The sequence below is a fragment of the Blautia sp. HCP3S3_H10_2 genome (assembly GCF_052122375.1).
In the GTDB taxonomy this organism is placed as follows: domain Bacteria; phylum Bacillota; class Clostridia; order Lachnospirales; family Lachnospiraceae; genus Blautia_A.
This window is the reverse complement of the sequence record NZ_JBQKCL010000007.1, coordinates 1-57,671: the sequence shown is the minus strand read 5'-3', so window position 1 is coordinate 57,671 and position 57,671 is coordinate 1. Positions and strand designations below refer to the sequence as shown.

Annotated in this window: 39 protein-coding genes and 1 riboswitch; of the genes, 11 read left to right on the top strand and 28 right to left on the bottom strand. The window is 44.1% G+C overall.

What is annotated here, in order from left to right:
* Window positions 1–126: 126 nt before the first annotated feature.
* Both ACTQWB_RS09235 and ACTQWB_RS09230 read right to left on the bottom strand, forming a co-directional pair.
* Window positions 127–1,431: a glycerate kinase family protein gene (locus tag ACTQWB_RS09235; RefSeq protein WP_441500969.1), complete on the bottom strand. Its 1,305-nt coding sequence runs from the start codon at window positions 1,429–1,431 to the stop codon at window positions 127–129.
* A 30-nt stretch (window positions 1,432–1,461) separates the two neighbouring features.
* Window positions 1,462–2,601 (bottom strand): helix-turn-helix domain-containing protein, encoded by a 1,140-nt coding sequence (locus ACTQWB_RS09230; protein ID WP_441500968.1) that lies wholly within the window; start codon window positions 2,599–2,601, stop codon window positions 1,462–1,464.
* Window positions 2,602–2,801: 200 nt separating this feature from the next.
* Here ACTQWB_RS09230 and ACTQWB_RS09225 point away from each other — a divergent pair, with 200 nt between their 5' ends.
* Window positions 2,802–3,821: an SPFH domain-containing protein gene (locus ACTQWB_RS09225; RefSeq protein WP_441500967.1), complete on the top strand. Its 1,020-nt coding sequence runs from the start codon at window positions 2,802–2,804 to the stop codon at window positions 3,819–3,821.
* Window positions 3,821–4,036, top strand: a complete 216-nt coding sequence (locus ACTQWB_RS09220) for a TA system antitoxin ParD family protein (RefSeq protein WP_441500966.1) — start codon at window positions 3,821–3,823, stop codon at window positions 4,034–4,036. The genes ACTQWB_RS09225 and ACTQWB_RS09220 overlap by 1 nt, the downstream gene beginning before the upstream one ends.
* A 142-nt stretch (window positions 4,037–4,178) precedes the next feature.
* Here the strand turns inward: ACTQWB_RS09220 and ACTQWB_RS09215 are convergent, their stop codons facing one another.
* Together ACTQWB_RS09215 and ACTQWB_RS09210 are read right to left on the bottom strand one after the other, a co-directional pair.
* On the bottom strand, window positions 4,179–5,033 hold the full coding sequence (locus ACTQWB_RS09215; protein WP_441500965.1) for an alpha/beta hydrolase: 855 nt from the start codon (window positions 5,031–5,033) through the stop codon (window positions 4,179–4,181).
* A 265-nt stretch (window positions 5,034–5,298) separates the two neighbouring features.
* Window positions 5,299–6,183, bottom strand: coding sequence for an AraC family transcriptional regulator (locus ACTQWB_RS09210; protein WP_441500964.1), 885 nt, complete (start codon window positions 6,181–6,183; stop codon window positions 5,299–5,301).
* A gap of 423 nt (window positions 6,184–6,606) precedes the next feature.
* On the opposite strand from ACTQWB_RS09210, the gene ACTQWB_RS09205 reads away from it, so the two are divergent.
* The 4 genes from ACTQWB_RS09205 to ACTQWB_RS09190 all read left to right on the top strand — a co-directional run bounded on the left by ACTQWB_RS09205 (window position 6,607) and on the right by ACTQWB_RS09190 (window position 12,091).
* Window positions 6,607–7,899, top strand: a complete 1,293-nt coding sequence (locus ACTQWB_RS09205; RefSeq protein ID WP_441500963.1) for an ABC transporter substrate-binding protein — start codon at window positions 6,607–6,609, stop codon at window positions 7,897–7,899.
* A 173-nt stretch (window positions 7,900–8,072) separates the two neighbouring features.
* Window positions 8,073–8,960, top strand: a complete 888-nt coding sequence (locus ACTQWB_RS09200) for a carbohydrate ABC transporter permease (protein ID WP_441500962.1) — start codon at window positions 8,073–8,075, stop codon at window positions 8,958–8,960.
* A 12-nt stretch (window positions 8,961–8,972) separates the two neighbouring features.
* Complete coding sequence (locus ACTQWB_RS09195; protein ID WP_441500961.1) at window positions 8,973–9,827, top strand: carbohydrate ABC transporter permease; 855 nt, start codon at window positions 8,973–8,975, stop codon at window positions 9,825–9,827.
* Window positions 9,828–9,961: 134 nt separating this feature from the next.
* Window positions 9,962–12,091: a glycoside hydrolase family 3 C-terminal domain-containing protein gene (locus tag ACTQWB_RS09190; protein WP_441500960.1), complete on the top strand. Its 2,130-nt coding sequence runs from the start codon at window positions 9,962–9,964 to the stop codon at window positions 12,089–12,091.
* 77 nt (window positions 12,092–12,168) lie between these two features.
* Here ACTQWB_RS09190 and ACTQWB_RS09185 read toward each other — a convergent pair whose 3' ends face one another.
* The 5 genes from ACTQWB_RS09185 to ACTQWB_RS09165 all read right to left on the bottom strand — a co-directional run bounded on the left by ACTQWB_RS09185 (window position 12,169) and on the right by ACTQWB_RS09165 (window position 18,534).
* Window positions 12,169–12,960, bottom strand: coding sequence for a carbohydrate-binding protein (locus ACTQWB_RS09185; RefSeq protein ID WP_441500959.1), 792 nt, complete (start codon window positions 12,958–12,960; stop codon window positions 12,169–12,171).
* A 171-nt stretch (window positions 12,961–13,131) separates the two neighbouring features.
* Window positions 13,132–13,830 carry an L-ribulose-5-phosphate 4-epimerase gene (locus tag ACTQWB_RS09180; protein WP_441500958.1) on the bottom strand — a complete coding sequence of 233 codons (699 nt, stop codon included), beginning with the start codon at window positions 13,828–13,830 and terminating at the stop codon, window positions 13,132–13,134.
* Between the two features lie 129 nt (window positions 13,831–13,959).
* The gene (locus ACTQWB_RS09175) at window positions 13,960–14,928 is read right to left on the bottom strand and encodes a Gfo/Idh/MocA family protein (RefSeq protein WP_441500957.1); all 969 of its coding nucleotides are present in this window, start codon (window positions 14,926–14,928) and stop codon (window positions 13,960–13,962) included.
* Window positions 14,929–15,010: 82 nt separating this feature from the next.
* Window positions 15,011–17,620, bottom strand: a complete 2,610-nt coding sequence (locus ACTQWB_RS09170) for a hybrid sensor histidine kinase/response regulator (RefSeq protein ID WP_441500956.1) — start codon at window positions 17,618–17,620, stop codon at window positions 15,011–15,013.
* A gap of 209 nt (window positions 17,621–17,829) precedes the next feature.
* A complete protein-coding gene (locus ACTQWB_RS09165; RefSeq protein WP_441500955.1) occupies window positions 17,830–18,534 on the bottom strand; it encodes an acyl-[acyl-carrier-protein] thioesterase in 705 nt (234 codons plus the stop codon).
* A gap of 250 nt (window positions 18,535–18,784) precedes the next feature.
* Window positions 18,785–18,881: riboswitch (purine riboswitch) on the top strand.
* Window positions 18,882–18,958: 77 nt separating this feature from the next.
* Here ACTQWB_RS09165 and ACTQWB_RS09160 point away from each other — a divergent pair.
* The 3 genes from ACTQWB_RS09160 (at window position 18,959) to ACTQWB_RS09150 (ending at window position 21,089) form a co-directional block, all read left to right on the top strand.
* Window positions 18,959–20,341: an amidohydrolase family protein gene (locus tag ACTQWB_RS09160; RefSeq protein ID WP_441500954.1), complete on the top strand. Its 1,383-nt coding sequence runs from the start codon at window positions 18,959–18,961 to the stop codon at window positions 20,339–20,341.
* A gap of 84 nt (window positions 20,342–20,425) precedes the next feature.
* On the top strand, window positions 20,426–20,707 hold the full coding sequence (locus ACTQWB_RS09155; protein WP_441500953.1) for a nucleotidyltransferase family protein: 282 nt from the start codon (window positions 20,426–20,428) through the stop codon (window positions 20,705–20,707).
* Window positions 20,688–21,089 carry an HI0074 family nucleotidyltransferase substrate-binding subunit gene (locus ACTQWB_RS09150; RefSeq protein WP_441500952.1) on the top strand — a complete coding sequence of 134 codons (402 nt, stop codon included), beginning with the start codon at window positions 20,688–20,690 and terminating at the stop codon, window positions 21,087–21,089. The genes ACTQWB_RS09155 and ACTQWB_RS09150 overlap by 20 nt, the downstream gene beginning before the upstream one ends.
* 123 nt (window positions 21,090–21,212) lie before the next feature.
* Here ACTQWB_RS09150 and ACTQWB_RS09145 read toward each other — a convergent pair whose 3' ends face one another.
* The 13 genes from ACTQWB_RS09145 to ACTQWB_RS09085 all read right to left on the bottom strand — a co-directional run bounded on the left by ACTQWB_RS09145 (window position 21,213) and on the right by ACTQWB_RS09085 (window position 39,388).
* Complete coding sequence (locus tag ACTQWB_RS09145; protein ID WP_441500951.1) at window positions 21,213–21,575, bottom strand: type II toxin-antitoxin system HicB family antitoxin; 363 nt, start codon at window positions 21,573–21,575, stop codon at window positions 21,213–21,215.
* Window positions 21,559–21,816, bottom strand: coding sequence for a toxin HicA (locus tag ACTQWB_RS09140; RefSeq protein WP_441500950.1), 258 nt, complete (start codon window positions 21,814–21,816; stop codon window positions 21,559–21,561). Before ACTQWB_RS09140 ends, ACTQWB_RS09145 begins: the two co-directional genes overlap by 17 nt.
* Before the next feature lie 299 nt (window positions 21,817–22,115).
* On the bottom strand, window positions 22,116–23,798 hold the full coding sequence (locus ACTQWB_RS09135; protein ID WP_441500949.1) for an AAA family ATPase: 1,683 nt from the start codon (window positions 23,796–23,798) through the stop codon (window positions 22,116–22,118).
* A gap of 644 nt (window positions 23,799–24,442) precedes the next feature.
* On the bottom strand, window positions 24,443–25,522 hold the full coding sequence (locus ACTQWB_RS09130; RefSeq protein ID WP_441500948.1) for a GTP-binding protein: 1,080 nt from the start codon (window positions 25,520–25,522) through the stop codon (window positions 24,443–24,445).
* A 137-nt stretch (window positions 25,523–25,659) separates the two neighbouring features.
* Complete coding sequence (locus tag ACTQWB_RS09125) at window positions 25,660–26,937, bottom strand: putative bifunctional diguanylate cyclase/phosphodiesterase (RefSeq protein ID WP_441500947.1); 1,278 nt, start codon at window positions 26,935–26,937, stop codon at window positions 25,660–25,662.
* 334 nt (window positions 26,938–27,271) lie between these two features.
* Window positions 27,272–27,901 (bottom strand): beta-phosphoglucomutase, encoded by a 630-nt coding sequence (gene pgmB / locus ACTQWB_RS09120; RefSeq protein WP_441500946.1) that lies wholly within the window; start codon window positions 27,899–27,901, stop codon window positions 27,272–27,274.
* Window positions 27,902–27,949: 48 nt separating this feature from the next.
* Window positions 27,950–30,991 (bottom strand): family 78 glycoside hydrolase catalytic domain, encoded by a 3,042-nt coding sequence (locus ACTQWB_RS09115; protein WP_441500945.1) that lies wholly within the window; start codon window positions 30,989–30,991, stop codon window positions 27,950–27,952.
* A 131-nt stretch (window positions 30,992–31,122) separates the two neighbouring features.
* Window positions 31,123–32,568: a family 43 glycosylhydrolase gene (locus ACTQWB_RS09110; protein WP_441500944.1), complete on the bottom strand. Its 1,446-nt coding sequence runs from the start codon at window positions 32,566–32,568 to the stop codon at window positions 31,123–31,125.
* A 186-nt stretch (window positions 32,569–32,754) separates the two neighbouring features.
* Entirely contained in the window at window positions 32,755–34,443 is a 1,689-nt protein-coding gene (locus tag ACTQWB_RS09105; protein WP_441500943.1) for a glycoside hydrolase family 3 protein, read from the bottom strand.
* Window positions 34,444–34,538: 95 nt separating this feature from the next.
* Entirely contained in the window at window positions 34,539–35,528 is a 990-nt protein-coding gene (locus ACTQWB_RS09100) for an ABC transporter permease (RefSeq protein WP_441500942.1), read from the bottom strand.
* 31 nt (window positions 35,529–35,559) lie between these two features.
* Window positions 35,560–36,723 carry a hypothetical protein gene (locus ACTQWB_RS09095; protein ID WP_441500941.1) on the bottom strand — a complete coding sequence of 388 codons (1,164 nt, stop codon included), beginning with the start codon at window positions 36,721–36,723 and terminating at the stop codon, window positions 35,560–35,562.
* 165 nt (window positions 36,724–36,888) lie between these two features.
* Entirely contained in the window at window positions 36,889–37,869 is a 981-nt protein-coding gene (locus tag ACTQWB_RS09090) for an ABC transporter permease (RefSeq protein WP_441500940.1), read from the bottom strand.
* Between the two features lie 13 nt (window positions 37,870–37,882).
* Complete coding sequence (locus tag ACTQWB_RS09085; RefSeq protein ID WP_441500939.1) at window positions 37,883–39,388, bottom strand: sugar ABC transporter ATP-binding protein; 1,506 nt, start codon at window positions 39,386–39,388, stop codon at window positions 37,883–37,885.
* A 337-nt stretch (window positions 39,389–39,725) separates the two neighbouring features.
* On the opposite strand from ACTQWB_RS09085, the gene ACTQWB_RS09080 reads away from it, so the two are divergent.
* Window positions 39,726–42,224: a GH39 family glycosyl hydrolase gene (locus ACTQWB_RS09080; protein ID WP_441500938.1), complete on the top strand. Its 2,499-nt coding sequence runs from the start codon at window positions 39,726–39,728 to the stop codon at window positions 42,222–42,224.
* 185 nt (window positions 42,225–42,409) lie between these two features.
* Here ACTQWB_RS09080 and ACTQWB_RS09075 read toward each other — a convergent pair whose 3' ends face one another.
* Both ACTQWB_RS09075 and ACTQWB_RS09070 read right to left on the bottom strand, forming a co-directional pair.
* Window positions 42,410–43,855, bottom strand: a complete 1,446-nt coding sequence (locus tag ACTQWB_RS09075) for a family 43 glycosylhydrolase (RefSeq protein WP_441500937.1) — start codon at window positions 43,853–43,855, stop codon at window positions 42,410–42,412.
* Window positions 43,856–44,097: 242 nt separating this feature from the next.
* Complete coding sequence (locus tag ACTQWB_RS09070; RefSeq protein WP_441500936.1) at window positions 44,098–46,851, bottom strand: glycoside hydrolase family 2 TIM barrel-domain containing protein; 2,754 nt, start codon at window positions 46,849–46,851, stop codon at window positions 44,098–44,100.
* Window positions 46,852–47,128: 277 nt separating this feature from the next.
* On the opposite strand from ACTQWB_RS09070, the gene ACTQWB_RS09065 reads away from it, so the two are divergent.
* On the top strand, window positions 47,129–48,157 hold the full coding sequence (locus ACTQWB_RS09065; RefSeq protein WP_441500935.1) for an AraC family transcriptional regulator: 1,029 nt from the start codon (window positions 47,129–47,131) through the stop codon (window positions 48,155–48,157).
* On the opposite strand, the gene ACTQWB_RS09060 is transcribed toward ACTQWB_RS09065, so the two are convergent.
* From ACTQWB_RS09060 to ACTQWB_RS09045, 4 genes are all read right to left on the bottom strand, one after another.
* Entirely contained in the window at window positions 48,154–49,527 is a 1,374-nt protein-coding gene (locus ACTQWB_RS09060; protein ID WP_441500934.1) for an MATE family efflux transporter, read from the bottom strand. The two genes, ACTQWB_RS09065 and ACTQWB_RS09060, sit on opposite strands and share 4 nt — an antisense overlap.
* A gap of 210 nt (window positions 49,528–49,737) precedes the next feature.
* The gene (locus ACTQWB_RS09055; RefSeq protein ID WP_441500933.1) at window positions 49,738–50,226 is read right to left on the bottom strand and encodes a type II secretion system protein; all 489 of its coding nucleotides are present in this window, start codon (window positions 50,224–50,226) and stop codon (window positions 49,738–49,740) included.
* 268 nt (window positions 50,227–50,494) lie between these two features.
* Window positions 50,495–55,720, bottom strand: a complete 5,226-nt coding sequence (locus ACTQWB_RS09050; RefSeq protein WP_441500932.1) for a leucine-rich repeat protein — start codon at window positions 55,718–55,720, stop codon at window positions 50,495–50,497.
* A 215-nt stretch (window positions 55,721–55,935) separates the two neighbouring features.
* Window positions 55,936–57,411: a nicotinate phosphoribosyltransferase gene (locus tag ACTQWB_RS09045; protein ID WP_441500931.1), complete on the bottom strand. Its 1,476-nt coding sequence runs from the start codon at window positions 57,409–57,411 to the stop codon at window positions 55,936–55,938.
* Window positions 57,412–57,671: the final 260 nt, after the last annotated feature.

Sequence of the window (57,671 nt, the reverse complement as noted above, 5' to 3'; positions counted from 1 at the left end):
CGAGGTTATTTACCCATTTCGAGGTAAAAAAAATGCAATGGCGGCGTTATCACACTAACGCGCCATTGCGTTGTAGTTCATATTACTCTTGTTTATGGGAGAAGTCAAGAGGAGACAACAGAATTTTCATGCTATTTCTTTCAGTCTAATCACCCTGAACACCTGCTCTACAGCATTCTCCATGTTTTTCTGCGCGTTCTGCGGATCCATGGCTTCTTCCAGTGTAGTCACCTGACGAAGGATTGGGAAAAAGGCATCGATTCCAGCTTCGTTACAGGCGGCAGCATCTTCAGTGACCGAACCGGAAAAGGCAAGCACTGGCTTTCCATATTTCTTTGCCAGTCTGGCAACTCCGATGGGGGCTTTTCCCATAACGGTCTGACCGTCCAGACGACCTTCACCGGTGATTATAATGTCTGCATTTTTTATCTGGTCTTCTATGCCGATTTCTTCCAGGACAATATTTATGCCTGGTTCCAGTTTTCCACGCAGAAAAGTACGGAAGGCAAAGCCAAGGCCTCCGGCTGCTCCGCAGCCTGGGTAGTTTGGATCATAATTAAATTTTCCCAATTTAGTTTTTGGATCCGCAAAATATTCTTCTGTTATCTTTGCGTATCTTTCCATCCACCCGTCCATCTGCTCCGCCATTTCTGGTGTTGCGCCTTTCTGGGGACCGAAGATACAGCTGCAGCCTTTTTCCCCATATAAAGGGTTGTCCACATCACAGGCAATGCGGAAACTGCATTCTTTTAATTCCGGAAGCAAATTTTCGCAACTGATGGAATCAAGCTTTTCCACACCTTCTGCTCCAAATGGCACCTGTTTTCCACTTTTATCCAAAAATTCTCCTCCCAAAGCCTGAAGCATACCAATTCCGCCATCATTCGTGGCGCTGCCTCCGATTCCAATGATAAAATTCCGGCAGCCTTTGGAAATGGCGTCTTTTATAACCTCTCCAACACCATAGGTTGTAGTGTTCATAGGATTCCGAAGTTCAGGTGGAACCAGCGTAATTCCAGCTGCACCAGCCATTTCTATAATGGCAGTCTTCCCGCACTTTTCCTCGTTCTTGTAGCCACGTTTACTTTCTATTATAGAAGTATTTTCTACTACGGAAGCATTCTCTGAAACAGCCATCATCTCTTTTCCCACGAAATCAGTTCTACCAGAACCGCCTATATTACGTTTCTCCAAAATTGCATATTCGCAGTCGACCTTTTTTCCAAGCGGACCGGTAACCGTTATAGTTTCCAGGCTTCCCCCAAGTCCCTGGGCCAGTGCCCGTACTGTCCCTTCCCCGCCATCTGCAAGCGGATAAACCTTGGTCTTGGCTTCCGGATATACTTTCCGAATACCTGCTGCGGCAGCTTTACCCGCTTCTATGGAACTCATACTCCCTTTGAATGAATCAATTGCAATTACTGCTTTCATGTTCTTTTCTCCTGTTTTTTCAAACACGATTTACCCTTCTATTTTTTCACTCCACAAATCCATTCCAATTGCAGAACTTCCTTCTTTTATCGTAATTTTATAATCAGAATCCACCTGAATATCATAGCCATATATGCTTTCTTTTCCCGCTTCTGCATCTTTTTGATCTGCATAATAAGAAAAACCTACACGATAGATATCCGGATGCAAATCAATCTGAACATAACTATATCCCCGTATCCAGTCTTCTTCAAGATTTTTTTCATTGAGCAACAGCTGTGTTGCGTACTGTTCTGCCACATCTCCCTTGCTGGTTCCCATGGCATCTTCTATGGACCTGGCAGCAAAGCCCTGCAAAATCCATGCCGTTAACAAAATCTCCAGAACCACCACAACAGCAATAAGTACCGGGTTCTTTTTTTCCTTGCACATTCTCTTTGCAGCAAATCCAAATGCGTATATGACAATCGCCAGATTCACCAGACATGTAATGAGACTTGCTTCCTGTCTATGTTGTTCCCAGAATCCGTCAGGAACCAGGAAAGAACATATTGTAAAAAATATGCCAGTCAGAGCGATTGTAAAAAATCCATAAATTCTTCTGCTTTCCTTATCTTCCCGATTCACCCACAGATAATATCCACTCGTAGCAGCTCCCGCACCCAGAAGCCCGGCAAATAACGCACCACCAAGGTTTGCACGACCAGAGAATTTAAACACAGCCACAATGATCAGGATTACCGGTATCACAAGATAGCCTGCGATTTTATCCTGATGCTGTTGCTGTTTTCGTATTTCTTCCATCGATTGCATCATCTCGGTCACCTCTGCAGACGTGTATTTTTTTTCCGCTTTCTCTCTCTTTTCTGCCATCTCGTTTCTTTCTGCTGTTCCACCTTTTTCTACTGTCTCATCTTTTTCTGCTACCTCATCTTTTTTCACACCAGTCCCTTCGGTTATCTGCACCTCTGATCTCATCAGTTCCAAAAGTGATATCCCCAGTGCATCTGCCAATGGCTCCATTGTATTAATGTCCGGAAATCCAAGTCCCCGCTCCCAACGGCTGACCGCCTTATCCGTCACTCCGATTTTTCCGGCAAGGTCAGCCTGCGTCATATGCTGCGTTTTTCTTCTTTCCGAAATAAATGCCCCAAACCTTTTTGCGTCCACTATATGATATCCTCCATAATTCTTTTACGTTACTCTCTTATATACACTGAAATGTGGATTTTCGTCAATCGACGATTTGTTTACCTGGAAAAAAACGAAAAATTTTCTATAGCTCTCTTGTATGCATTGACATTTTGATATCTAAATGATATCATATTTGTATCTCGTAAAAGGTATTTTTCATTGTCAGGAGGATTGCTATGAAAGAAAAAGTTTTGGACAACAAGAAAAATGGTATGGGAATGATGGTGCTGTTTATTTTACTTTATGCAGTGGCTGCGCTTGCCGTGGTATTTGCTGTTTTTGCATGGATTCCCGCTCTGGCAGTTATCGGTATTACATGGCTTGCCCTTGGATGGATTCCATTTCTGGGGCTGAAAGTACTGAAGCCACAGGAAGCACTTGTACTCACTTTGTTTGGTAAGTATGTGGGAACCTTGAAGAATGATGGCTTCTACTGGGTAAATCCATTTTGTACCGCTGTAAACCCTGCTGCGAAAACGAAACTGAACCAGAGCGGCGACGTAGACGGTGGAAATGCCGCCAAGTCCGTTTTCACATTGGCCACCACTGGAACAGCTGCTTCTGCCAGCTCTACTTATGTAAACAAAAAGATTTCCCTGAAGATCATGACCCTGAATAACAACCGTCAGAAAATCAACGACTGTCTGGGTAATCCGGTGGAAATCGGAATCGCAGTTATGTGGCGCGTTACTGATACAGCGAAAGCAGTTTTCAATGTAGACAATTATAAGGAATATCTTTCCTTACAGTGTGACAGTGCCCTTCGAAATATTGTCCGCATCTATCCTTATGATGTAGCGCCAAATGTGGACACTACAGGTGACGGAGTTGCAGATGAGGGAAGTCTCCGTGGCTCCAGCGAGATCGTAGCCGGACGTATCCGCGATGAGATTCAGCAAAAGGTTGCCGAGGCTGGTCTGGAAATTATCGAAGCACGTATTACTTATCTTGCTTATGCGCCTGAAATTGCAGCGGTTATGCTGCAGAGACAGCAGGCTTCTGCTATCATCGATGCAAGAAAGATGATCGTAGACGGTGCTGTTGGTATGGTAGAAATGGCATTAGAGCGGTTAAATGAAAACAATGTGGTTGAGCTTGACGAGGAGCGGAAGGCTGCCATGGTTTCCAATCTTCTCGTAGTGCTGTGCGGCAATCACGATGCCCAGCCGGTGGTTAATTCCGGCAGTCTGTACTAATGGCTGAGAACAAAGATACCCGGCCTAAGAAACAGATTCCACTCAGGCTTTCTGCCAAGCTTTATGACCAGATCGCAGCCTGGGCGGAGGATGATTTCCGCTCCGTAAACGGGCAGATCGAGTATCTGCTTACCGAATGTGTCCGCCAGCGCAAGAAGAATGGAAAATACGTTTCCGATACCATGGATGAACCGCCGGAACTGAATATCTCATAATTTTCCTAAACAAATCAGGGAATACAGCTGTGATAACCACAATACTGTACTCCCTGATTTTATCTATCCGTACACAGAAGGCAATACTTTGGTTCTGTGTTACAATCATGCCATCTGTTATTTGCACCAACACCCCGTCTTTTTATTCCCAAGGTGCCTTTCTGACTTCCTTTGCTTCGAACAGATGCTTCATCCAATCACCAGCAAGCTGTATCCAGCTCTCACATTCTGCCTGGATTCCATACCCGTTCGGGCATGCAGTTTCTGCTGTGGCCAGTCCCAGACCATGACCGCCCACCGGATAAATATGTAATTCTGCCGGAATATCCAGGGCGTGGAGTGCCTGGAAAAACAGCAGGGAATTTTCTACCGGAACGGTATCGTCCGGTGCTGTATGCCACAAGAATGTCGGCGGTGTATCCTTCGTGACGTTGTATTCCAGAGACAGGAATTTCCGTTTCTTTTCATCTGTGTACTCTTCACCCAGAACATTTTCAAAAGATCCCTGATGTGCCTTTTCTCCGGAAGTGATTACCGGATAGCTGAGCATAAGACCATTCGGACGGAATTTTTCAGAGGCTATCCCCAGCGCTTCTGCCACAAACGGTTTATTCCAGAATACACCAAGGCTTGCTGCCAGATGTCCTCCGGCAGAAGATCCCTGGACTACGATTTTCTCTGTATCAATATGCCATTTTTCTGCATTTTCGCGAAGCATCGCAACAGCTGTAGCCAGCTGCAGAAGTGCCTCTGGGAAACGTGCAGGAGCCGTACTGTAACGTAAGATCGCTGCATGATATCCCATCGCCATAAATCTGACAGCAAGTGCCTCTGCTTCTCTATCAGAGGTCATTACATAACCGCCACCTGGACAGATCAGTACAACCGGCCTCTTTCTCTCTGGATCGATCTCAAGGGAATTATCCAGGAAATATGTAAATAAATTTGCTTTAAACTCAGAATTTTTTAATTGAATCTCTATTTTTTCGTGAATCATTTCGTGAACCTCCTGTTGTATATGTTTCGTTCATTTTATAATGTAAGGAATAACTATCTTGTCCTCTAAAGCATGTTTAAAAAAGCTTTCTGCAGGATGTGCGTCACAATTTGGGCGTGTAGATCGCAATAATGTTTTTCAAACAGGCTCTAATATCATAATAATTTTCTTCTTATAAGAAATCAATACCTTAATAAAATTGATACCTGCTATTTCAAACAGGTTCCAGTACTCCATTCAGTACAGTTACCGGTCGAATGAGGTATTAATTCCCCATTTTCGTCCTGTCATACATCTCCCTGAACTCCGTGGGCGTGCAGTTATTCATCAGCTTAAACATCCGAAGAAATGCCGACAGGCTGGAAAACCCCGATTTAAACGCCACCTCCGTCACACTCACCCCTGGATCCTGCAGCAGTGTCTTCGCAAATTCAATTCTTTTCTGGTTCAGATACTTATAAAAGGTAGAATCTGTATACTGCTTAAACAGCCTGGAGAAGTGATACTTGCTGAACCCAGCCTGTGACGCTACTCCTTCCAGACTCAGATCTTCCGCAAAATGATTGTTAATATAATCTGTAACCAGGATAAACTTCTCCACATATTCCTTTTGCCTGCTGTTTGCTCCATTTTCTTTCTGCTGTCCCGCTACAGTATGTGCATTTACACGCTGTCTCCCCACACATGTAAGAATCTCAAGGAACTTCGAAATAATCATGGTTTCCAGATAAGGAGAGTCACCGAAATATTCCTCTTTGATTTCCAGCATAAGCTTTTTTACTTTTTCATAAATCTGCGGATACCCCTCCGGTGTGATCAAAGTAGCCGGGTTTATGATCATAGTAAGCAAATTCAGCTCCTTAGTGGAAATATTGTTCAGGCACGGCTGGAAAATAATCCGTTCTCCACTTTCCGGAGCAAAAAGCTCATGAAGCATACACGGACCAATGATCAGCACATCCCCTTCCCGCAGATTATATTCCTTTCCACCGCACAACGCCTTATAGCCATTTACGATTGGCATAAGTACCTCGAAGGAGGTATGCCAGTGTGGCGGATAATTCTCATATTCATCATTATAATAGAGACAAACCTGCTCATCCTCCCGGAAATCTACTGTTTCATGTATTCCACTAAGCTTATGTATCATCTCCCCATGCTCCTTCCCTGTATATTCTTATTATAATCCTCCTGCGTTTCACCCTTTTCTGCCAGAGCGTGTCTGAATTTTCCCGACATATATCATTTTCCGACAGCCAGTATTAAATGTTGTCATTTAGCTCTCAAATATTGCGTTTTCTAATATGTTTGTATTGTATCAAATGTTGCTTTTTTTATCAATATATATGCAAAATTATATTTTATGCCGAAATATGTATCGTTTGTTTTTGTTTATATTGCATAATTTTTATCAGTTGGACTTATTAATTTTGACATATACTTGTTTTTATACCATTTCAAATAGCAACAATTGATAGTTACATAACAAGAATTAGAAAGAAATACATGCATATCTCTGCTATAGTAAGAATTACCAAATACGAGATATAATTTTTTTAAAAGGAGGTTCAATATGAACAAGAAACGCGCACTTTCAATATTAGTAGCTGCAGCAATGGCAGCTGGAACACTGGCTACATCTGTACCGGTTTACGCAGATGACGTAGAAGAAATCACATGGATGTTCTGGGATGACCTGGAAGCTACGGAAGATCTTATTTCCAAAGGTTACAAAGAAGTCATTGATCGTTTCAATGAAGAGTACGATGGCAAATATCACGTAACTCCGATCACCACCAACCTGGAAGAGTATGATGGCAAGCTGAACGCACTGATCGCAGCAGGACAGACACCGGATGTTTACATCTGCAACCCTGGTCCGAACATGGACGTATATGTAAATGCAGGTGCAGCAGCTGACCTTACCGATATCCTTGAGAATCAGGAAGCTGACTGGTACGCATCCTTTACAGATGGTATTTTCGAAAGAATGACTTATGACGGAAAGATCATGGCAGTTCCTACCAACTTCGCAGCAGCCTGCGTTTACTACAACACCGAGATGTTCGCAGATGCTGGCGTAGAAGTTCCTACCACATACGATGAACTGATTGCTGCATGCCAGAAGCTTCAGGATGCCGGCTACACACCAATCTCCTGCTCCGCTGGTACCGCATGGTGCTTATCCATGATCGCCGGTTACTTATGTGACCGCCAGGGCGTTGACCTTGCAGCTATCGCAGATCACACTGCTAACTGGACCGATGACAACTGCATCGAAGCAGGTAATAAATTAAAAGAACTTTCCCAGTATTTCCAGGCTACAGCAGCCGGAGATTCCAACGACCAGGCTACAGCAGCTTTCTATAACGGCGAGGCAGCTATGCTGGTTCAGGGTTCCTGGGCAATCGCACAGATCAACGGCAGCAATCCAGACTTCGAGTCCAAATGTGGTGTCTTCCAGTTCCCTGGAATCGACGGTGCTAACGACCCGAACCGTATGATTGTTAAGACTGATAACCTTCTGATGAGCTCCACAACAGAGCATCAGGACGCAGCTATCGCTCTTATGAAAATGTTCACAGACGAGACAGCTCAGAAATACACAGCAGAAGTCGGCGGCAAATTCCCAATCATCAAAGACCTTGAAATCGACTATGACAAAGCTCCTGCACAGCTGAAATACGTTCAGGATATCATGGCAAAGGCAACCGGTACATTCGGATTCTACAATGAGTCCCTTGCATCTGTAGAAGCTGGTGACTGCTTCGATAACGCAATGGTTGATATCTTCCTTGGCAACCAGACACCAGAAGAAGCATTCCAGACTGTACAGACATTCTATGAGGAGAACGTTTGGGAATAAATCCTCCCTTATAAAAAATAAGTTATAAACCCAGGCACATGGCTGCCGCGGAACGGACTGAGGCATGTTCCGCGGCAGTCTTTTTACTCAAAAGAGCAAGCTTACTCTTTAACAACACTATATTTTCCTGAAACCCAGACCGGTTTCAGCAACATTCGACGGAAGGAGATATTATGGATAAAATTCTGCGCGACAAAAAAGCCATTTTCGTATTTATCGCCCCGGCGCTGATCATGTTCCTTCTGGTCCTGATCATCCCGACAGTACAGATGGTTTACTACTCATTCTGCGATTACGCAGCACTTACACCCCCTGAATTTGTGGGATTAAAAAACTATAAGAAACTGTTTTTCGGTGACGCCACATTCCGTATTGCCCTGAAAAACTCCATCTTTTTCATGATCTTTTCAGCAGTCACACAGCAGATCTTCGGTCTTTTACTTGCTGTTATGCTCACCAACATCCCGAAAGGCCGCAACATTTTCAAGAACATTTATTATCTTCCATGCGTACTTTCCTCCGCAGCACTTGGACTTCTCTGGTCCTTCCTTTTCAATCCGAGAATCGGTATCAACAATCTTCTTGCCAAATTCGGCATTGAAGGACCTCTGTGGCTGATGGACTCTACCGGATTTATTGTACTTCCCATGTGGGTTATCGCATTTGTTGCCCTGTGGCAGTACCTTGGTCAGAACATGATGCTTTATATGGCACAGATCACCGGAATTTCCCGTGACATTTATGAAGCTTCCTATATAGACGGTGCGTCAAAGGTAAAAGCATTCCGCTACATTACCCTCCCGCTGATCAAACCTATGATGATCACCTCCCTTTCTCTGAACTGTATCGGTTCCCTGAAATTCTTCGACCTGGTCTACAACATGACCCAGGGTGGACCGAACCACAGAACCGAGGTCCTTGCAACTGAGCTTTACGCAGAAGGCTTCAACTATTTTAAATACGGCTATGCCAGCGCTATTTCCGTAGTTCTGTTGGTTCTCTGTCTGCTGGTAACCCTTCTGGTAAAGAAAGTCATCAAAGTAGAAACTTACGAATCATAAGGAGGTGGGAAAATGAGCAACGTAAAAGTAAAAGCTGCAAAGAAGCCGGTCAAACCGGTAATCGTAGTCGTTTATATCCTGCTGGTAATTCTGGCAGTTGTTTATCTGGCACCACTTCTGTGGATGTTATCTGTATCCCTGAAAGACAATGCAGGCGTTATGGCAGCACCTTTTTCCCTGCCAGATGTGTTCCATTTTGAAAACTATCAGCAGGCTTGGCAGATGGGAAAACTTGGAACCGCACTTGTAAACTCCGTTCTTGTCTGTGGTGTTACACTTGTTGTCAGCCTGTTCTTTGGCGCAATGGCAGCTTTCGCCATCGCAAGAATGCGCTGGAAATTATCCGAATTTATGCATACCTTCTTTCTCATCGGAATGATGGTTCCTGTACATTGTGTCCTGATTCCACTGTTTGTACGTTTTGCAAAGCTTGGGCTCACAAACTCCCAGGGCGGACTGATGATTCCATACATCACATTCTCCCTGCCAATGACCATTTTCCTGCTGACTGGTTTCTTCCGTTCCATGCCAGGTGAAATGTTCGAGGCTGCTGCCATTGATGGCTGTGGAATCTATGGCTGCTTTTTCAAAATCGCACTGCCTCTTTGCAGAACCGGCTTCTTCGTATCCGGTCTGATGACCTTCATCAATAACTGGAACGAGCTGCTTCTGGCAATGGTATTTATTTCCGATCCTATGAAAAAGACGCTGCCAGTTACCCTGACCTATTTCGTAGGTCCTTACGCAACAAACTATGTACAGATGTTTGCCGCCATCATCATCGCGATCGCGCCTACCATTCTGGTTTACTCATTGTTCAGCAACCAGATCGTGGAAGGTCTTACCACTGGTGCTGTCAAAGGATGATACATAACATTGAAACCTTTTCATTTACTAAACCTTGTGACCTGTATTTATGCAGGTCACAGAGTTTATATACCCCGATTTAACATTGTGTTTTATAGTCACCACGAATTTATGACAACAACAGGAGAAACATTATGAATAGAGAAGAGGCTAGAAAAAAAGCGACCAAACTGGTCAATCAGATGACTTTGGAAGAAAAAGCAAGCCAGCTGCGTTATGACGCTCCGGCGATCAAGCGACTGGGCATCCCAGCTTATAACTGGTGGAACGAAGGTCTCCACGGAGTCGCCCGTGCCGGACAGGCCACTGTTTTTCCACAGGCAATCGGCCTTGGTGCCACCTTTGACACTGCACTTCTGGGTGAGATTGCTGATGTTACCGCTACAGAAGGGCGCGCCAAATATAACGCCTATTCCCAGGAAGAAGACCGGGACATTTATAAGGGCCTTACCTTCTGGTCCCCAAATGTCAATATTTTCCGTGATCCCAGATGGGGACGTGGACATGAAACCTACGGCGAAGATCCTTATCTTACCAAAGAACTGGGCGTTGCCTTTGTAAAAGGCATCCAGGGAGACGGTGAAATTATGAAAGCCGCTGCCTGCGCCAAGCATTTCGCAGTCCACTCCGGTCCGGAAGCCATCCGCCATGAATTTGACGCAGTTGTTTCCCAGAAAGATATGGAGGAAACCTATTTACCAGCATTCGAAGCCCTGACAAAAGAAGCTGATGTAGAGGGCTTCATGGGTGCTTACAACCGCACAAACGGAGAACCCTGCTGCGGAAGTCCTACTCTTCAGAAAAAACTCCGCGGTGACTGGGGATTCCAGGGATATTTCGTTTCCGACTGCTGGGCAATCAAGGATTTCCATGAACACCATATGGTAACCAGCACTCCTGCAGAATCTGCTGCCCTGGCTCTGAATAACGGATGTGACCTGAACTGCGGAAACACTTATCTTCATATTTTGAAAGCTTATGAAAAAGGGTTGATTTCGGAAGAGACTATCACAGAATCTGCGATCCGTCTTTTCACAACCAGATATATGCTGGGATTATTTGAAGAAACCGAATATGACAAGATTCCATATTCCGAGGTAGAATCCCCTGCCCATCTGGCACTGTCCAGAAAAGCAGCAGAAGAAAGTTTCGTACTTCTGAAAAATAACGGAATCCTTCCATTACAAAAAGAAATGATCAAAACCATCGGAATCGTTGGGCCAAATGCAGACAGCCGCGCAGCACTGGTAGGAAACTATCATGGTACCGCATCCCGCTACTGCACGATTCAGGAAGGCATTCAGGATTATCTTAGCGCTGCCGGAAGCGATGTCCGGGTGCTTGCTTCCGTGGGCTGTGATCTTTTCCGCGACCGCACTGAGCATCTGGCACTTACCCAGGACCGACTGGCTGAGGCCAAGATCGTTGCCGCAAACAGTGATGTGGTAATCCTCTGTGTAGGACTTGACGAGACGCTGGAGGGCGAGGAAGGGGATACCGGAAACAGCTACGCTTCTGGTGATAAAGAGACCTTGAAGCTGCCGCAGGTCCAGCTGGATCTTATGGAAGCAATGGCAGCGTCCGGCAAACCGATTGTTCTTTGCCTGATGGCAGGAAGCGACATTGATCTTTCCTATGCCGCAGAGCATTTCGACGCAGTGATGGTTCTGTGGTACCCAGGTACTGAAGGTGGAAAAGCAGCTGCCAGAGTATTGTTCGGTGATGTTTCCCCATCTGGCAAGCTCCCGGTAACCTTCTATGAAACACTGGAAGAGCTTCCTGATTTCACAGATTACGCAATGAAGGGCCGTACCTACCGCTACATGGAAAATAAGGCGCAGTTCCCATTTGGATATGGACTGACTTATGGGAAGGTTGTAGTGACGGATGCGGTTGCACAGAAGTCTGCATCCGAAGCCATTGCAGACAGCCAGTCAGCAAAAGTAACAATCACCGCCACGGTTACCAACCAGGGACAGATTGCCACCCGAGAAGTCGTTCAGGTATATCTGAAAAATACCGATTCTCCACTGGCCGTAAGAAATCCAGAGCTTGTTGCTTTTACTTCGGTTTTCCTGGACGCAGGCGAAACAAAAGTTGTCACCCTTTCCATTGCCCCAAGAGCATTTACTGTTGTAGATGAAAATGGAGTTCGAAGAGAAGATGGTTCTCACTTCAGGATTTATGTTGGCTGCAGTCAGCCGGATGAAAGAAGTGTAGAGCTTACAGGTGTGAAACCTGTGGAGATTGAATACATGAAATAGTCAATAAGGCTGCCGCATCAAAAGTTACTTAACCTTAATGCGTCAGCCTCTCTTTTATATCTTTTATTTAAAAGCTCTTATTCCGCACTAGCATCCACCCCATACACCTCAATCTGCATCAATGCCGGAAACGGAGAAGCATCCTCTGCTTTTTCAAGCTCGCACAGCTCCAACCATTTGATTTGTTTCGATTCAAAAGAAAACATCTGAGCCTCATTACTCTTTTTCATATCCAGTTTCAGATCACTGCCATCACTAAACACCACTTTCATACTGGTCCACCAACTGTCATGTGGAAAATCTGCCCTGGTGTAAAGCACAATCCGGTCCACACATACGGTACGTCCAAAATCCAGTTTCATCTTGCAGTCTTCCTCGCTGACAACGCCCCAGGAACCGTATGGCCACTCACCGTGACAGCCATTTGCAGTCATACCATCAATGGTATTTCTGGCAATAAAAACAGACTCATCTCTGGTTTCTACATTGGCGCTTGCGTGAGGATAACAGTTTGCATCCTCGTGCTGGTCATTTACATTCAAGGCCAGATTCCGATAAGCCGTCACTTCAAAAGGCCAGGCAATTCTGGCTGAAATCAGATGCTTCTCACCGGAAAACGCTTTTGGCGAATAACAGATTTTCTTCTCTCCAAAAGGAATGCGATAGGTTACCCAGCCAGTTGTATATACCAGGGATTTTCCCAGTGCATCATCCACCTGAAGCCATACATGATGACTGCCTTCTTCTGTTTCCAGAATGACAGTGTCTCCCTCTTGATACTGGTGGTTTAAAGCTAGATAAACCTCCGTTTCTCCATGTGCTACTGCAATATTTTTTCCATCTTTATCTGCAACCTTTAAACATAGCATAAAAAAATCCCCCTTCTTGTTTTCATTCACTATAGCGTCTTTTCGGAAAAGACTCTGCCCCATAATTATTATAAATCCTGGGTTTGGATCCAACAAGGAGAGGAATTTTTGATTTGGTTTCCTATTTTTTATTCTGACTGTTTTGTTTTTTACTCCAGTTTCTGCTGCGATTTACTCCAGTTTCCCCTGTCCATAATAAGCATTCGCACCATGCTTTCTATAATAATGCTTATCCTGAAGCTCCTGCGGTGCAGGCTTCACGTTCGGATTGATCAATTCGCAACGGGATGCCATCTTGGCAACCTCTTCCAGAACTACTGCATTATGTACTGCTTCATGAGCATCCTTGCCCCATGTGAAAGGTCCATGATTCTTGCAGAGAACCGCCGGAACAGCCTCATAATCTCTCTTTTTGAAATAATCTGCGATCAGGATACCGGTATTTCTCTCATAAGCTTCCTCAATCTCGCCCTTATCCAGATTACGGACACATGGAACTTCACCATAGATATAGTCCGCATGAGTGGTTCCATAGCATGGAATTGCGCGTCCTGCCTGCGCCCAGCTGGTAGCCCAGGAAGAATGGGTATGTACGATTCCGCCAATCTTCGGGAATGAATTGTACAGAACCACATGAGTAGGTGTGTCAGAGGAAGGATTATATTTTCCTTCGACCTTGTTGCCCTCCAGGTCTACGACTACCATATCCTCTGGTGTCAGTTTATCATACTCTACACCACTTGGTTTGATTACGAAAAGCCCTTTCTCACGGTCGATTCCACTTACATTTCCCCAGGTGAAAGTAACCAGACCATATTTCGGCAAGTCCATATTTGCCTTGTAAACTTCCTCTTTTAATTTTTCAAGCATAACTGTATCCTCCTTTTTTACATGTAAAATTCTACTTGTATCTTATCTTTTTCACAAACGTTCATTATTGATGTTACTGTTCACACCATGTACCGTAACCTCTTCGCAATGCACAGGAATCACAACTCATTATTCATACAACGGAATCTCATATCCCCAGGATTTCCGGATTCCATCCATGATCTCCATCACTCTTATTGTCTCAGCATGGGGCATTTCCGGGCATTCCTTTGCCCCTTCTGCAAGGGCTCTGGCACAAGCCTCCACCTCATATTCGTAACCTGTGATCTGCTCTGGCGGCAGATAGGATGCCACCTCCTGATGATTCTGGTCAAACACAGTGATTTTTTCCGGATTGTTAATATTCTGCACCTGAATACAACCTTTTGTTCCAAAGATGCTGCCCACCCGGTCAGATATTTCCCGTGCACCGCACTGTAAAGTCGCCATACGGTCACCTTCAAAAACCATCGCGATCGTATCCAGCATATCTACTCCGTCGCGGAAAATAGCGGTCGCCTGCACATCCTTCAGCTTATCTCCAAGAACCATGCTGGCAAAATTAATCGTATACACACCTACATCCAACAGCGCACCTCCGGCCAGCTCTGGCTTACGGATACGCTCTACATTACTGATGGCATAATTCAGATTAGCAGTAACTGCTGTCACATCCCCGATCACACCGCTTGCAATGATATCATTGATCATCTTCCTGGATGGCATATATCTGGTCCAGATTGCCTCTGTGATCAACAGATTTTTCTCCTTCGCCAGGGCAAAAAGCTTTCTGGCCTGGTCTGCATTTACAGTAAAAGCTTTTTCGCAAAGCACATTTTTCCCAGCTTCCAGGCACATCTTCGCATGAAGGTAATGATGGGAATGAGGTGTTGCAATGTATACCAGATCAATCTGGGGATCCGCCAGCATTTCCTCATAAGAACCATAGGCTCTGAAAATACCATGTTTCTCTGCGAAAGCCTGGGCCCTTTCCAGACTCCTTGCTGCTACTGCATAATTTTCTACATCATCCATTCCGGCTACTGTCTTCGCCATCTGAACCGCAATTCCACCGGCTCCAAGAATTCCAATTTTCATTATGTAACCCACCCTTTCTATCACTAAACGGACATGTCTGCTAACGCAGACATCATCATGCTTTCAAAGCATCATCTTCCAACTACTTTTTATCTATAAACTCTGCCAGGGTCTGTATCACCGCTTCCACCTGGATTGGCTTCGCCAGGTGCGCGTTCATCCCGGCCTCCAGGCATTTCTTCACATCGCTCTCATAGGCATTTGCTGTCAGCGCGATCACAGGAATCGTCTTCGCCAGGGGATGATTTAAGTTTCTTATCACCCGTGTCGCCTTCAGGCCATTCATCACAGGCATCTGCATATCCATAAGAATTCCGTCATACCGGCCCATCTCTGACGCCTCGAATTTCTCCACACATTCCAGTCCGTCAGCAGCCCGTTCACAGGAAATTCCATACATGGCAAGCTGTTCCATCAAAATCTCATGGTTCAGATCATTATCCTCTGCTACAAGGAGATGGATTTCCCTGTCTGGAAGCTTTCCGTCTGCCATCTGCCCTGCATAATCCGGCTCTGCAGCCGCTTCTTCCACATAGGAAAGCTCAAGAGTCACCCGGAAAGACGTTCCCTTTTGTAGCTCACTTTCCACCTCAATGGTTCCGCCCATCATATCCACGATTTTTTTCACAATGGCAAGCCCAAGGCCACTGCCCCGGACTTTATTCACCCTGGTATCAACCGCACGGGAAAATTCGGTATACATGTTTTCCATAAAATCAGGCGCCATTCCAATGCCGTTATCGCTGACAATTCCGATCAGCCTTACCTTACCGGCATTCTCTGATGGCTCTTCATACAATTCAAACCGTATGGTGCCATTTTCTGGTGTATATTTGATTGCGTTTGACAACAGATTAATATAAATCTGGCTCAGCCGCAGCTCATCTGTCAACAGTATATTATGTAAAATCCCATGCTTGCTGCTTATATAATGTTGCTTTTTCTCCGCCAGTATCCCGCTGATTGTCTGCTGGTACAGTTCAAAATTCGCTTCTATATTTACAGGTTTCTGCTCCAGCTTAAACTCCCCGCTTTCAATCCTGGAAATATCCAGTACATCATCGATCAGCTGTTGGAGATTTCCGCCGCTAAGCAGAATCTTATTCAGGCAGTCCTCTATTTTTTTCGGTTCCTCCAGATGGTGCCTTGCAATATTGACAAATCCCATGATTGCATTCATAGGGGTTCTGATGTCGTGAGACATTCTGGACAAAAATTCGGATTTCGCTTCGCTTGCGCGCTTTGCTTCTGCCGCTTCACCCATAAGGAATCTCTCACGCCTTTTTTCCTCACTGATAAGGCGGATTACAAAAAGCACCTGCACAGCTTTTCCCAGTTCATCTCTTTTTTGTACAATAAATCGTGCCAGATGCCAGTTACCATCTGCCGCCTGATATTCTGCCGCAATGGTCTCTTCGTCCTTCAGTCGGGCCGAAACTGTACTAAGATCAAAAAATTCTGCAACCTTCTCCTGGTATTCCGTTGCTACCTGTTCCCTGTTATCCTGAGCCATCCGCACACTGGCATCTCCATGGCATCCGGTCAGACGCAGCTCGGAGCTTCCGCCAGCAATCTCTTCATAGTAATAGCGCACCAGATCGATCTGATAGATCCGGAAATAAATTTTGCCAAGAGCAGAAATAATCTCACTGCCCATTCTCGTTTCTTCCAGGGCACTCTCCAGCTCCTGCTGGTGCTTCTTCTCCTCACTGACAATCTCATCAATATAACGGAAATCTACCAGTGCCAGATATCTGCCTTCCGAAAAATTCAGCCGGGAAGCCCGAATCTCGAAATACTGCTGTCCCAGCGCATTCTTTGTCGTCTGGAACCTGCGGCTTATCCGGCTCTGTTTCTTCAGTTCCCGAATCAGATTCTCCGGCCGGAAGGTCTCCAGATAATCTGATATACTTTCTTTAATTATGTAGCGCTCAAAATACTCTTTCATCGCAGCAGAAAAACAGATAGATGGCCTGTCTTCCAGAGAGATAAACTGTGATGCATTTGCACCATTAGACAACTTCACCGTTTCCGCCCTGTCCGCAAGCAGATCCACCTTAAAAACCGAAGTACTGTCGGAACAAAGTACGCTCAGGATCTCCTGCTCTTGATTTTTCTGCTGCAGACGGTTCTCCAACGCATCCCGCATGTGCAGGTTTTGTCTGGCGGCATTAAGATATTCTCCCACAAATGCCATTTCCTGGATAAAAAGAGGAGAAATATCAGGGGATGGATTATCCAGCCCGATAAAGCCAGCCAGCTTACTCTGATTATACATAGGCGTCAATATAGAAGAATGTATTCCACAGGATTTCAATGCTTCATATTCTGCCGGCATGTCTTCCCATATTTCTTCCATATTTTCGATCACCAATGGCTTCCCACTGTCAAAAATACCGCTCCATTTCGGCATATCCGCCCTTGTAACCAACGGCATATAAGAACTTTTCGACAAAACACCAGGTGCACACCATTCATATCTATGCCTGTACACGCCTTCGCTTTCTTTTTCAAAAATATAGACGCATTTTGCCTCGCTATATTCTCCCATAAGGCACAACATTTCCTGCACAGTCTTATTCAGTTCTTCTTCATTCCCAGCACGGCTAATGGCCGGAAGCTTCTGCAAAATAGCAGAAGCATACTTTTGCCTGTTCTTCAGTTTCTCAGTCTGTTGCACCTGAATGTCCATGGGTTCACCAGCTTTCTTGGGATTTCATAAACTAATTCGTAACTCAATGCCACGGATTGTTCCGCAGCTACGCTGCTCTCACAATCCGGGGGCATTCGGAATCCGCTGATTTACTGCGTAAATCGCTACTTTCTCATGTTTGGCGGGTCCCAAGGTCAAAAGCTTTATCGTGCAAGCACGAACAGCTTTCTGACCTTTTGACCCTGGCATCATATAAACTCCACAATTGCATATGGCGCACCTTCTTCTGTAGAAAGCGCAACCGTAACTTTTCCCTCTTCCAATTTCACTGATGGGTAAAAAACATCTCCCAACAGTGCCTGTTTCTTATACTCTGCTCTCATCTGATGAATCGCAAACCCCGCTGGCAGATAATCTGCTGCCATGCGGATATACTGGCAGTTATTCACATGATGGTGGGTGTCCAGATGATGCTTCTGAATGGAAAAAGGCTCTTCCTTAGCCATCTCTTCCGGCAATGTGATCTTACGCGGAGCATAATCCATATCCAGCTTCTCATCCAGTTCATATCCTCTCACATCTTCATCGGTCAGCCTTGCCGGAAGACCCGTCTGGGTGTCAATGTTCGTCCAGATACTGTTTGCATAGGATAAAATCTCTCCCTCTTCTGTCTTCAGGGTAAAGTTTCTCATCCCAAGAAAGCCCTTAAAACCATAGGGGGCTGTAGTTGCCACAATAGTTTCTCCTAATTTAGGATAACGGTTTACTACGATCTGCCAGGAGGACAGCACCCATGCCCTATGACGTTTCTCCAACACTTCCATTCCCTGCCCGATTTCCTCCGACTGAAAGGTACAACAGTCCTGATAATAATCCTGGATTCCAGGAAGGGTCAGGCAGCCATTTTCTCCAATTTCACTGTATCTTACACGACCTTTGAAGCTGTAACTCATATGATGTCAATCTCCTTATCTCGCTCCGCGACGGGAACCGCGAACTCCGTTTCACTTCGTTTGCGTAGCGTAAAATCGCTCCGCGACGGGAACCGCGAACTCCGTTTCACTTCGTTTGCGTAGCGTAAAATCGCTCCGCGATTTTACTTCATTATATAACAAATCGGTCAATAAAGATATGAAAAAATGGAAAAGTTTTGTGAATTTCCTCTTGCTTCCAGGCAGCTTACCATGTACAATAAAGGCATAAAAACAGAAAATATCGAGTGCTTATATAGGTCCATAATCCGGTTGGACGTTTCTACCAGCTACCCTAATAGTTGTCTATAAGCTGCATACGAAAGAGATGTGCAGGTATAGCTTTTTCCAGGGTAGTTTTTTTATGCCTGCACTGCACACTTTCTGAAAGGATGGGTTGATTGATATGAAAAAAGAATTGTTTGCTTTAAAAGGCACTATCTGCTACAGCAAAAATCAGCGTGAACTTGTTTTCGCAGAGAATTCTTATGTCATCTGTGAAAATGGTGTCTGTGCCGGCGTTTTTTCCCAGCTTCCAGCGGAATATAAAGACATTCCCGTAGAAGATATGGGTGACCGTCTGATTATTCCAGGCTTCACCGACCTTCATCTCCATGCACCTCAGTACGCTTACCGTGGAACTGGTATGGATCTGGAGCTTTTGGACTGGCTGAATACCATTACATTTCCGCAGGAAGCCCGGTATGCAGATCTGGCCTATGCGAAAAAGGCCTACTCCATTTTTGTAGATGACCTGAAGCACAGCTTTACCACAAGGGCCTGCATTTTTGCCACCTTACACCGTCCGGCTACGGAGCTTCTTATGGATATGCTGGAAGAAAGTGGCCTGACAACTATGGTTGGAAAAGTAAATATGGACCGCAATGGCTCTCCGGAGCTTCAGGAGGAAAGCGCACAGGCTTCTGCACAGGATACCCGCCTGTGGCTGGAAGAAATCAAAGAACGTTATAACCACACATATCCGATCCTGACACCACGTTTCACACCCTCTTGCACGGACGAACTGATGGGTGAGCTTGGAAAAATCCAGCGGGAATATCACCTGCCGGTTCAGTCTCACCTTTCTGAAAACTTTAGCGAAATTGCATGGGTAAAAGAGCTTTGCCCGGCAAGCAGATTTTATGGGGATGCCTATGATATGTTCGGACTGTTCGGGACGAAGCAGACTGGCAATACCAACAATACACATAAAACAGACAACTATATAGTCAAAATGCCAGACCAGACTCAGATTTCTTCTAGCAATCCTGCCGATAGCGTAAATATCTGCCCTACCATCATGGCGCACTGCGTCCACTCTACTGACGAAGAGATCCAGATGATCAAAGACCAGGGTGTTTATATCGCACACTGCCCGGAATCTAATACCGACATTGCCTCCGGAATTGCTCCTATCCGTCGTTACCTTGACATGGGGCTTCACGTAGGACTTGGAACTGATGTTGCCGGTGGTTTTTCCCTTTCCATGTTCCGCGCCATGGCAGACGCCATCCAGGTATCCAAGCTCCGTTGGAGGCTGATGGACCAGACTCTGGCTCCTGTCACCCTGGAAGAAGCTTTCTATATGGCAACCATCGGAGGCGGCTCTTTCTTCGGAAAAGTTGGAAGCTTTGAGAAGGGCTACGAATTTGATGCCATGGTTCTGGATGACAGCAACATCCGCCATCCACAGGAGATTTCCACCCGCGACAGACTGGAACGGCTGGTTTATCTGTCAGATGACCGGAATCTGAGCGCGAAATATGTGCAGGGACGGAAGGTAGTGTAATCACAGACTTGACCTTTTCACCAGATACACGTAAAATATTAATATTCTGATACGTGAAACGAACAGTAAAAAGAGGTTCCCGCTATGAATACGATGCCTATTCCGGAATTAATAAGCAAGGTTACAGAAATTTGTAAAAAAAATAATGTGACACGACTGGATTTATTTGGTTCCTTTGCTACCAATACTGCCACTCCCACCAGCGATATTGATTTTGTTGTTTACGGTTGCCCTGATTTATTGCAATTAGAGGATGACTTACAACAGATTGAAACTTTACGAAAGATAGACATTTTTGACTTTGATAATATAAAAAATGAATTTCTTTTGGAGGATATAAAAAAATATGGAAAGCAAATCTATTAATCGTTACAATACCTTTTGCAAAAGTCTTAAAAACCTTGCGAAAAGTAGAACTGCTGACGTAAATGCTGATTTTGTTCTTGAGGGTACTGTGCTGAATTTCAGTCTCACTTTCGATATTTCCTGGAAAGTTATGAAAGATATCCTGATAAAAAAATTGGGAATCCTTGATTTTGCAGTCGGTTCTCCCAGAGAGACACTGCAACAGGCTTTCGCCAACAGACTTATTGATGACGACCAGTGGCTGCAGATGTTAAAAACCCGTAACCACTTGGCACACGACTATGATGGTACTCTTGCAACTGAGAAATTTCAGGATATTATAAATATCTATTATCCGCTTTTCGAAAAATTTAAAGTAGCCGCTGAAAAATATTATAGATAAGCTTTGCTTATTCACACCGTCGATTAAAAGATAGACGGTAATACAAAAACCAGGGCCATCAATGCGCTCTGGTTTTTGTATTTGCCTCTAAATATATCATTTTAAATCATCAGTTCTTCACATTTATTTCGAAAACACAGCATCATTTCTGGAAAGAAGATATACGCAATATTGATTCATACTAATGCCTTCTCTCTTGGAATGTTCCGCCAGTGATCTGTGCAGGCTTCGTGGAATTCTCAATTTAAATTGTCCCGAATAATCCTCAAGACTGTCCGGCTCATGAATCTCAATCCCCTCCTCCAATGCAGCTTCGAGCCACGCTTTTTTCGCATCCAGCGCATTTTCCACCGCAGTCTCCACTGTCTCTCCACATGTAATGCACCCTGGTAAATCCGGATAAGAAACCACAAATCCACCTTCATCCTTATCTTCTACAATTTCCATACGATAGGCCATTTCCATATAATCATTCAACGTCTTCATCTTTCTTCGCCTCGCTTTCTACAATCTGCCTTACCATTTCTACATATACTTTTTTAATCGGTTCATGTTTTGGTATTGTAATCGGCGTACACTCCTCCTTCCTAAATGTATAATGGCAGCTTCCACTTCTCGGTGAATTCATTTCATATCCATAACTTTCCAATACCTTCCGCAGCTCATCAAACCGAAGGTCTTTTGATAAATCGCATATACGTGTTATCAGTTTATCCCATTTTGACATTCTTATATCTCCTTATATTATATGTGGTGTCGCATATGGTGTCAATCTTTCTATTTATCGCTTCTGTAATAGAAACATTTTTATCAATATAGTTTACAGGGTATTTCTGTTCCTGATATGGAACTATTAGAATAATAGATTTAAGGATAATTTATTATTTGTGAGGTTATCTTATCAAGATTGCGAATGTGTATATATCCTTATTTTGACATATTTATAATTATTTTTACTATTTTATTTACTACAAATCGTATCGTTGCTGATTTATCAATATACAAACCTCCGTTCTGTCCCAGTATTCAAATGGTTTCTCTTTTCTTTTTCACCAGACACCCCTTCTTAAAAAACGCAATCCCATAACACAAAATCTGGTCATACTCTCCTTCATATTCTTTTGCATACATCCGCTCATCGATCTGCCGTATTGCACGTTCACAGTCGCACACCATGTTTTCTCTTTTATCGGAATATTTCACTTCAAGAACTACAGCCCGTCCATTTACCGAATCGAAAATTGCAACATCACTGCGTCCCTCCCCATGCTCTCTGTTTGATTCCACACAATATCCTGCACCAGCAAAAATCCCTGCCAGAAAAGCATGATAAAAATCTTCTTTATAATCATAATAACTGATAGTTTTTCGCAGTAGTTTATTTATTTCCTCAGTCAATGTCTCCTCATCAGCCTGCCATACTGCTGCAAACAAAGCCTTTCGATTCCATTCCATGGCACTGTCATCAAACCAGTTTGCTATCGTTGATTTGAAAATGTCACGAATCTCTGCATTTGGAATCATCAACGCTGACATTCCCTCCGGTAATTTTTTCTTTAATTTATCATCCCTTACCTTCGTCAGATATCCTGTCAGGTAAAGAATACTCCATAGGTTATTTTCAGAAGAGTGCAGGTAATCATATGTAACACTTTCATCCACCGGCAGTGTGATATAGCCTCCTGCCAGTAAAATCTCCAGTTTCTTCGTTATGCTCTCTCCCTTATAGTCAATAAAAGAGCGAATGATCGCATTATCGCTGGTATTTCTCCAATAGCTCTGGGGTTTGGCCTTGGAATTCCAGTCCAGATCGTGAAGATAATTCAGTACATCCCAAGGGCAGTAAATGTCAAAATTTCCAAAATGGTATCCATCGTACCAATCTTTTACTTTCCCTGCATATTTCTCTGCGCCCGCATCCTGCAGCATCTGGCATACCTCTTCCTGGGTAAACCCAAAATATTCATCAAATCTGGAGGTTGTAATCGTATCTGTAACAAAATTGTTCGTTCCTGTAAAAATACTTTCTTTGGCAATCTTTAAACAGCCTGTAACGACCGCAAACTGCAAAAATTTATTATCCTTCAGCGCCTGCATAACACCTTTCATAAACTCAAGCATTTGGTCATAGTATCCATTGGCACTTGCTTTTGCAAGTGGAACATCATATTCATCAATTAAAAGAATTACCTTTTTTCCATAATGTTTCTCCATTACTTTTATCAAAAAATAAAGGCTGTTTTCCATTTCAACTTTTGTTGACTCTTTTCGGATATAATGGCGTATATTCTCTTTCTCTTCTGTTGTTATATTCTCGCTTTTCAAAAGATAATCATGTTCTGAAAAAGTACTGGCGATCAAAAGCTGAAACATTTCATAAGCACTGTCAAATGCCAGACCACTAATACTTTTAAAAGAGACAAAAACAACCGGCCACTTATTCATCCATTTCTCACATAGCCAATAATTCCGTGAAATTTCCAAGCCTTCAAATAACTCTCTGTTATCCTTCTGGATGTCAAAAAAGCTGGCAAGCATATTCATTCCCAAGGTTTTTCCAAAACGTCTTGGTCTGGTAATCAGTGTAAAACCGTCACTTCCCGTTTTTAAAATTTCACTTATCAATCCTGTTTTATCTATATAGTAGTAATTGTTCTGCCGAATTACTTCAAAATCCGAAACACCGACTGCGATAGAAATATTTATCATGCTTTTCCTCCTCGTATTGCTTCACTTAAACATTCCATTAGCATATACTTTATGCCCCCGAAGCTCAGGACCTGATTCAAAATCAGGTTCCATTTATTTCCTATTTTTCTATCTTTCGTATTTATGTCCTTTGTGTTTATGTCTTTTGTGTTTATATCTTTTGTGTTTATATCTTTTATTGTATAAATATTGTAATAGTATTTGTTTGGTTTGTAAAGCATTTACCAAAAGTGCGTTATAAAAATACAGCTTATAAAAAGTTTATAGAATGCCTTATAAAAATACATTCTACTTACAGTTATGTTTTTTCAAACAGGCTCTAATATTTAACTTTACAAACTTAAGGATATTTTCGCTCCTGATTCGGAACTATCAGAACAATATACTAAAAGATGGACTATAACATTTTGAGTCGATTTAAATGTACGAATCTTATAAGACACGTCTAGGATAACATACTACCAAACACATTCAAAGAAAAATCGTTCGACATGTTTCGACAGTTCACCAACGAAATAAACCAAAACCTTTTTTATATACCAAGAATCCCAGCGAAATTTTTGCTTACAAAAAAGGAAATCCCACCGCAATGGAATTCCCCTTTTTCAATTACGGTTACTGTTCACTCCGTGACCAGCAACCACTTACGCTCCCAGATACTCCCGTATCCGCTCTTCCTCCATATTCTCCCCGATCACGATCACCACTTCCTGTCCTACAGCGATTGGTTTCAGGGAAAATTCCTTACGGGTAGCATTTAGTTCCAGCCAGCCCTTGGTCTCATTCGACAACTCAGCAGAACCTTTATCTGCAGCTCCCACAGAACCGCTATCTGCTGCCCCAGCCAGACCATTATCTGCTCTCTTAGCATTCTCTTTATCGCCACTGCCACCATTCGCTTCTTTTGCGGGAATCTGCCTGTTTTCCCTCACGAATCCCTTAATCCGGAACACATCTCCGCATCTGGGATCCTCCAATATCTTACGTGCCGCCGCTTCCAGTTTCTCCCCAGAAATCTTCAGTTCCATAAAATACAAAGACTGGAAGCCTTCCTTCTCGTCAAAACACTGCTTTTCGAAATCCTCCATCACATAACCGCTGGCAAAAATCCGCTGGAAATCCTCATCCGTAAATTGCTCCCAGTCTTTGCACAGAATTTCCTTCTCTGTAAAACGTCGTTTGCATTTCACACCTTCCAGCGCCCGGTTCAGATGCTCCACAGTCCCCTGGATTTCCTGCTCAGACGCTTCCTGGCTTTTGCTGAGAACAATGCATCCCGCATCCGCAGCCTCTGAAGCCAGCAGATACTCTGCCTGTGGCTGCAGCTTTTCTTCCAGTCTGGCATCCAGAATGGTGATCACGTTTCCGATCTGGTACCATTTATCCAAAGGCTCCTCATACAGTGCATCGAAAAACTCATCTACATCAAAAATCCCAGACGGCTCAATGAGAACCCTGTCATATCCACACATTCCCATTGCGATCAGCTTAGTCTTAAACCTTCTCCTGTGGCAATCCTTGTCGCAGCCGCCGGAAACCATCTCCAGCTCACAGTTCTCGCCCTCCAGATCATGAAGCAGCATCATATCCACATTCACTGCACCAAAATCATTTTCCAGGATGCCGATATTTAAACCCTGGCTCATCAGCCAGGAAGCATATTTTTTTATAAATGTGGTCTTCCCGGAACCCAGGAAACCTGTAATTAAATCTACCTTTACCACGGTATATCACCTCTTATTTTCTCAAAATTATTCTTACATTTTTAATAACAATAGGATTAAAACTGAGCAGGTACTCTTTTTTCAAGATATACCTGCTCCGTTATTTTTAACTGTTCAATCCATTTTCGCTCTATCGCCTATTTATCCAATAACGCCTCAAACTCCTCCTGTGGCATCGGCTTCGCAAAATAATATCCCTGGAAATAATCGCAGCCGTAATTCTTCAGGAAGTCCGCCTGCTCCTTCGTCTCCACACCTTCTGCGATCACTTTCAGGTCCAGGCGGTGAGCCAGCTCGATCAGAGAAATGATAATATTGTTATTTTTTCTGTTCAGTCCGATTTTCTGGACAAATCCCATATCCAGCTTCAAAATGTCAAAATCATAATCACGAATGGTGCTAAAAGAAGACACCCCGCTTCCGAAATCATCTACCAAAAGCTTCGCTCCTGCAGCATGCATCTGAGCCAGGAACCTGTTCCCATCCTCAGACACTCCCGCATAAGCAGACTCGGTAAGCTCGTAGCTGATGCTTCCCCTCGGCAGCTCTGATGTACGCACATCATTCAGGATCTTCTCCATGATATGCTTGTCCATCAGATCCATTCTGGAAAGGTTCACACCGATATCCACATTCCGCCTGCCTTCCCTCTGGCGTTTTTCCAGGAATCCATAAACGCTCTGGTAAACATAAGAATCCAGCTTGGTAATATAACCGCTCTCTTCCAGGATCGGGATAAATTTCGCCGGGGAAATATTGCCGAATTCACAGCTGAACCATCTGGTCAGCGCCTCTGCCAGCACCACTTTCCCTGTCCAGGCATCGTAAATCGGCTGATAGAAAACCTTGATCTCACCATTCTGGATGGCATCGTCCAGATGAAGAAGAGCAATACTCCGCTGCTCGTAATCCTCCCGCATCTGCTCATTAAAAACAGCGTACGGCTGGACAAACTGGTTGGTAATACTGGACTTGGCAAGCTTGGCCCTGTCGCACATGTCCGATACGCTTAAGCTGCAATGCCGCGGAATGTAATAAATACCGCACTTGCCATATAAATCCAGCTTCAGTTCCCCTTTGTTATACGTTCTGTGTAAAAGCTCTGGCAGACGTTCCAGATCCATATCGCATTTTCTCGTAAATACGGTAAAACGGTCTGCCTCCATCCTTCCCACTGCCAGTGGTTTCAGAAAACAAGTCGCAAGAATCTCCGCGACCTTCTTCAAGAGCGCATCCCCCGCCTCATAGCCAAACAGGTCATTTACCGTCTTAAATCTCTGGATATTAAAATAAGCTATAGCATAATCCTGCTCTGGGTTGCTCTCCAGCATCTTTCGCACCTTATGAAAAAATCCTGTCCGGTTCAATGCCCCTGTCACTGAATCCGTTTCCATAATTTTCGCTTTTATCGTCATTGTTCTCCACTCCGTCCGGCCTTCTTCACGTCCCCCAACACATTCTCCAGAACCAGACATTCCCTTTCTTACTCACATTCCTATACTGCTTATTTTACTATTGTTTTCTGGTTTTGAAAAGCTTAATTTATAAGATGCGAAGTTCAAAAGATCAAAAAGCTGTTCATGCTTGCACGATAAAGCTTTTGACCTTGGGTCACGCCCAACATGAGGAAGTCGCGATTTACGTAGAAAAACAGCCGCCTATATGATAGCTTCCGTCATTTTCTCCGACATGAGCCCCTATCACAGCGACTGCTTTTCATTATTATAATTACTTTTTCCTGTTTTCGCCTTACATTGTCAGCAATTCCTTAAAACTCTGAATCCTCTTATCTGCTTTCTCATATCCGGCAGCGTCCCCAATTCCTACAGCCTGCATCCCTGCATTCTTAGCAGCATCAATTCCAGCGTAAGCATCTTCTACCACATAACAGTCCTCCGGTTTCTCTCCCAGGAATTCTGCCGCTTTCAAAAATACCTCCGGATCCGGTTTGGACTTCGTGATATTTGTACCATCGGAAATTGCATCGAATGCAGCCAGCAGATCAACCTTTTCCAAGATAAATTTCGCATTCTTACTGGAAGAACCAAGTGCCAGCTTATAGCCTCTCTTATGTAATTCAGCGAGAGTTTCTCTTACCTCATCCGCTACATCCGCCGGTGTCATAGATGCAAGAAGCTCCCTGTATGTATGATTTTTGCTTTCCATCAGTTCTGCTTTTTTCTTCTGGGAAAGAGCCGGGTCTTCGTATCTTTCCAGAATGATTTCCAGGCTTTCTGCCCTGCTTACACCGCGAAGACGGTTATTAATGGTTTCATCGAAATAGATTCCCATTTCATCTGCCATCTTTTTCCACGCCTGATAATGAAACTTATCTGTAAAAACAATAACACCATCTAAATCAAAAATAAATGCTTTCATCTGTTTTCTCCAATCTATCTCAAACTTAATCACATTGCCTATGCAATATTATCTGATTACATCCAGCTGCATAAGCTCCGCAGCCGCACCTTGTACCATCTCCGGATTAAATCCCAGGAAAAACATATACTGTAATTCATTCAGACTTAAGTTCAGGTTCTCTGGGTCCTGACTGTTGATCTTGTCCACCGCAAGCGGCATTTTCCGTGCCAGGATTTCCATTGCACGGAGATCATTCTGCATTTCTTCCAGACGGGAATTCATGGTGTACGCTTTTCTGTAGTCCCGGTTTGTTCGGTAGCAGAATTCATAGATACCTGCTGAAAGCTTGATCTCACCCTGTAAATTCTGCGGCGTTTCCTTACTTCCGTTTTCCTTTCCGTCGGTTCCGCTTCTTTCGTTTTCTCCCTCTTCATCCTTCAGTTCCACGTACGATTTCATCTCCGCCACATCTGGCAGCACCGCCACCGCGCTGCATCCAAAAGGAATTTCAAACCGGACTGTCACCGTGCCGTCTTCGTTTACTTTCCATGCAGAAGTATATTTTCCACTTACAGAATCATAGCTGTATGTGACATAGCCAAGCTTATTATTCAGCTGAGGCGCGAAGCGCACCTTTTTAAATCCTGGCTCCATTTCCTGGATTCCTGCCATATAACGGTACACATACTCCATTACAGAGCCATAGGAATAATGGTTCAGGGAGTTCATGTCTGTTCCGCTTATGGTACCATCATCCAGAATGGAATTCCATCTTTCCCAGATCGTGGTGGCTCCCAGATTTACACAATGCATCCAGCCAGGGAAGCCCTCCTGGAACAAAATATAGCTTGCTACATCTTCAAGTCCATTCTGGGCAAGCACCTGGCAAAGCATGGTAGCTCCCACGAAGCCTCCTTTGATTTTATAACAATCTTTTCTTAATCTCTCTTTTAGTCCGGAAATCAGCTTGTTTTTATCACGATATACGCCAAAATTCAGGCACATAAGATAGGCTGTCTGTGTATCTATCGCCAGTCTTCCATTTACAGCAAAAAATTCATTCAGAATTGCGCCACGAATTTTCTCAGCTTTCTCATGGTAGTACTCTGCTTCCAGCTTGTATCCCAGAATTTCTGCAGCTTCTGCCACTTTTCCCGTCGAAGCAAAATAGTACAGGGATGCTACCAGTGCATCATCTGTGCCGCCCTTCATGCTCTGTGGTGAGATACCATCCTGGGCAAGCCAGTCTCCGAAATGGAATCCGAAATTCCACAGATTCTGATTTCCATTTTGTTCATCACTCCGGATGATCCAGTCTACCCATTCTTTCATCATGGAATAATTCTGTCTTAATTCATCTTTATCTCCGTAATGATGATACAGAACCATCGGAATAAAAGTTGCTGCATCACCCCATACACTGGACCCGCCAGGAAGACCTCCCAGGTTCGGAATGAAGTTTGGAATCGCACCGTTCTGTTTTCTCTGCTCGATATGCAGATCTTTTAAAAACTTCCGGTAAAAAGCCCTGGTATCCATGTTGTAGCAGGCGGTAGGTGCAAATACCTGTGCATCTCCTGTCCAGCCTAGTCTTTCATCACGCTGCGGGCAATCTGTAGGCATGTCCAGAAAATTGGACTTTTGTCCCCACATACAGTTTTTTGCAAGGCGGTTCAGCTGTGCAGAAGAAGAGTCAAAATATGTGGTTGTTTCCAAATCGGAATACACCACACATCCGCGAAATACAGATGGATCTACTTCCCCAGGCCATCCTGTCACACGCACATAGCGGAAGCCAAAGAAGGTGAAATGCGGGCGTACCTTTTCCCTTCTGCCATCCGAAATATACTCATATCTGGCCTTTGCCGTTCTATAGTTATCATTATAGAAATTGCCTTGCTGCAGCACTTCCCCGAAATCCAGAGTAACTTTTGTTCCAGCCGGAAGTTCTGAATCAAATTCCACGAAGCCAACCATGTTCTGTCCCATATCCAGGACAGTCTCACCGGCTGGTGTGTGAATAATCTCCCGTACCGTAAGTGTCTCTTTTACCTTCACCGGAAGACTGTAACGCTCAGTAAGCTGCGCCGTAGTAAGAGTAATTTCCCCCATCAGGGTTCCCTTGTCTTTTTCGATGAGCTGTACTGGTTTCGCTGTATTTTCTTTTTCCTTCCACAGCTGTCGGTTCAACACTTCCCCATCATAGAGATCACTCATTTCGATATCGCTGCCCCGGTATGTCCAGGTCTCATCTGTGGCAACCACAGTCTCACTGCCATCCTCATACCAGATATGAAGCTCTGCAATAGCCGCAAATCTGGTTCCATAGCACTGGGATGCGCCTTCATATCCAAGTCTGCCTTTGTACCACCCATTGCCACAATAAATTGAAATCTGATTTTCCTGACCACCAAGCAGATGGTCGGTCACATCGTAGGTCTGATACTGGATTTTTTCCCGGTAATCATTGCAAAATGGAGCCAGGATATCTTCACCGGCTTTTTTTCCATTGATACAGGCTTCATATACACCTAAGCCGGTTACATACAGTCTGGCTCTCAGAATGCTCTTTTCAACTTTTGTAGTCCCATTATCACATGCACAGTTTTCTGATGTAGCTTTATCTGATACTGCTTTCTCTGCTGTAACTTTTTCTGATACAGTTTTCTCAGGCATTCCGTTTTGGGTCACTACATCTTGTACGCCAGCCATACCTTTTACTTCAAAATTCTTCTCAAAAACAGGATGGAACTTATCATCTTCCGCAGTGGTAATAAATTTACCAACCCATGGAGTTTTTCCTTTTCCCCTTTCGAAAAAAGCTGTTCCACATCCCAGATCACCAGCATCTCCTGTCACCGTAACACGGCAGTAATAACGGGTATATGGCTCTACCCGGACAGCGATTTCCTGTCCTGTACAATCCAGATCAGCCCCCTGTTTTTTCCAGATACATTTGGAAAAATCCGCCTTATCACTTACCTCGATAAGAACATTCTCCGCCCTTTTAGATACGCTTTCCCGCACCTTCCAGGACAATTTCAAGTGATCCAGTTCGAAACCAACCGGATTTTCGATGCCATTGATTTTTATGTCCTCAATTCTCATATACTATTTCCTCTTAATATGTTTCATACTTCCAGTACTATAAATCTGACATATAGCGTTACTATTCACCTTGTGCTTAGCAACGCTGTATGTCTTTCTAATAATTCTCCGTACTCTCCAGACTTCTTTTATTACATAAACTCAAATTCCATAAACTGCAGCGTTCCGGAAATCTCAAAAATGAAATACAGCGGTTCCACAGCTTTTCCTGTCTTAAACGGAATTGTCACAGTCTGCCACTGGATCTCATTCTCTAACCGGATATCAGCTTCCCCTCTGAGTAATTCTCCGCTTTCATCCGCAGCTGCAAGAATCTTTCCTTCGGCACTTCCTCTTACAATCATCTTCACACAAGAAAGTTCTTCCTCATAAGAAAAATACTTATATCCAACCTTCACGTCCTGCTGCACATTTGCAATATAATGTGTCTCCCCATCCTGGAAAATATATGGGAACCGCTCTCTCCTGCATTCACCATAATTTATTTTTCCATCATTCCCAGGGCAGATAAGATTACATGCAATAGCTGCCGGATATTTTCCTTTTCCTGTAAGTGCACCAGCATTCAGTCCACAGCTTGTCATCTCCACCTGCTGGATTTTCCCATCTGCTCCAATGGTGATTTTCTCAGCGCACCCCTGTCTGGAACACTCAGTTCCATGTGTCTGGCGATGGTAAAAAATATACCACTGACCATTTACGCAAATCATTCCACCATGATTATTGCCCATCATATTCCTGGGAACTGCATTCCCCTGATATCCAATATCACCATTTGAAATAAGCGTTCCACCATAAGAAAAATCCCTGTTTGGATAGTCACTGACTGCATAACACAATTCATGACTTAAATGGCTGGAATACACAAAATAATACTTCTCTCCCACTTTTCTCATAGAAGACGCCTCAAAGAATCCATGTCCTTCGAACTCTGTGCCTTTCTCCAGCTTCTGCCCCGGAACCATCATTACCGGCTCTTCCTTCAACGTAAGCATATCCGGCTCCAATTCTGCTACCATGGCTCCCGGGCTGATGCCCATTTCCTGTTTTTCTTCCACGCCCATATCTGGTTTCTCCATATCAATTTCCGGGCAAAAGCCGTAATACAGCCATACCTTTCCATCATCATCCACCAGCACCGCCGGGTCAAAGGGGAGATATTCATTTAATTCTTTTCCATTTCTGATACTTTCCGGATAACGGATATGTCCATAGAATTCAAAAGGTCCGGCAGGTGAATCACTGACTGCCACTCCGATTTCCGGCACAAAAGTCACACAGTAATACAGATGATATCTCCCGTCCGGGCCCTTTACCACATCTGGTGCCTGAAGAGCCCTTTCGCCACCAGGATTTGACGGATCCTGGTCTTTCCTGTAGGAAACGCCTTCATATTTCCAGTCAGACAGATCTGAAACAGGCGCTGACCAGACTACATAATCCTGCATGCAATACCTCTCTCCTCCTGCAAGATCGTGGGAGCCATATACGTATAACCGTTTTCCAAACACATGGGGCTCCCCGTCCGGTACATATTCATTAAGGGGTAAATATGGGTTATATGCCTGTTTCTTCATTATTTGCTATTTTCCTTTCCTCTTGATTCATGATATAAATGACACATAACACTTTAAATGCACTCTAAAACACGTTAAAAAAGCTTCTGCTATATATCACCATGTGAAGCATGCAAATTGCGAAAATGTTTTTTCAAACACGCTCGAATTTTCTAAATACTTTGTATTTCGTTGATATTCCATCTCCTAATATCTTAGATATTCCTTGCCGCAGAACGGATCCACCGGGCTTTTTCCTTTAAATTCAGACCGCCCCATTAATTTCTCCGCACATGCATCAATGACATAATCATTGTTGGAATAGCAGTTGATATATGTCTGAATCTGCGGTACATCAATAAGAGAATATGGATTTCCCATACTTACATAAATAACCGGAACCTCTGCTGTAAACCATGGGCAGTTATCTCCATTTCCCCAGAAGGTGTACCACTGATAACGGTTAGTTACCTGATTCGAAGCATTCTCCATATTTCCTATATAAAGAACCAGATCGTATTTCTTCAGAAATCCTCCTACGGAAAAATCAGGTTCGGATGAGAAATCTTCTTTCTGATATATGGAAACTTCAAATCCCTCTTTTTCCAGAAGTGCTTTCCAACGCTCTGTAACTCTTGCACTGGATGGATAGTCACCAAGGATCTCCAGCAGGATTCTCCTTGTTTTTTCCGGTGAGATTGGCAGAACGTTTTCGTTATTCTTTACCAGTGTGACAGATTTATCTGCGCACTCACGTGCCCAGCTTTCGTAAACATCATTTCGCAGGATAGAAAGATCTTCTTTTGCCGGAACCAGTTCTGTTTTTGCTTTTTTATGCAGCCCGATTGCAGCCTTGGCCGCAAGGATCCTGGTAACTGCCTCATCCAGTCTCTTCTCAGAAAGGATTCCGTTCTTATAGCCATTCAGCATGTACATATAATCTTCATGAAGATCTTTATTAAACAGGAACATATCACAGCCAGCTTCAATGGAATACGGAACAGCTTTCTCACGCTTCATTCCAACTGTAAATCCAAGCATACAGGTAGAATCAGTGCTGATAAGTCCATTGAATCCAAGCTTACCGCGAAGCAGTCCCTGAAGCAGCTCCGGGCTTAAGGTTGCCGGAACCAGTTTATCCGGGAAATCCGGGTTAAAATGCTTCTGATAAGCAGGCTGGGCAATATGTCCTACCATAACAGTCAAAGCCCCGTCATCAATCAGGCCTTTATAAATTTTTCCATATGTTTCATCCCACTCTTCGCAGGAAAGATTATTTACACTTGTGAGGATATGCTGGTCTACTTCATCACAGCCATCTCCTGGGAAATGCTTGATGGAAACTGCTACATTTTCCTCATCCGCACCACGTTTGTATGCCAGACCGCATTTCAGGACAAACTCCGGATCCGCTCCATAGGTACGCACATTTGTAATCGGGTTTCTCCAGTTTCTGTCAATGTCCACTACCGGGGCAAATGCCCAGTTACAGCCTACTGCTTTTCCTTCGGAGCAGGAAATCTTGCCAAGACGGTATGCCTGCTCAGGATCACCAGTCGCAGCCACTTCCATCTGTTTTCCAAAAGAGGTTCCATCTACAGCGATTCCGTCACCGCCAGCTTCCAGGTTTGCAGCAATAAAAAGCGGGATTTTGCTGTGCTCCTGAAGCCATCTGTGACAAGCCTGCATTTCTTCACTTTCCCCACAGCGGTACAAAATACCGCCGATATGATGATCCAGCATTACGTGCTGCAGATAGCCAGGATCAGCAGAATAGCCGATAGGAACCATCAGCTGTCCGATCTTCTCCTCCAGTGTCATTGCTTTCTTTGTCTCTTCTACCCATTTCACCCCTTCATCATCCAGGTTAAATGGTGCTGCCTTTATATCGATCATAATTATTTTCATCCTTTTCTAAAAAAATACTGCTGCAAACAGAAGCTCGCTTATTCCGTCCGCATCTCCATTTGCAACAGTATCTTATTTCTTTTTTATGCTCTTACTGCTTTTCTTTTTTCAAAGAAAGCTGCTATTCTTCCAGACTGGGAAGAGAATGTATAGAATCCCAGTACGAAGATTCCCATGATGATCTGCTGCCATCCGCCTGCTCCCAGGTTCAGACAGTTCAGACCATAATTCAGGATTTCCATTCCAATTGCTGCGATTGCGATTCCGATCACATCATTGCTTGCCAGTCCGATAAAGGTTCCCATAAATACCGGAACGATATAGGAAAACATAATGGAAGAAGTTGCAAGTCCGGATTGTGGTGTGACATCATTCTGTGAAATATAGACGATTGCTGCAAGTCCGATGATCAGTCCGGAGAAAATATAGGAAACAAATACGTTTTTCTTTTCATTGATTCCGATATTCACACCGGCACTCTGATTGTTTGCAAGAATCTTTTCCCTGCGTCCGGAAGCTGTAAAGTAGGTATACACTACAAAAAGTATCATTGCCAGCGCTGCCGGAAGAAGAACCAGCGGCATACGTCCCATTTTGGAAAGTGCAGGAGTGGAATAAAATCCGCGGATTCCCTGTCCTCCAAATAACAGATATGTCAGAGACTCATATAAAAGTGTCATTCCAATGGTACAGATAATGATCGGCAGTCTTCCCACAATATAGACAATTGCAGTTCCCATGGAAAGGACCACCCCAAGAGCGATTGCAGTCGCAAATGCAGCCCACATGCTTCCGGTATGCTGTCCCACATACCCTGCGCCGATTGCTGCAAGAACCATAGAAGCACCGCCAGAGAAATCGAAGCGTCCGTTTTTCAGCTGAAGCCAGATTGCAAGTGCCACACAAACTGTCATGCAACTGTTAATCACAACCTGCTTGAGCAGATCTTTTCCAAGGAAAATATTACGTCCGTTTACAATACATTTATCGCTGTTCATGGTGATGACAAGCATCACCACAAACATCAGCACTGGTAAAACCAGTGACAATAATACTTTTTTTACAGCTTTCATAGCATACTCCAATCGTTTGCTTAACTTTGTCTTAGTAGGTCAGACACTGTACTGCACTTACAAGATCTGCATATGTTGCATCCGGATTTCCAAATACTGTCATGTTCAGAACATCCTCTGGTGTATATGCCGCAGCGGATACATCAGCAGTGGTGTAAAGAGAATTTACAAAAAGTTCCATATCCTCATCACTGTTTACAATATACTGCTCTGTGCTGATTCTCTCTGCTTTTTCCGGCATATCAGCAAACTCAGTCTCATTGATCTTGTTTAACATCAGTACAAGTGGGTAAACAATTGTCTCAGCTCCTGTAACTACAACCTGCTGATAGGTCTGGTTTCCTGCAGAACCAAAGTTGTTTTCCTCGCCGCCTTCATAACCGGTTGTAAACAGCTTAATATCAGAATCTACACCAGCAGAAACCATAGTCGGATATACGAAAGAAGTTCCTGCAGCAAGGCTGATGATTGCCTGTGTATCAGGATGTTTGGAGAAATAGGTACTGTCAAGCGGAGCAAAGTTCAGTACATCAACTTCCTCATCAAGCGGATCTACTGTGATCGGAGTCTCTGCTGTCTTATTATATTCATCAACAGCTGCAATGAACTGGTCCGCACCCATTGCCTGTGCAGGGAACGCCCATGCCGGGAAAATAGCCAGTGACACATGGGTGATCGGGTTATCTGCATTTCTCTCATTATACTCGATCAAGCTGTCGAAGCACTGGGTTCCAATGCAGACATCATCTGGATTATGTCCATCTGTTACTGTTCCAACGAAGTTTGGATTTCCAAAAACATCGTCATATGCAGAAGTATAAGAAGTATCAAAGTCGCAGAGATAACCGCCATAATAAATTCCTGCCGCATCGCACTCAGAAAGAATAGATGGTGTTCCAAGATCCATGGTACCGATGATTCCGTCTACACCGGAAGCAATCAACTCCTGTACTTTTGTCAGGTTTGCAGCTTCATCTGTCTGTGTAAAAGTACCATACTTAAATTCTACATTTAATGTGTCAGACAGAGATTCCAGAAATGCCTTTGTAGCATCTACAGCTTTTCCTGTATCCTGATAGAAGCATACGCCAATTGTGGCTTTCTTCGGTTCTGCGGATACAGATACCATGCTAAGAGAAGAAGCGGTCATAGTTCCTGCTACTGCAAGTGCCATAAGTTTTTTGGATGTTTTCATTTGACAAATCCTCCTTGAAATTGTTTTTTATTTTGAAATTGTTTAATTAACATTTTCTTACTTCTTTCATATTCTTTCCGGAAACATCTACATTTTTCGAAAATAATGTTACTGTTCACTCCGTTCACAGCAACACGACTACCAGTAAACAGCAACGAAATAACATCATCTTGGAAGCACTCCATCCCGTTTCCGGCATGTAATCATAACAATAATGATAAAAATAACTGCCTTCAGGAAATTGATCATGTTCAGGTCAACTCCCATGGTGGTAAGGTCGTTACTGAGAAGTACATAAGTAAAAGTTCCGATCAGTGCACTGCTGACTTTGGATTTCATTCCTCCTGAAAGAGGCATTCCACCAAGGATCAGACAGATCATAACGTCCATTGCAAAGCCGGTTCCAGTTCCTTTTCCTGCGCTGCCGGTACGGGTCAGCATAATGAAGGAGCCAATTGCAACAGTAGCTCCAAACGCCATGTAGGCAAATACTTTCCACTTCGTGGTATTTACACCAGACTGCTCTGCTACCACCTCGTTCGCACCGATTGCTTTGGTATATTTTCCAAATTTTGTATATTTGAAGAAATAACCAACCAGAAGTGCTACCACCACAATTGCTATGATCAGCATGATCGTGTACTCGTTCCTGTCCATAGGCTTAATCTTCGCCTGGATGGAAATACTGGTATTTCCTGTTCCTTCCATCAGAAGCAGCTGTGCCCCGGTGAAAAAGAACATCAGGAACAGGGAAGTTACGATAGAGGGAAGTCCCAGCCATACTGCAACGGCACCGTTAAATGCACCGCACGCAAGAGCAATTGCAAGGACTACTATAAATGCAACGACTACTCCTTTTGTAGTTCCACCCAATTTGTTGGAAATCAGTATGTACAAAATGGCATATACACCAACCTGCTGTCCTACACTGACATCCATAAATCCCATAGAATAAACAAATACCGCACCCAGGGAAATGATCGCATACGGGGCAACTGTCTGTAACACAGTCGTCACATTATACATCAGCTTATCTCCACTGAAGATCAGAAAGAGAATTACGGTAATCGCAAGTCCTGCGTAAGCAGCAACATCATAAATATGTGTTTTCAGCCAGGAGGCTGTTTTACTTTTATCTTTTCCCACTTCTTTTGCCTCCTTATATTACATACTCGATAATGTCTGTCTCCTTCAGTTCAGGAGAACGCATTACTTCGCCAGTTTTTACGAAATCTTTCATGATAATGATCTTATCAGCCATACCGATCAGCTCTGCCATCTCTTCGCTGATCAGAATGATTGCTTTTCCTTCTTTTTTCATTTTCGCGATCAGCGCATACATGGATTGTTTGACACCAATATCAACCCCTCGGGTGGGACAATCCATGATCAGTACCTCGGAACCTCTTGCTGTCCACTTGGCAAAAGAAACCTTCTGCTTATTTCCACCACTCAGGGTGCTGACCCACTGCTTTCCACTGTTGCACTTGATCCGGAAGGAATCGATTTCTTTATCTGCACTGTTCTTTTCAGCCGCCGGATTGACGAAGGTTCCATGCTCCAGAGACGGAAGCAGCGGAAGTACAATGTTTTCCTGAATGGAGCCCTCCAGGATCAGAGCCTCTTTATCACGGTTTTTGGAAATATAACCGATTCCGGATTCGATTGCCTGCAAACAGGTCTTAATCTCTTTTCCATTTCGCACCACACTTCCGGATTCCAGTTTCTCAAGTCCGAAAGCCGCCCGGCCAACCTCATGCATTCCGCATCCGGATAATCCTCCGAAACCGATGATCTCGCCTTTATGTAAGGTAAGGGAAAAATTCTTAATTGGACCAAAAGAAATATTCTTCAATTCCAACGCAACCTCATCGCTGTGGCTGGTATCATAATCTTCACGGTAATAGGCCTCTCCGATTTCCCTTCCAACCATCATGTAACGGATTCTCTGTACCGCATTCGGTGCGTCCATTTCTTCCCGGTTCAGATGACCGATGATGTTTCCATCTCGTAAAACAGTCAGGTCTGTACATTGCTCCAGGATTTCATCCATATCATGGGAAATGAAGATTACAGATTTTCCTCTGTCTTTCATCTCATGAATCAGCTTATACAAAATCTGGCGTCCCTCCAGGGAAAGTGCTGTTGTTGTCTCATCCACCACGAAAACCTCTGTTTCATCGGATACGCAGCGGACAATTTCGATCAGCTTTCTGTCCTCGAATGTAAGCTTGTTAATGCTGTCCTTCGCATGAATATTTTTGATTCCAAATTTCTGAAGCATTCTCTCTGCCTCTTCATTTGCTTTTTTCATGCTCACAAATCCAAATTTCGAAAATTCATCAAACCGTCCAGCCAGAAGGTTCTCTGCCACTGTACAATCCGGTATGGTGTTTGCTTCCTGAAGTACCATACTGATTCCGGCCTTCTGGGCTTCCACCATATTTCCAGGTTTCCAGCTCTGGCCCTTGTAAAGCATTTCACCGCCGCTGGCAGCCTGCATTCCTGCAATAATTGAAGTAACTGTAGACTTTCCGCTTCCGTTCTCCCCGATCAGTCCACGGATCTCTCCGCGGTAGAACTTCAGGTCTACTCCTTTCAGAGCCTGGGTCGGTCCGAAAAACTTGGTCATATTTTTTACTTCAATCAGTAATTCTTTTTCCATAGTTTCCTCCGAAAATTCCACTCCTTGGTCTGTTCCTTTCATGGTTATATTGTACCTTTTTGAAAGAGACTGCTTCAAGGCTACTTTTTCTCATTAGATAGTACAATTTTTCATAAAATCATAAATTTTCTTCAATAATCCTGTGGTTTTAATTTTTTTAGGTTAAAAAATGTACATTTTTTTATTTACATTTCAAATTACGTATATCATAATAATTATAATGCCAGGGTCCAAAGGTCAAAAAGCTGTTCGTGCTTGCACGATAAAGCTTTTGAACTTGGAACCCGCATAGCTGCAAAACAATCCGTGGCATCAATAAATAAAAAAGGAGATTCCCATGTTAGACGAGCGTCACGAAATCATAGAATTCGGTTCACATATCCCTCTGAAAATATTTATCCACAAGCTTGGCTCCGTTACCAAACACTGGCACTCCAGTCTGGAACTGCTGATGGTGCTGGAGGGAAACATCATTATCACCGTAGACGGAAATACCTGGAAACTGAAGGATGAGGACGTGATCCTCATTAACTCTAACAGCATTCATGAAATATATTCTGAAACAGGGGCCGTCATGATCGCAGTTCAGATCAAGCTCTCCCTGTTCAACCAGTTTCAGTCAGACCTGACCTCTATTATTTTTGACTGCAACAGCGCCACCAACCCTGATTTCAAGCGATATGCCAATATCCGCTTCGCCATAGCTTCCCTGATCCAGGCAAACTCCTATCACTCTGACGGAACCGACTACCTGAATTATTCACTCAGCTACTATCTGGTTTCCCAGCTTCTGGAGAACTTTAAGTCCAATGCCTCTGAAACCTTGCAGAAGCAGCAGAAATACATGGAGCGTCTTACCCGTATCATCAATTATATTAATGAGCATTATGCGGAAAACTTTTCCCTCAGTGACCTGGCAGCCATGGAGAACCTTTCTGTGCCTTACCTTTCCCAGTTCTTCGACAAATATATGGGTGTCAAGTTTACCCAGTATTACAACAGCATAAAGCTGGAACACGCTGTAAGTGATCTGATCTCAACAAAGGATTCCATAGAAACCATAGCCATGCGAAATGGATTTACGGAATCCCACGCCTTTATCCGCACCTTTAAGAAACAATACCAGATGCTGCCAAGTGCTTTCCGGAAACAGCAGGCTCAGAATCCGACAGCAAAAACTGCGGGCAGCGATATCAATTATCTGCTTCTTGAGCCAAGCAACTACCTGCAGAAGCTTACCAAATATCTGTCAACCAACGATCTTTCTGCCCACTCTATGCCTTCTGCTGTACATAAAGAAATTTCTGTCTCAGATATCCGGGTTACAGAATCTATCTCACACCTTCGTCATACCTTCAAAACCTTTACCAGTGTGGGACGTGCAGCGGAACTGCTGGACCGGAATATCCAGGAAATGCTCATAGATCTGCAAAAGAACGTTGGTTTTAAGTATGTGAAATTTCACGGGATTCTTTCCGATGACATGATGGTAGTCAGCCGTGTAGGGCAGGAGCTCCGTTTTACCTATACTCTGGTTGACCAGGTTCTGGATTTCCTGCTTTCCATCGGACTGAAACCCTTGATCCAGCTTTCCTTCATGCCAAAGGAACTTGCCGCCGATCCTGACAAAACCATTTGTTACTGTCCTTTTATCACCAGTCCGCCAGCTGATATGAAAGAATGGGATTCTTTAATCGACGATTTTACCCGGCACCTTATCAACCGTTACACGCTGGAGGAAGTGAAGCAATGGCCTTTTACCGTGTGGAATGAGCCGGTTACCTCTAAGAAGATGTTTGGATTTGGAGATGATGCTTTATTTTTCCGATTTTATAAGCACACCTATGACACCGTGAAAAGCATCTGCCCGGAAATCCAGTTCGGCAGTCCTTCCATGTTGTACATTGAAAACCTTGGAAACGCAGACTGGATCTACCGCTTTATAGGCTGGTGCAGGGAACAAAGCTGTATGCCGGACTTTATGAATATTCATTATTATGCGGATATCATCCTTCCAACCTCCAGTGATGATTTTTTCCTTACCAAGGCTACAACCTCCTGTTTCCCGAAAGCTACTGATGACTTCAGCCTTTTCATCGGAGGAATCAAAAAGATTTTTAAAACACTGGGAGTCCAGGATAAACCAGTTTATATGACTGAATGGAATTTCACCATGTCACACCGTAATCTGATCAGTGATACCAGCTTCAAGACCTGTTACATTATGAAAAATCTGCTGAAAAATTATGACAGGCTGGATTCCTTCTGCTATTGGAGCCTTACTGACCTGATCCGGGAAAATCCTCTTCCACCCAATCAGTTCCATGGAGGGCTTGGTCTTTATACCAGCTGCGGTCTGCGCAAGGGTGTATTCTATGTATTTTATTTTGCCAATATGCTGGGGGATGAATTGATTGCCGCAGGAGACGGCTATTTTATCACCAGAAAAGGGGTCTGTTACCAGATTATCACTTATCATTATATTCATTATGGCGATCTTTTCGCTTCTGGAGAACTTTTTGATATTACAGAGACAAACCGCTATACTGCCTTTGATACTACCAAGGACCTGGATGTTTCCCTGCAATTGACCGACATTGCTAATGGCAATTACAATGTGAAAGAATATTTTGTAAACAGACATCATGGAAATGCTTATGATATCTGGCTGGAAATGGGCGCCATTCCCCTTTCCCCTCAAGATACGGATCTGCTGCGTGGACTGTGTGTTCCGGGATTTCACCAGAGCCGGCTTTTTACGGAGAAGCATACACTTACTTATACAGCACAGCTGGAACCGTTTGAGATCCGGTTTGCGGAGTTGAGGCCGGTGTGATGATTCGGCGTTTCTATGACCTTTTGTCACAAAAACACCTCCCGGAACGTTGCCAATGAACAATAACATGGGAAAACTTTTTTCAATATAACGCAAAAAGGCTGTAAACCGGACAGCGCAAATCTTTTATTCATTATGAAGCCAAAGACTTACACCGGTTTACAGCCTTAACTCTCTTTACAGTCTTAACTCAATGTGAATTCCTTAAATTCCACAGTTCCAGCTATAGCAAATCTAAAGAATAATCCTGTTTTTCCAGCTTCTGCTTTTACCGGAATTTCCACAGTATTCCATTCCTTACCTTGCAGTTTAAATCTGCTGCTGCCAAGTTCACTCTCCCCTGCCAGGTCTGCACTTACTTTAACCTCACCTTCTGCATCACCTCTTAAGTACAGAACCACCTTCGACAGGCTTTCAACAGCAAAATATTTATAGCCTACAACCACTCCGTCACCAATATTGGCAATATAATGAAGAGCGGTATTCTCTTCAAAAATATATGGCTGCGTGTCTCTCAAAGATGCTCCATAAGTGATTTTTCCAATGGAATCTTTGCCCATAAGATTACATGCGATTGCTGCCGGATAAGTGCCTTCATCAGACAGCCATCCCTTGTTCAGTCCGCAGCTGGTCATTTCAACCTGCTTAATGCTGCCATCTTCCTGGATGGTTATTTTTTCGGCACAGCCCTGTCTGGAACTCTCTGTTCCGTGAGTCTGTCTATGATAAAAAATGTACCACTGACCATTTGCGTTCACCATTCCGCCATGATTATTTCCCATCATATTATGTGGTTCCTGGTTTCCTTCATATCCGATATCACCGTTTGAAACCAAAGTGCCTCCGAAAGTAAATTCTCTGTCTGGATAGTCGCTGACCGCATAACACAGTTCATGGCTTAATTTACTGGAATATACAAAATAGTATTTTTCACCTACTTTTCTCATGGAAGAAGCCTCAAAAAAGCCATGACCTTCGAAGCTGGTTCCGCCTTCCTTCAGTCCTCCTGGAATCATCATGTGAGGCTCTTCTTTCAGTGTCAGCATGTCACTTTCCAGTTCTGCTACCATAGCTCCTTCACTGAATTCCAGCTTTTCGGCACCTTCAATATCGCCATCATCCCCCTCTTTTTTCAGCGGAACAGCCGGGCTGAAGCCATAATAAAGAAATACCTTTCCGTCGTCATCTACAAGTACTGCAGGATCAAACGGTAAATGTTCCGAAAGTGTCTTTCCGTTTTTTATACTTTCCGGATAATGAATATGTCCATAAAATTCAAAGGGACCGGCAGGAGAATCGCTGACTGCCACACCGATTTCAGGATAAAAGGCCAGGCAGTAAAACAGATAATATCTTCCGTCTGTACCTTTCGCCACATCTGGTGCCCAGATTTCCCTGTGCATTTCTTTATTTGAAGGATCCTGATCCTTTCTGTAGATCACGCCTTCGTATCTCCAGTCTGTCAGGTCATCCTCCGGTGCTGACCAGGTCACATAATCACCCTGACAATAGGCCTCTCCCCCAGCCAGATCATGGGAACCATAAATGTAAACCCGTCCGTCAAATAAATGAGGTTCACCGTCTGGTACGTATTCGTCTAGTGGTAAATAAGGATTGTATATCTGCTTCATTTCTATAATCTGCCTTTCTAATATATTATTGGAAACCTATTATTATTGTACATTTTTATAGCCAACATCATCAATGTCACTTTTTCTGATTCCCTTGTACAAATTTTCATAAAAAAATATTTTGGATTATGCGAATCTTTCTTTTGCAATTTTTCACACAAAAAATTGTACATTTTAAAGCCCTTTTGCCTTCTTCTAGAAAAGATGCCAGGAACAATAATTCTATCGTCCCTGGCATCATCTTATTTTGTCATTTCTGTTATATTTAATGTTACTGCCGCGTCCTCAAGTCCCTCTGCACTTACCTTTAGTGTACAGCTTCCTGCTGCATAACCGCCACGGATAATCGCCATTGCATAACCCTTATAAGTGGTAAATGTTCCCTTGGTATAATTCTCCGCCGTAACTGGATTTGCGGAACCAAATGCTGCCAGATATGCCGCAAATCCGGCAGATGTCTCCACGTTTTTCGCCAGCTCATCACTTACAGATTTCTCACAATTTGCAGTCGTTACAACATTTCTGATCTGCTTACTGCTTCCAGCCAGCTTGCCGCTTTCGGTAATCTCATTACCATCTGCTACCTCAATACTTCCGGTTATCCTTACATCCTCATCCGGCACATGTCTTCCTTCCTCATCCACCAGTTCAATGCCCACATAAACTGCACTGTGTCCATCCGCTGTCAGTGTGGTTTTCTCCGGATGAAGCTGGATTTTCTTCGCCTTTCCAGTGGTTTCCAACGTGTCTCTGGAAAGGATTTCGCCGTCCTTGTAGCTTACTGCTTCCAATTTTCCAGGAACGTATTTCACATCAAAAAGGAAGGATTTCGGTAATCCGGCAGCCAGTCTTTCACCAGCTTTACAGGTTGCCACAGAAGCACCGTTTTGCAGGATTTCCACAGTATCACCATTGGAAAAAACTGCCACCTGTATCGGTGAATTTTCTGCATTTTTCCAGTTCCAGTTTTTCTTTACATCCGTAAATCCCCAGCGGCTGATCAGCTCTGTTTTTCCAAAAACAGCCGGATCGTAGGAATAAAGATAAGTCTCTTTACTTCCCCAGACCACGCTTCTGTAAGCTCCCTGCGGAAGGATTCTTCCGTTAATATCCACATCCGCATCATTGGCAAGGCGCCACGGATAAGAAGAAGTATGAGACATTAATGCATATGGACCTTCTTTCAGAAGGGGATCATCTGCATCAAGGAACACAGATTTTCCAATACCCGCCTCCCCGATATAATCGTATGCGGTCCAGGTGAAATCTCCGATCACATATGGGGTGCTTTCTACCATTGGCCAGCGGATTCCTATCTCATTTGGATAGTTTTCTGAGCCTAAAATTACTCGTTCCGGGAACATTTCGTGATCCAGAGGATATTTATCTTCCATGTAGTTGTAGCCTACAATGTCGAGACCGTTGGTAAATGCCTCAGAATATTCCTCCCAACTGGTGTCATCTTTTCCACCGTCGGCATTCTGCAGGGAACTACTTTCATTTACATTCTGCACAGAGCCATTTTCCCCCGCATTTTGCGCAGAAGCATTTCCATCCTCATTCTGTAAGGAACCGTTTTCATCTGCAGCTTCCCCCATGATTTTCTTCATATTTTCTTCTGTCAGTTCATCATCCAGACCGCACCAGAAAGAGCAGATTCCGTTAGATACCGGGCGGCTCGGATCCAGCCCTTTAACTGTTTCGGCCAGTCTTGTTGCTACGGTATATCCGTTATTCAACCCGCCACGCTCGGTAATTTCATTTCCAGTTGACCAGATAATAACAGAGGGATGATTACGGTCTCTTTTGATAAATGCAGTCAGGTCTTTTTCCCAGTCTGTGTCAAAAAACAGGTTATAATCTCCAGGCTGTTTCATGATTCCCCACGCGTCAAAGGCTTCGTCAAACACATACATTCCGATACGGTCACAGGCTTCCATCAGCGCAGAAGACGGCGGATTGTGAGTGGTCCGGATGGCATTAAAGCCAATAGATTTCAGAACGGACAGCTTGCGGTACTCGGAATCATAAAGGGAAACCGCGCCAAGCATTCCATTATCGTGGTGAATGCAGCCACCTTTTAATTTCACTGTTTTTCCGTTAATGCGCAGTCCATGATTTACATCTGCGGTTACGGTTTTAATACCAAATAATACGGAAGTTTCATCGGAAGTCTCATGATCTGCTGGTACAAAATGAGTCTTAAAAATCCCCACATCCGTAACCCTTGCATGCAGCTTGTAAAGCTCCGGAGTATCAATATCCCATAAACGCGGATTCTCTACAGTAAGCTTCAGATGTGCTGTTTCTGTGGTATTGGGATTGATCTGTATTTTCTGTTTTCGGGTAATCAGGACCTCATCTCTGCCATCTTTGGTAAGGAAAACCTCCACCACTGCAATTTTGTTTTCCAGTGTCTCATTTTGCACTTCCACAGCGGTCTCCAGATAGGCATATTCCGGATTTCCCTGCTTATCATAATCAACGCTTTTTGTGTAACCGAAAATCCCGTCATTGGCAATATGAACCTTGGGAAAATGGCATAATTCCACGCTCCTGAAGATTCCAGCGCCGGAATACCAGCGAGAGTTTGGCTGCATACTGGGATTCACGGTGACCGTAACGCGGTTCTTTTTTCCAAAGTAAATATAGGGCGTAATGTTTACAGAAAACGGGATATATCCATTGTGCTGGAGCGCCGCTTTTCCGCCATTGATATCTACCGTCGCATTCAGCATTACACCGTCAAAATGCAGATATATTTCTTCATTTTCCCATTCTTCTGGAATCATAATATATTTCGTATAGCACGCCACACCCGCAGTATAATAACCGCTGGCCGGACCTGCCGCTGCGCTTTCAGTGGGATCACTTTCGATCATATAATCATGGGGAAGATTCACTATACGGTTTTCTTTTTCCTTTGGCGCACTGTAAAGCCCCTCGTATGTGCCATGATTAAACTGCCATCCCTGGTCAATATTCTGGTTTCGCATAATCTGGTTCTCCTTTTCTGTAATCTGTTTTAATTCCAATATTTTTTATTTCACAATCTGTTTTGTTTTTGCCTTTTGCTTCATGTAGCATTACAGTTTACTACGTGACCTGTAACCCTGTACTTCTTTTTTATCATAAAATACAGTTTCCGCCAAGACAAGAACCAAATAGCATGATATACTTGCAGTTAAGGACGAAATGCACGAATATTCACCATCCTTTTTCCAACATTTTTTATTTTCGGAATATTATTCTGATGAAGCAAAGGAGCTAAATATGGGACAATTTAACGATTTATCTGAGCGGACCGTTTATATCCGGAAGCATTACATAAACATACCACAGCAGTATGACTACGACGATTTGCCCTTATACGAAACAAAGGGGGCACTATCATCTGCCAGCTGCCGGAGAGTCACAGACAATCTGTCCAGTCTCCTTGTGGTATATAGATCCGACGGGACAGAATGGAGCATCAGCCCCACAGGACGCAGACTGGTTCATCGCGATTTTCCCCGCCTCAGCTGGTTTCACAAGCATGACTATGTGGAAATATTTTATGTGATTGAGGGAAGCTTTACACAGGTTTTATTCGGGGAAAAAATACGCTTTGAGCAAGGTGAATTCGTAATTACAGACCGTAATTGTGAGCATGCAGATTATATTGAAGCCAAGGATGCAGCTGTCCTTTTTCTTCAGATCCAGGCCGATTATCTGGAAAAACTCCTTCGAAGCTATGATGGTATAGATGATCATAAGCAATTCCTTTTTCATGCGCTCTGGAGCCAGCAGAAAGAACAGAACTTCCTGGAATTGAAACAGACACAGAAATTTAATGCAGACGCCCTGCTGGAACAGATCCTGGACGAAGATCTGACAAGGGAAGTGGGACATGAACAGGTAAAACGAGGATTGATGATCCGCCTTCTCCACCATTTGTGTGAGGATTATACCATTCAGCTTCACACAGACAGCAAAGAGAGCCGGGAAAAAGCATTTTTATTCGAACTGGAACGTTATATCCAGAAACATTATGCCACTGTCACCACTACCAAGCTTGAGGAAGAATTTCATTACCACCGGAATTATTATCACCTCCTGCTGAAAAAATACAGAGGCAAAACTTTCCAGCAATATGTAACGGACATTCGGATGAAGTATGCACAGCAGTTATTAGAACAAACTACCCTGCCGGTTAAGCAAATTGCCAACCAGGCAGGGTACGAAAACATCAGTCATTTTTATCATTTATTTGAAAATTATTTTGGGAAAACACCAAGCCAAATACGCGAGGAAACCAATTAATGTATACAATTACTCTCCATACGCTTTAACTCTGGAAGTACGATCAGCAGCATAGTAATAAAGCACAGGCTTCCACCGATCACATTTGATACCGGCTCTGCCAGAAACACCCCGTGGGTTCCCATTTTTAATCCATATGGAAGCAGATAAGTCAGTGGCACTACAATAAAAACCTTCCGCAAAAGCGAGAAGAAAATCGCCTGTTTTTTCTTGTTCAGAGACTTAAAAACTGTCTGCCCAATGTACTGCAGATCCATGAAAATAAATGCTGCAAAATAGGTTTTCAGTGCCGGAACTGCATCCTTTATCAGAAGCTTATCTGAGCTGAAAACAGCGATCAGATAGTCCGGAACAAAGATGATCACACTCCACATAACAGCTGTATAAACCAGGATCATCACTGCCAAAGTCACCATCGCCTTGCGCACCAGCTTCGGTCTTCTGGCTCCATAATTGTAGCTGAGAATCGGGGAAGTACCTTCATTGATGGCATAAATCGGTGTCTCTACCATCTGGCGAACACTGGATACAATGGTCATTACCGATATGTAAACGTCTCCTCCTGTAACACCCAGAACGTTGTTACAACAGATCGTTACCAGACTGTTTGTCAGCTGCATAATAAATCCTGCAGTGCCAAGGCTGACAATATTTTTCGCATATTCACCACATGTTTTCAGTTCTTTTTTCCGCAATAAACGAGCTTTCATCTCTGCCTTTTTTTCCAGGAAAAGAAGCACATATGCCGCTGATAAAAATTGGGAAATCACCGTTGCAATGGCTGCTCCCTTGATTCCAAATCCCAACACAAAAATAAATAATGGATCCAGGATCAGGTTTGCAACTGCTCCGATAGCTACTGACAGCATTCCCGTGGTCGCATATCCCTGCGCATTGATAAAGGGATTCATTCCAGTCGCGATCATAGACGGTACCGTTCCGATCAGATAGATCATCATGTACGGATACGCGTAAATCAGTGCGTCCTCAGACGCTCCAAACAATACCAGCAAAGGTCTTGCAAACAGAAGACCAAGCAGCATCAGGATAGTGCCGCTTGCACACACCATGGTAAAAGAAGTGTTCATTACCGTCTGCGCCTTTCCATTCTCTTTCATTCCTCGGTTAATGGAAAAAAGAGGGGCACCGCCGCTTCCAAACAGGTTTGCAAATGCCGTTATGATCACGATCAGCGGAAAGCATAAGCCTACTGCCCCAAGTGCTGTAGTTCCTACTTCCGGGATTCTGGCAATGTAAATGCGGTCTACAATGTTGTACAGAAGACTCAATATCTGCGCCACCAGCATAGGAATCGCCGCACTGAAAATATTTCTTGTTACGGTTCCATTTTCAAAGTCGATTCGTTTCATTTCAGGTTTCACTGCTTTCGTTTTAATTTACTGTTCTATTTTTCACCTTCAAGACGGAAATTTTATCCGATCACAGGAATGATTTTTCAAACAAGCTCTAATATATCTGCTTTCCCAGATTATCATGGTTGCGGTTATACCAGTTGACACTTGATGACTCTCCTGCAAATCCACTGTACATATAAGATTTTACCTCACCATTTCCATACATTACCAGCTGTACAACGATCCAGTCCCAGCCAGTATTTTTTCAGGATCCGTGTTGCTTCTTATTTTCAAAGAGTCTACATTAATTCCAGACTCCTCTAGTATTTTTTCCACGTTGTCCTTATAGCTTGATTCCGTCGTGCCAGTTTCACCTTTTATGCTGACTCCATTGTCCGCGCCGCAAAATACAGTACCATTTCTTAAAATATAGGAACCGTATCCACCTGGTTTAGAATTATTATCACGGCATAATAATACCCAGACACCTACACCAGCATCGCTTCTGCCTGTTATGCTGATTTCTCCTGTACTATAAGCATTGGTCAGTGCTGACTGTATGGCCCGCGCATTCTGCATATCGACTGCACGGCGTGCCTTCTCCATCTGTCCGGAAAAAACTGCGATTGCAATGGCAACCAGTACTGCGATTATGGCAACCACGATCAGTAGTTCTGCCAGGGTAAAGCCTTTTTTGTTTTTACATTTTCTCATTGGAATTCCTCATAACATCTCGATAAATCTGTTTTCAGTATAAAACACGTACTTTGACTAGTCAATTATATAGCCGAAAATTATTACCCGGAATTTATCCGTTTTAAGAACCGCTATTTTTATTCTGTACACCATTTCGAAACATTTTTATAGAATCTTCCCATGTACTTTTCCGTTTAAACCACAAGAAAGGGCAGCATACATTTTTAACCTGCATGCCGCCCTATACGTTACCTCACCGTTTCTAGGATTTTATGATTGATAAATCTTACATCTTCTTTATTACAATTTTCTTACTCATGCCTCTTTTTACAAAGATTGATTTGTAACTCTTCGCAAATTTTCTTTGTACATAAACTTTCATTTGGGACGGTGTTCCCTTAAATGCATTGGAACCTATATACTTCTGTTTTAATCTTGAAGTATAAAAACGCATATTACTTAATTTTTTGCAGCTATAAAAGCTCTGCTTACCAATATACTTGACGGAGCCACCTATTTTTATAGTGTTAAGTTTCGTACACTTATAGAACGCGTAGCTCTTGATCTGAATTACATTGTTTCCAATGGTAAGCTTCTTCAAGTATTTATTGCTCTTAAATGCTTTCGAAGCAATGGATGTTACTTTGTAGTTCACGCCGTTTAAATTCACACTGTCTGGAATTACGATAGTACCAGCCTTTTTGTTTACCGGTTTTATATACTCCGTTGTGTTGGTACCGGTAATCTTATAATAGCCGTTTGCCGCCGTGTATTTTACAGTTGCGCCAACCGGATAGCCTGACGGAGCTGGTGTATTCGTTGGTTTTGGTTTCGGCGTCGCAGTCGGCACTGGCGTGCTCGTCGGCGTTGGTGTCGCAGTTGGTACTGGCGTGCTCGTTGGCGTCGGCGTTGGTGTCGCAGTTGGTGCTGGCGTGCTCGTTGGCGTCGGCGTCGCAGTCGGCACTGGTGTACTTGTTGGCGTCGGTGTCTCGGTCGGTACTGGTGTACTCGTTGGTACCGGTGTGCTCGTCGGCTTCGGTGTTGGTGTCGCAGTCGGTACTGGTGTGTTCGTCGGCTTCGGTGTTGGCGTCGCGGTCGGCACTGGCGTGCTTGTTGGCTTCGGCGTTGGTGTCGCGGTCGGCACTGGTGTACTTGTTGGCGTTGGCGTCGCGGTCGGCACTGGTGTGCTCGTCGGCGTTGGCGTTGCGGTCGGCACTGGCGTGCTCGTCGGCGTTGGTGTCGCCGTCGGCACTGGTGTACTTGTTGGCGTCGGCGTTGCGGTCGGCACTGGCGTGCTCGTCGGCGTTGGTGTTGCCGTCGGCACTGGTGTACTTGTTGGCGTCGGCGTTGCGGTCGGCACTGGCGTACTCGTCGGTATTGGCGTCGCCGTCGGTACTGGCGTATTCGTCGGCACCGGCGTATTCGTCGGTATCAGCATCGGCACCGGCGTATTCGTCGGTATCAGCATCGGAATACTCTCCGTCTTCGTCGCATCACACACCGTACAGGTAAACGTCCGAACCCCGGCAGCCACAGTCGTCGGCTCCAACGTCACCTTCCCACTATCCCATTTGTGCCCGGTTGCCGCTACAGTCTCCTGCTTCTGCAGAACCACTCCACAAACACTACAATGACTGCCTTCCGTCTTTCCATCCTTCTCACAGGTGACTGCTACAGCCGGATCAATCACTGTAGTATGTCCTGTTTTATCAATACTTTCCAGTCTTGTCTCTCCACAGCCTGTGCAGATATAAGTTTTCACCCCGTCTTCTGTACAGGTAGGTGCAGTTGTGACTTTTCCCGCATCCCATGTATGAATATGCGGAGTTTCCCCAGAACCACCCTGACTGTCATCATAAAATACAACAGTAACTGTATATGTTTTTTTCGTCACACCATCCGGCGCCGTCAAAACATACTGTACCGGATTGGTGAAATTATGGGATGTTCCATTTGCAAAACTCCAGTCCAGCGTAGTTCCGGAACCAGCTCCATAATCAATATTTGGTGTAAGATTGCTTACATCCGTTCCTTTAGGAATGCGAAGCGTAATCGTTCCTGCCTGGTTGTCAATTTCACCAATTACATCTTTTTCCAGAACAGCGTTCTGCAGCTTATAAAGATTAAAGCTTGCAAAGGAAGCTTCATCTGATCCCTGCACATGAATAGTAATTGTTACCGGCAAAATAGCCTTTGTCTGCACATCATGCACTTGATATTGGCATACATAAATTCCGGTAGCTGCTGTAACCACTCCACTATAAGAAAATGTATATGACAGTCCAGGCAAATGGGTGCGTTCCAATCCAGTCGGTAAATCCTCACTGATCACGGTAGTCGTATACTGTCCACTTCCACCGGTAACCACGCCGGAGTCAATATACTGCATTTCTGTTTTTCCAGCAGTCAGGTACAGATCCAAACCGGAAATCGTCAGTGGTGCTGACACAGTCAGAGTTTCCGAAACAGCTGTGACGGCCCCATAAGCTCCAGGCAAGATATCTGTTGCATAAAACAGCAGTGTTTTTCCATTATCCTCCGCTGTAAGCACCTTTCCTGCTGCAATCTGCGTTCCCTTTCCGTTGCTTCCAAGAGCAATTTTTACTCCATAGTCATCCAGCTGATCTGCTGTAAATACCGGTGACTGCTTCCCATTGCTGTATGTCAGCCGGAATTTTAGCCCGGACAGATCCAGCTTATCCCCAACACTATATTCCGTTTTGGATGGTGTTGTGAAAACAGTTAATTTGGTTGGTACCTTTGCCGTAACTGTAATTGCTAATTCCGTCTTGACTCCATGATAATCTATGGTTACTGCATTATCATTTACTGTCAAAGGTTCTGTCTTATCATAGGTAAAATCACTGTAAACCCACATTCCGCTATAAGCAGAATAAGAAACATACAAGCTCATATTAGACGGATCAAATGTCTCCCCTTCTACATATGTCAGCTTAGGGCGCTGGGAAACCTGCACTTTTGTTATTTTTGATGTATCCACCTCTGTAATATCTATAGAGCAGCTGGTAGTTTTCCCCTTATAAGTGATCGTCAATGTCTTTGTTCCTAAGGTATTGCTGTCAAAACCACTGATCATGTCATCTGTGATCTCAACCCGGTTGGACCAGCCATTGATATACAGGCTGCCCCAGCTATATGGCCGCTCACCTTTACAATAAGATGTCTTATATAAAGAAGCAGAAATAGAGGTAATATCAGAAGCTTCCATACTTGCCGGAATTCCCTCATCCGAAATTTTCCATTCACTGCCAAAGTTCCAATTCGTATAGGAAGACGAATCCTTCAGCTGTGTCTCGGTCAGAAGCTTTCCATTGGTTTCTGTGGCCTTTGCAGAGCCAATTAATTCTCCCTGGGAATCTTTTCCATAGCAGTCCGTAATTGTCGCAGACGTCATCTGCCCGCAGATCTGTCCGGTCACTTTATTTCCACCGGTTACCTGTAAAATTCCAGTATGTACACAGGTCTTTATGCTGCTGTTACCAAGAGTTGTCCTTTCCGTTCCTCCTGCAATGCCACCTGCATATACCGGCTGTTGGGAACCATCTGCCTGGGTAACCACAATTTTCCCATTGCTGATACATTTTTCAACCGTTCCTTTATTTAATCCCACAATGCCGCCTACCCAGCTTTTCATTGCAGGCATGACCAGATTTATATTCAATTTCGACGTACAACTGCTGACTGTACCGGAATTCTCTCCTGCAATACCTCCAAATTTCGGGAATTCCTGCACTCCCTGGCCTCCCATGTGACCTGTCACCGTTCCGGAAACGGTACAGTCCTGAATTTTTCCAATATTATACTGGGCAAATACACCCTGGGCATTCTGACTGTCATCATCAAAATCAGCCACAACACGCAGATTCTTTACCGTTCCTGCATTCTGCACCATAAGTGGCTTTTTCAGCCCGCTAATGGTATGCCCGTTTCCATCCAGAACGCCACCAAAATAACTTACAGAAAGGTTTATTTTTCCATTTGTCTGAATATCCCGGGTCACGCGGTAGTATGCCCCTGCATGATCTGAAATCATGTTCAGATCTTCCAGTGAATCAATCTCATAAGGATTCTGGGCTGTTCCATTCCCCCCGGCAGGAGAGACCGATGGATTCCTGCTGCCGATCACACGATAAACAATATTAGAATCCCCATCTGAAGGAACTGTGAATTTACCATCCTTCAGTTTTACAATAATCGCCGCAGTAGACGCCAGGGAATACTTTTCTCCGCTATCCCCTGCAAAAACAGGGTAAGTCGCTGCTTTCTGCGCAGCCACACGATCCCCATAGAAACTATAAACTCCAGATGACTCACCAGATGCTACTACAGTATAAAAATCTGTAAGAAGAGTCTTAAACGGTACACCAGTCACTTTTTCCAGATATTGCTGACTGTTTAATCCAGAAGCATCTATCTGGTAAAACTCCGGCAGTACAGACATCGGATCATAACCACCTGCCATCCGGTCGATCACATATCTCACAAACAGATAAGGCAGACCATAATCCCGGGCAGTGTCATCCCTGTATGTCTGATAAATTAAGGATGAGCCGCCACGGATTGCTGTGCTTCCTGCAATTCCACTTAACCAGCCACTGCTGTCTATCCCACCCCAGAGATAATCCATCACCGTAACTGCAAGTCCTTCATTCAGCCACATGTATTTTCCGGAATTGGAAAAATTAGTCTTCAGCGCCAGCACTGCATGCTGTCCTTCATGTACCAGAAGCCCATTTCTTCTGGACATTTCCCCTGTCACATAAGAAGCTGCTGCCGGAATATTAATATGAATCGCAGTAATATCCGTCTCGTACATGTACATTCCACTGGCACTGCTCAGGCTTTCTAACAGAATGGAAAGCTTGCCGGAACCATCCAGACAAGGAATCGTTCCTCCAGCCAGCTGATTCAGAATACGGTAAGGCTGTCCATCATAAACACCTGCCATATCCGCTGCGATCATGGCTGTTTTGCCTGCATTGTCATAGGAAGTTTTCATATTCTTTTCCATCCAGATATAACAATGCTGACCCACACCGATGCATACATAGGTCTTCTGGGAATAGGTCGGACCCATGTATTTCTCCTGGCCAATGGTATAGGCAGTCAGACTCTGTGATACCGCTACGGCACTGGAATTGCCAGACAGCACAGACACGGCACTTCCTGAATCCGCAGATTGCATCGCACCTCCAGCATCAACACTTCCATACGTTTTCACACTTAAAGTACCTGAACTAACGCCCATGTCTGCACTCGTTCCGCGCTCCATCGCATAGGGCGAAACTCCGCCAGCCCCATCATCAAACACCAGCGTTCCGGTATTATGTGCAGCTTCTGAATCCGTATTTACAATAACTGCATATTCTCCGGTAAGTGTCTGCCCTGCTTTTCCCTCTGTCACTGCCGCAAATACATTCGTACTGCCCATCAGTCCCAGAAGCAGAAGACAGATTCCTGCTGAAAAACCAAAGGCTCTCTTCTTTTTCATATGTCCCTCCTGTAAAAAAATCCGTAACTTTTTCTTTCTTACAGTTTAACGTTTTTATAAGGGACACACTATGTTTTTTTCTCCATTTTTAGGACTAATTTCAACAAAATTGCGCAAAGAAATGCTGCCGCATCTAAGGTCTGCTTAACCTTTGATGCGACAGCCATGTATTCTTTCACTTCGGTCATACAAACTGTTACGATCAACTCACAACGTTATTCTTCCTCAAATTCCAGATCCTTGCGGCTCATCTCCTCGATCAGTTCTCTCTTTACCTCATAAAGCTTCGGAGAAAGATCCACATAAACCTTCTGTGGATTGGAGAATCGTCTGGACTCGTCCCAGAGCGTACTCTGCTCTTTCTGGCAGATTGCACGAAGCTCCATTACAGATGGAGAAGTATAGACACGTTCTCCTTCTTTGATCACTGGAACCAGAAGTTCACGAACCTCATAGGTACCGCCAAGAATCTTGGTCTTCTTCCAGGTGTCAACCGGGTCAAATACTACCATAGTCTCGTCCGGATTCAGTCTCTCATCTGCAAGGCAGATCAGATCAGCTTTGATCTTGCCGGTAGATTTGCTGTAAATACGATATACAGTTTTATTTCCAGGATTGGTTACCTTGGCTGTATTCTCGGATAATTTGATTTTTGGGATAAATTCGCCAGTCTCAGGATTTTTCACTGCTGCCAGCTTGTATACGCCACCAAATGCAGGGTTATCGTTGGATGTGATAAGGCGTGTTCCAACGCCCCAGGAGTTAATCTTGGCATCCTGTGCTTTCAGGCTCTCGATCAGGTACTCATCAAGATCACTGGAAGCTGAAATGGTTGCATCATCAAATCCGGCTGCTGATAACATCTTGTAGGCCTCTTTGGAAAGATAAGCAAGGTCACCACTGTCGATACGGATTCCATATTTTTTCAGCTCGATACCTTCCTCGCGCATCTCTTCAAATACACGGATCGCATTTGGAACACCAGATTTCAGCACGTCATAGGTGTCTACCAGAAGGATGCAGGCATCTGGATACATTCTTGCATAAGTCTTAAATGCGGTGTACTCATCCGGGAAACTCATGATCCAGGAATGGGCATGGGTTCCAAGTACCGGCACGTTAAACATCTGACCGGTCAGCACACAGGAGGTTCCAATACATCCACCGATCACAGCTGCACGGGCACCAAAAATACCAGCGTCCGGTCCCTGGGCACGACGAAGACCAAATTCCATAATTCCGTCGCCCTTTGCCGCGTAGCACACACGGGCAGCCTTGGTAGCGATCAGGCTCTGATGATTCATAATGTTCAGGATTGCAGTCTCCACAAGCTGAGCCTCCATGATTGGGGCTACAACCTTCACCATAGGTTCTCTTGGGAAAATAACGGTTCCCTCCGGAATCGCATAAATATCACCGGTGAAATGGAAGGAACGAAGGTATTCCAGAAAATCTTCCTCAAATATAGAAAGACCGCGCAGATATTCAATGTCCGCATCTGTAAATCTCAGATTCTCAATATATTCAATTACCTGCTCCAGTCCTGCACAGATAGCAAAACCGCCTCCGCATGGATTATCACGGTAAAACATGTCGAATACGACAGTCTGGTCAGTTGGGTTCTTAAAATAACCCTGCATCATGGTAAGTTCATAGAGATCCGTGAGCAGAGTCAGGTTATTTGCTCTCATGTTTATTCTCCTTATTAATAAGACCTGGGTGAGTTACTATTTCATCATTATGATACACTCTCGAACAGGCAATTTAATTGTAAATATATGTGCTACGCCCATATATACGGGAACCGCGAACTACGCTTGCGCTCCGTTTGCGTAGCGCAAAATATATGTGCTACGCCCATATATACGGGAACCGCGAACTACGCTTGCGCTCCGTTTGCGTAGCGCAAAATATATGTGCTACGCCCATATATACGGGAACCGCGAACTAC

Bases quoted from the DNA above. Each gene is read 5' to 3' on its own strand.
- ACTQWB_RS09205 (WP_441500963.1), top strand. From the start codon at position 6,607: ATGAACAAGAAACGCGCACTTTCAATATTAGTAGCTGCAGCAATGGCA.
- ACTQWB_RS09085 (WP_441500939.1), bottom strand. From the start codon at position 39,388: ATGGAAAAAGAATTACTGATTGAAGTAAAAAATATGACCAAGTTTTTC.
- ACTQWB_RS09180 (WP_441500958.1), bottom strand. From the start codon at position 13,830: ATGCTTGAAAAATTAAAAGAGGAAGTTTACAAGGCAAATATGGACTTG.
- ACTQWB_RS09200 (WP_441500962.1), top strand. From the start codon at position 8,073: ATGGATAAAATTCTGCGCGACAAAAAAGCCATTTTCGTATTTATCGCC.
- ACTQWB_RS09105 (WP_441500943.1), bottom strand. From the start codon at position 34,443: ATGATCGATATAAAGGCAGCACCATTTAACCTGGATGATGAAGGGGTG.
- ACTQWB_RS09045 (WP_441500931.1), bottom strand. From the start codon at position 57,411: ATGAGAGCAAATAACCTGACTCTGCTCACGGATCTCTATGAACTTACC.
- ACTQWB_RS09235 (WP_441500969.1), bottom strand. From the start codon at position 1,431: ATGAAAGCAGTAATTGCAATTGATTCATTCAAAGGGAGTATGAGTTCC.
- ACTQWB_RS09195 (WP_441500961.1), top strand. From the start codon at position 8,973: ATGAGCAACGTAAAAGTAAAAGCTGCAAAGAAGCCGGTCAAACCGGTA.
- ACTQWB_RS09215 (WP_441500965.1), bottom strand. From the start codon at position 5,033: ATGATTCACGAAAAAATAGAGATTCAATTAAAAAATTCTGAGTTTAAA.
- ACTQWB_RS09210 (WP_441500964.1), bottom strand. From the start codon at position 6,183: ATGATACATAAGCTTAGTGGAATACATGAAACAGTAGATTTCCGGGAG.
- ACTQWB_RS09145 (WP_441500951.1), bottom strand. From the start codon at position 21,575: ATGAAGACGTTGAATGATTATATGGAAATGGCCTATCGTATGGAAATT.
- ACTQWB_RS09140 (WP_441500950.1), bottom strand. From the start codon at position 21,816: ATGTCAAAATGGGATAAACTGATAACACGTATATGCGATTTATCAAAA.
- ACTQWB_RS09050 (WP_441500932.1), bottom strand. From the start codon at position 55,720: ATGAAAAAGAAGAGAGCCTTTGGTTTTTCAGCAGGAATCTGTCTTCTG.
- ACTQWB_RS09135 (WP_441500949.1), bottom strand. From the start codon at position 23,798: ATGATAAATATTTCTATCGCAGTCGGTGTTTCGGATTTTGAAGTAATT.
- ACTQWB_RS09190 (WP_441500960.1), top strand. From the start codon at position 9,962: ATGAATAGAGAAGAGGCTAGAAAAAAAGCGACCAAACTGGTCAATCAG.
- ACTQWB_RS09095 (WP_441500941.1), bottom strand. From the start codon at position 36,723: ATGAAAACATCCAAAAAACTTATGGCACTTGCAGTAGCAGGAACTATG.
- ACTQWB_RS09175 (WP_441500957.1), bottom strand. From the start codon at position 14,928: ATGAAAATTGGAATTCTTGGAGCCGGTGGAATTGCGGTTCAGATGGCG.
- ACTQWB_RS09080 (WP_441500938.1), top strand. From the start codon at position 39,726: ATGTTAGACGAGCGTCACGAAATCATAGAATTCGGTTCACATATCCCT.
- ACTQWB_RS09150 (WP_441500952.1), top strand. From the start codon at position 20,688: ATGGAAAGCAAATCTATTAATCGTTACAATACCTTTTGCAAAAGTCTT.
- ACTQWB_RS09100 (WP_441500942.1), bottom strand. From the start codon at position 35,528: ATGAAAGCTGTAAAAAAAGTATTATTGTCACTGGTTTTACCAGTGCTG.
- ACTQWB_RS09115 (WP_441500945.1), bottom strand. From the start codon at position 30,991: ATGAGAATTGAGGACATAAAAATCAATGGCATCGAAAATCCGGTTGGT.
- ACTQWB_RS09160 (WP_441500954.1), top strand. From the start codon at position 18,959: ATGAAAAAAGAATTGTTTGCTTTAAAAGGCACTATCTGCTACAGCAAA.
- ACTQWB_RS09220 (WP_441500966.1), top strand. From the start codon at position 3,821: ATGGCTGAGAACAAAGATACCCGGCCTAAGAAACAGATTCCACTCAGG.
- ACTQWB_RS09065 (WP_441500935.1), top strand. From the start codon at position 47,129: ATGGGACAATTTAACGATTTATCTGAGCGGACCGTTTATATCCGGAAG.
- ACTQWB_RS09070 (WP_441500936.1), bottom strand. From the start codon at position 46,851: ATGCGAAACCAGAATATTGACCAGGGATGGCAGTTTAATCATGGCACA.
- ACTQWB_RS09125 (WP_441500947.1), bottom strand. From the start codon at position 26,937: ATGACGATAAAAGCGAAAATTATGGAAACGGATTCAGTGACAGGGGCA.
- ACTQWB_RS09155 (WP_441500953.1), top strand. From the start codon at position 20,426: ATGAATACGATGCCTATTCCGGAATTAATAAGCAAGGTTACAGAAATT.
- ACTQWB_RS09075 (WP_441500937.1), bottom strand. From the start codon at position 43,855: ATGAAGCAGATATACAATCCTTATTTACCACTAGACGAATACGTACCA.
- pgmB (WP_441500946.1), bottom strand. From the start codon at position 27,901: ATGAAAGCATTTATTTTTGATTTAGATGGTGTTATTGTTTTTACAGAT.
- ACTQWB_RS09060 (WP_441500934.1), bottom strand. From the start codon at position 49,527: ATGAAACGAATCGACTTTGAAAATGGAACCGTAACAAGAAATATTTTC.
- ACTQWB_RS09170 (WP_441500956.1), bottom strand. From the start codon at position 17,620: ATGGACATTCAGGTGCAACAGACTGAGAAACTGAAGAACAGGCAAAAG.
- ACTQWB_RS09165 (WP_441500955.1), bottom strand. From the start codon at position 18,534: ATGAGTTACAGCTTCAAAGGTCGTGTAAGATACAGTGAAATTGGAGAA.
- ACTQWB_RS09185 (WP_441500959.1), bottom strand. From the start codon at position 12,960: ATGCTATGTTTAAAGGTTGCAGATAAAGATGGAAAAAATATTGCAGTA.
- ACTQWB_RS09055 (WP_441500933.1), bottom strand. From the start codon at position 50,226: ATGAGAAAATGTAAAAACAAAAAAGGCTTTACCCTGGCAGAACTACTG.
- ACTQWB_RS09110 (WP_441500944.1), bottom strand. From the start codon at position 32,568: ATGAAGAAACAGGCATATAACCCATATTTACCCCTTAATGAATATGTA.
- ACTQWB_RS09225 (WP_441500967.1), top strand. From the start codon at position 2,802: ATGAAAGAAAAAGTTTTGGACAACAAGAAAAATGGTATGGGAATGATG.